Consider the following 57,671-nt stretch of genomic DNA (forward strand, 5'->3'; position numbering starts at 1 on the left):
GGCGGTTGCGCTCGAAGCTGGCGGCAAAGCGCACCAGCATGCCGCCATGCTCGGCCATCAAACGCTTGAATTCGCGCTTGAACCCGATATCCTGCGAGCCTGCCATCACAGGCCGAACACGAAGTGTTCGCTGCGCAGGCGCCGGCTGCCGAAGGCGATCAGCAAGGCGGCGGCGCCGATGCAGCCGGCCACCGACAGGGCCAGCAACTGCGGCGCCGGCGCCCCTCCGCTCACCAGCGCGCCCAGGTGCGCGTGCTGGCTGAGCATCGGCAGCAGGTGGGCGGCGGGCGGGGACGCGGCCCCGATCTCTTCCACCAGCAGCAGCATCGGCGCCAGTTGCAGCAGGTTCAGGTAGATCTGGCCTTCCTTGTGGGTGCGGGCGTGCAGCGCCACCACGCATTGCAGGGCGCCCACCAGCAGCGCCAGCGGCAGCAGGATGAGCAGCATCTGCGCCAGCATCGCCCCGTCCGGCGCGAAGGCGATGCCCACTTCGTACAGCGGCAGGCGCTCGAGGGCCAGCACCGAGAGCAGCAGCGCGGCGGCCCCGCTCGCATAGCCGAACAGCGAAGCGGTCAGCCATTTGCCGATGAACAGCGTGCCCGGCGCCACCGGTTGCGCCAACAAAGCCTCGAGCGAGCGCCGTTCGCGTTCGCCGCCGGTCGCGTCCAGCGCCACGTGCGAGCCGCCGACGAACAGGCCGAGCAGCCAGAACAGCGGCAGGGCGCCCAGCACCAGCGCCGTACGGCCGCCCTGCCCGCCCATGTCGCGCAGATCGAGACGCAGGGCGCCGGCATGATCCGGCGCCACGCCGGCGCCCAGCAGGCGCTGTCCCGACAGCTGGGCGCCATAGGCGTTCACCAGGGCTTGCACGCGCTGGGCCTGGCGCCTTGCGTCATCGTTGGACATGTCGGCCCACAGGGCCAGCGTGGCCGCGCGTCCCCGCGCCAGCTCGCGCGGGGCCTGCGCCGGCACCTCGAGCACGACGGCGCCGGGCGAGCGCGCGAGCAGGGTTTCCGGCTTCTCCTCGCTCGCCTGGAGCGTGACCCCGGCGGCTTCCAGGTGACGCACGAGTCCCGGCGCGTGGGCGGCGCCGACCAGGTGCAGGGCCCTGCCGCCGGCATCGATCTCGGACGCGATCAGCGCCTTGAGCACGCCCGCCAGCACGAAGGGGCCGAGCAGCGCGAACAGCAGGCCAGCCATCATCGAGCGGCGGTCGCGCACGGCGTCCATCATTTCTTTCGAGACCACGATCCACAAGTCTTGTACGAATTGGTTAACTCTCATGCCGCAATCCCCTCATCGCTGCCGATCACTTCGACGAATGCCTGTTCCAGGCTGCTCCCGCCGGTCTGCGCCAGCAGCGCCGGCGTCGTCCCCGCAAAGCGCACCCGGCCCGCGGCCAGCACCACCACCTGGTCGCACAACTGGGCCGCTTCCTGCATCACGTGGGTCGACAGCAGCACCGCCGCGCCACGCGAACGCGCCCGCATCAAGGCCTCGCGCACGGCGCGCGTGCTCATCACGTCCAGGCCGCGCGTCGGCTCGTCCAGCACCAGCACGGCAGGATCATGCAGCAAGGCGCGCGCCAGCGCCACCTTGATGCGCTGGCCGGCCGAAAATCCCTTGCAGGCGCGCCCCGCTTCGGCTTCCAGTCCCACTTCCTGGACCACACGCTCGATGGCGCGTTCGAGCATGGCGCCGCGCATGCCGTGCAGGCGGCCGAAGTAGCGCAGGTGGTCGCGCGGCGTGAGCCGCTCATAGAGCCCGAATTCGTCGGTGACGATGCCGAGCCGGCGCCGCGCGGCGAGCGGCGCGCGCGTCACGTCGATGCCGTCGATGGCGACCCTGCCGCTGTCCGGCGCCAGCAGGCCATACAGGATGCGCAGGCAGGTCGACTTGCCGGCGCCGTTGGGGCCGAGCAGCGCGGTGATGGTGCCGGGGCGGGCCGTGAAGCTGACCTCGTCCAGGGCCTGCAAGGTCTTGAAACGCTTGCTGATATGGTTCACGACGATCACGGTGCGCTCCTCACAGGGTGGGCTGGCCGTCGGCCAGCACGAACGGGGGACGGCGAATCGCCGCCAGGCATGCGCCATCCACGGCGGAAGGAATGGCATGCTCGAGGAAGGCGGCGATCAGGCGCGGCGCGCAGCCGGCGCCGCTGAAGGTATGGCCGGCGCCGGCGGCCACCAGCACCCGGCTGTGGCGCAGGGTGCGGGCCGCCAGGTGGGCGTTTTCCGGCGGCGTGACCGGATCGAGGCCGCCCGCCAGCAGCAGGGTCGGGACGTCCGAGACGACGGCGCGGGTCGCGTCAACGGCCGGCGTGGCGGCCGGCCACACCGAGCACCAGTCGCGCCAGCTCCTGGCATAGGCGTCGCCGAATCGGCTGCCGGCGCCATCGGCCCGCATCGCGGCGGCGTCGATGAACGGCGCTTCTTCGGCGCACAGCACCGACAGGGTCTGGCCGAAGGTCATGCCCTCCATGCTCCAGGCGGACAGCGCATCGTACAGGCCGAGCAGCGGCTGCGGCCTGCCGCCTGCGGCGGCGTGGATCGCGAACGGCAGCACGCTGGCATGCTGGCCGGTATACATGGCGCCGCGCACCAGCTGCGCCACCGCCTCGCCCTGGTGCGGCCCGACCGCCGGCAGCGCAAGCACCGTATCGAGCTCGCGCGCCAGGTTCGGGAAAGCCCTGGCGCAGGCCCCGTCGGCGGCGCAGTCGGCCAGCAGGCGCTCGAGCGCGGCCTGGCTGTGGCGCGACGACAGCAGGATGCGGGCATTGGGCGGCGCCACCGAATCGAGCACCATGCCGCGCACGCTGCCGGGGTAACGCCGCGCATACATCAGCGCGGTGCGGGTGCCGTACGAGCCGCCCCACAAGCTGAACTGGCGGTAGCCAAGCGCGCGCCGCAAGTCCTCGAAATCGGCCAGCGCGGCTTCGGTATGGAAGTGGCGCGGATCGGCCTCGAGTCCGGCCAGGCAGGCGCGCAGGCTGGCTTGTGCAGCGGCCGTGTCGCCCTGCGCGATCGCCTGTTCCGGCATCGGGCAGCGCAGCGGGTTCGACCTGCCGGTGCCGCGCTGGTCGACCAGGAGGATGTCACGGCGCTTGCGCGCTTCACGGAAGGCCGTGGCCAGGAGCGGCCCGTAATCCATCGCGGCCTGGCCGGGACCGCCGGCCAGCACCAGCAGCGGGTCCGGCGCCGCCGGCTTCGCGGTGGCCTTGATGCGGGCGAAGTGAATCGTGATGCGGCGGCCGGCCGGCTTGGCGCGGTCTTCCGGCACCTCCAGCGTGCCGCACTCGACCCGCTCGGGGAAGTGCGGCAGGTGGCAGGGTTCGAGGGCGGCGGCCAGGCTGGAATACAGCAGCATCGCCAGGAACAGGGTCCAGGCAAGGGCGAGATGCTTGCGGGTCATTTTTGTTCTCGTTGTGGTGGAGATACCGGCTTAGTCGCGCGCGGCGCGAAAAACTTACACGCGCATCGACGATCATGCATTCCGGGTAGCCACGCCGAGTGGTTAGAATGGCGGCCTTTGCCTCTCTACGAAAGCCCGCCATGAAACTCAACCGGAAAATCGCCATCGTCACCGGCGCCAGCCAGGGCATCGGCCTGGCCTGCGCCCAGCGCCTGGTGCGCGAAGGCGCGCGCGTGATGCTCGTCGACCTCAAGCCTGACGTCGAGCAGGCCGCCGCCAGCCTGGGCGACGCCGCCCGCTTCTTCCGTGCCGACGTCGGCGTCAAGAAAGAGGTCGATGCGATGATCCAGGCCACGCTCGACGCCTTCGGCCGCATCGACATCCTGGTCAACAACGCGGGCGTGACCCATGCGGCCGATTTCCTCGACCTGGAAGAAGACGATTTCGACCGCGTGCTGCGCGTCAATCTCAAATCGATGTTCCTGTGCAGCCAGGCGGCGGCGCGCGATATGGTGAAACGGGGCGAAGGCGGCTGCATCATCAATATGTCGAGCGTCAATGCCGAGCTGACCATCCCGAACCAGGTGCCCTATGTGGTGTCGAAAGGCGGCGTCAACCAGCTGACCCGGGTGGCGTCGATCGCCCTGGCCCAGCATGGCATCCGCGTCAATGCGATCGGCCCGGGCACCATCCTGACCGAACTGGCCAGGCAGGCCGTGCTGGGCAGCCCGGAGGCGCGCCACACCATCCTGTCGCGCACGCCGCTGGGCCGCTGCGGCGAGCCGGAAGAAGTCGCCTCGATCGCCGCCTTCCTGGCCAGCGACGATGCCTCGTACATGACCGGCCAGACGCTGTACGCCGACGGCGGCCGCATGGCGCTGAACTACACGGTGCCGGTACGCGACTGAAATCCTGCGCGAGTGGGGCAGATATCACTTTAACGCATGTCTGGTATCCGAACTCGCAATTGGACACCCGAAAGGCCGACCCCGATAATTACACCTGTCTCCACTATTCTCCTCCAAGAAAATAGTTTTAAGCCCGCACAAGAGCGGGCTTTTTTTTTGCCGAGAATTTAAAGGAAGGCCGTTGCTACGTAGTTCTACGTATAACGCACGCTGATGACCTGACGGCGCTTGCCGGTCATTTGATACCGCCAGAACTTTGCGCTTGGTCACAATCGCGTCACAAACACTGCCTATACTAAGAATCACCTGTCATACACGCAACCGATATGCCTGATGACAGCAGGTGTGCGGCGCCCCGGGTGCTACACACCAACCGATTTCGCATCTCTTGGCCCGATCTTGGGTTGTGCCCGCCACCGGCGGGCATTTTTTTGCCTATGCGCTCAGGAACCAGTGTCGTTGCAAACCGGTCTTATTCTCTGCCCCCGCGCAACTCCCGGTAAAAAAATTGTCATAGCGCTTGAAGCCGTCGCTGATTTGGCTATCATAAAGTTCTCACTTCCGATTCGGCCACCGGTCGGAAGCCCACGTACAACGAAACGTCCAAGGGAACCCGTCCTATGAACTTACGTGTACCAGCCAGCGCCGCACCCGACACTTGCCGCCGCCATCATGAAGACGGCGACCTCGTCCTGAGCGAACTCAATCCGCGTACCGTCGTCGACGCGCTCGACAGCGACAGCACGCCGCTCAACCTGCTCACCTTCGGCAGCGTCCGCGAAGTCTGCCCCAAGTGCCAGCAAACCCACCTCAAGCTGGTCCTGCGACAGGGAAGCGTGCGCATGGCCCACCTGTTCTGCGCCGACTGCGAAAGCTGTTTCGACGCCCATTACGCCGACGGCGCGCCAGCCCTGACAATCTGAGCGTTGCTGGCGTGCGGGCAATTGACTGCATGGCGTGGTAAGGTTGGCGCTTCATGTACCTTCGCCGTTCGTACCGATGCCCGCCCTGTCGTCCCTGCTGCAGCCTCCAACGAAAGTCCGCCGCGCCCTGCATGCCTTCGCCCTGCTCGGGCTGCTCACCATCCTGGTGGCGGGTTCGATTCCCGGCGCCCGCGCCGAGGTCGGCGCCTACGCGTCCGGTGCGGTGCTGCACGGGATGACCTACGCCTTCCTGGCTGCCTTGTGGTTCCTGGGCGCCACCGGCACGCCGCTGCAGCGCGCCCTGAAGGCGATGCTGGCCGTCGCGCTGATGGGCGCCATCGACGAATGGGTGCAGAGCTTCTTCCCGTATCGCTCGGGCGACGTGCGCGACTGGCTGGTCGACGTCACGGCCGCCACCCTCGCCTCCAGCGTGCTGGCGGTGCTGGACACCCTCGCGCCGCGGCCAGCGCCGGCGGCGCGTCGGCGCTGACCATCATCCTCCGTTCAGGTTCCGCAAAGAACCCTCCAGCTTGATCCAACCGGCCTCCAAAGGAAGTCAGCTGGAACGCTGGCGCACTTCGCGCCTCTTATCCTCGTGGCGCGCGGCATCGTCACATCCCCCACTAAACATCCAAACGAGGAGTTGATCATGAAGCAAACACACCAGAGCGTGGCCATGGCGGGCCTGCTGGCGGTCGCGCTCGCCATTTCGGGGTGCAACGCCATGCGTGGCAGCTCGTCGAGTGGCGACAGCGGCACCAGCGGCAGCACCGGGACCAGCGACTACGGTGCGGGCACCAGCGGCACCAGCGGCACCAGCGGCAGCTCCGGCAGCTCCGGCACATCGGGCGCCTCGGGCAGCAGCGGCACGACCACCGAGAGCATCCAGGACGGCGCGGGCGTCTCGGGCAGTTCGGATACCTCCGGCAGCTCGGGCAGCTCGGGCGTCTCCGGCAGCAGCGGTTCCGGCACCTCCAGCATGCAGGACGACCGTGGCGGCAGCGCGTCGACCGCGGGCGCTGCCGCGGCCAGCGCGGCGCCCAACAGCACCGTGCTGGCGATCGAGATCCTGCCTGCGTCGAGCGGCATCACCGAGGGCGATTCGTCGATGGGGAGCAGCGGCGCGGCCGGCGCCACCGGCGCCAGCCAGTCCTACCGCGTCACGGTGCGCATGGACGACGGCAGCACGCAGGTGGTCACCCACGGCACCACGCCCGATTTCCGCAGCGGCGACCGCGTCAACGTGACGGGTGGCAGCATCCAGCGTTAGCCCGCTGCCGGGTGGACGGGGCGTCCACCCGTGCGAGAAGCGAAGGGATTGCCGGGCTCAGGGCGTGCCCGGGTCCTTGCCTTCCTCCACCTCGCGGTGAAACATCGGGATGTTGCGCGTCGCATTGCTGATGACTTCCAGCGGCAGCTTGGGCGTCCGGTCGGCGTTCAGCAAGCCATTGGCTTCCTGGAAGGTGTCGGCGAACTGGGTGTAGCAGAAGCCGCTGAACATGAAGGTCTCGTTGACCACCTGCAGCAGGCGCCGGTACTGCTTGAGGTAGCTCTCGGCCGTGTGGGCGCGGCTATAGCCCCAGGTGGTCTCGTCCGGGTTCGGGGTCTGTTTCGGATCGTAGGCGATGCCGCCGAATTCCGTCAGCACGATCGGCTGGCCGCGGTGCGGGAAACCATCCAGGGTCAGGATGCGCCCACCGGGACGCCGCTGGTCGAACAGGGTGCGCACCGGATCGGTGACGGCGTAGCGCGCCAGGATTTTTTCCGGGTCGCTGTCGTAGTCGTGGATGCCGAGGATGTCGGTGGCCGACGCTTCCCAGCCGTCGTTGCCGATCACCGGACGGGTCGAATCGAGCGTGCGCGTCAGGTGGTACAGCGCTTCCACCGCATTGCGATGGGCCTGGGTCAGGGTCAGGTTGGGCACGCCCCACGACTCATTGAAGGCCACCCACACGATGATGCAGGGATGGCTGTAGTCGCGTTCGATCGCCTCGGTCCATTCCTTGACCATGCGCGTGATCGCGCGCGGGCTGAAGCGGTAGGCCGAGGGCATCTCTTCCCATACCAGCAGGCCCAGCTTGTCGGCCCAGTATAAAAAGCGCGGGTCCTCGATCTTCTGGTGCTTGCGCACGCCATTGAAGCCCATCAGTTTGGCCAGCTCGACGTCGCGTTTCAGGTGCTGGTCCGACGGCGCCGTCATGAACGACTCCGGCCAGTAACCCTGGTCCAGCACCAGGCGCAGCTGGTAAGGACGGCCATTGAGCATGAAGCGGTCGCGGTTGATCGATACCGAGCGCAGCGCCGTGTACGAGCGGATGCGGTCCAGCACCACGTCGCCGCAGCGCAGGGTCACTTCGGCGTCGAGCAGGGTCGGCCGCTCGGGACTCCACAGGATCTCGTTGCGCGAATCGTCGATGCCGGGGTCGGACAGCGCGATCTTGCGGTTGGCCTCGCCGGCCAGCAATTTGTAGTAATCGTCCGCCAGCAGCTGGTCGCCGTGCCAGATCTTGACCTCGACAAACAGCTCCTGCTGGATGTCGCCGGCCGCGAACACCTCGCAGCCGATCTCGTAGGTCTCGAACACCGGCGTCCAGCGCAGCTTCTGGATATAGGTCGGCGCCACCTGCTCGACCCAGACGGTCTGCCAGATGCCGGTGGTGCGCGGATACCAGATCGAGTGGGCGTCGAGCAGCCAGTCCTGCTTGCCGCGCGGCTTGGCCAGGTCGGCCGGATCGTCCTCGACCCACACCGTCACCGTCTGCTTGCCGTCGGCCTGCATGGCGCAGGTGATGTCGGCTGCGAACGGTGTATGGCCGCCCTCGTGCTCGGCCACCAGCTGGCCGTTGACCCACACCTTCGCGCTGTAGTCGACCGCGCCGAAGTGCAGTATCGTGCGCCCGTCATTGGGCATCAATTCGAAGTCGCGCTCATACCAGACCACGCGGTGGAAACCCGTGTCCTGGATGCCACTCATCTCGGTCTCGGGGGCGAACGGCACGGTGATCTCGTGCGTCCACTCCTTGACGTCGGACGGCATGAAGTACTTGCCCTCGTCGTCGAAGCAGAACCGCCACTTGCCGTTCAGGTTCTGCCACTGGTCGCGCACCAGCTGTGGACGGGGATATTCAAACTGGTTCATCGTGGTCCTTTCTGTCTGTCGGCACCGGCACCAGGATCCGGCCTTGGCGTCCATCTTGGTTATAGGCCGCCAGCGCGCTGGCGGCGGCTTGCTGCGCCTGGCCCTTGCGGCACAACGCCACGCAGGCGCCGCCGAAGCCGGCGCCGGTCAGGCGCGCGCCCAGCACGCCGGGGGCGGCGCGCAAGGCCTCGCACAGGGCGTCGAGTTCCGGGATCGAGACCTCGTAGTCGTCGCGCAGGCTGAAGTGCGAGTCATTCATCAATTCGCCGAAGCGCTCGGCGCTCACGCCTTGCGCCGCTTCGAGCACGCGCAGGTTTTCCCGCACCACGTGGCGCGCCCGCTCGCGCAGCGGCGACGGCAGGCTCTCCACCGCGGCCGGGTCGGCCACGTCGCGCAGCGCCTGCACGCCGAGCTTCTTCGCGCCCTCCTCGCACTCGGCGCGGCGCTCGTTGTACTTGCTTGCCGCGAGCTTGCGCGCCACGCCCGAGTCGACCACGATCAGCTCGGTGTCCGCCGGCAGCGGCACCAGGCGATGTTCCAGCGTGCGGGCGTCGATGAACAGCATATTGCTCTCGTCGGCCAGGCTGGACGCCATCTGGTCCATGATCCCGCAGTTCACGCGCGCATACTCGATCTCGGCGCGCTGGGCGATGCGGGCCAGCTTGACGTCGTCCAGTGCATCGGTCCCGATATCCAGCAGCGCGCGCATGGCGCGCAGGGTCGCCACCTCGAGCGCGGCCGAGGACGACAGGCCCGAGCCGACCGGCAGGTCGGTCTCGACATACACGCGCAGCGGCGGCACCTCGATCCCTTCCGCCTGCACCAGCCGGATGCAGCCTTCGATATAGCTGCCGAAGCCCTGCGGCGCGCTGCCGTCCCTGGCGAAGGTCACGGTCGCGTCGAGGTTCGGCGAATAGAAGTGGAAATGGTCGTCGCCGCTACGGCTCATCGCCACCATGGTGCGCTGGGGCGTGGCCACCGGCAGCATGAAACCGTCGTTGTAGTCGGTATGCTCGCCCAGCAGGTTGACCCGGCCCGGGGCCGAGGCGTTCACTTCGGGCGCGCCGCCAAAGAAAGTGTCGGGGTTCAGGGTCATGCTTGCGCCTCCAGCCAGAGCGGCCGCTTGCGGCCATGAACGTCCAGCGCCGGCCAGCCGGGATCGAACGTCAGGTTCTCGAGTCCCTGCGGGCCAAGCAGAAAGGTGTCTTCGATCTTCATGCCGCCGAAGCTGGGATTGAAGGCGAAGGCCATGCCTTCTTCGAGCTGGGTCGCGGTGCTGGCGGTGGCGACGATCTCGCGCGCCAGGTAGCCGGTGATGCCGCCCTGGTGGTGCTCGCGGATCGCGCCTTCGACGTCGGCGTGGTGGTAGGCCTGGGCCAGCGCGTGGTACACGCTCGACAGCGATTTACCGGGCGCCACGGCGGCGAGACCCGTGGCCTCGACGTCCATCAGCGCACGCTGGGCCTCGGGCGCCGCACCCGCGCCGCCGAAGCGCACGAAGCGGGTCAGGTTGGCATACAAGCCATGGCGGCGCGCGCAGAACACCAGCATGGCGCGATCGCCGAGCGGTTCGTGCGACGGCGTCGCGTGGCGGTACAGCGGCAAGCGGCGCGCGCCCGCCGCCAGCACCAGGGCCGGATGGATGCCGCGCCGCCACAGCGCCTCGGCGCCGGCGCCGGCCAGCTGCTGCTCGGTCCAGTCGGGCCTGGCCCGATGCAGCACCTCGGTCATCGCTTCGGCCGCCTCGCGGCCGAGCAGGCGGTAGCGCGCCTGCTCGGCGTCGCCCAGCACCAGTTTGCGTTGACGCAGCGCCAGCGGCAAGGGGCGTTCCTCGCCCGCCGGACGGTCGGACAGCACCGCGCGGCCCTGGGCCGCACCCGCGACGAAGCGCTCGCGCAGCTCCGGCTCCGCCCACGGTTCGATGTGGAAGGTGAAGCCGCCCGGGACCTCTTCGGCGCGCAGGCGTTCGCCCTCGATCTCGTCGGTCAGCACGCAGGCATCGTCCTGCGTGACGAGCACCTCGGCGATGCCGACGCCGGTCGTCAGCAGCACCGCGCTCGAGCCGCCGGCCGTGACCCAGGCAAACCAGTCGGTGCCGCGCAGGCGCACCGCGCCGGCCCCTTCCTGGACCAGGGTCGCGCGCAGCAGCGCCAGTTTGTCGGCCACCTCCGTGGCCCGCATATCCAGTCCCGTCATGCGGCGTCCTCCAGGCTGACTTCGACCTGCTGCAATTCATAGGCCGTGGTTTCGGGCAGCACGTCCATCGCGAACATGCCGGCCGCCAGCTCGGTGCCGGCCAGGTATTTGAGGCGGTCGCGCGTGCGGTAAGGCGGATAGAACTGGGCGTGCAGCTGGGTTTCCGGGTGCTCGGCGCCGTCGGTCGGGGCCTGGTACCACGCCATCAGGTAAGGGAAAGGCCGGTTCCACAGGGTCTCGTACTTGAGCAGCACGGTCTTGAGCGCGCGCGCCAGGCTTTCGCGTTGCGGCGGCGTGAGCGCGGCGAAATCCTTGCACGGCGCCGTCGGCATCACCCACACCTCGTAGGGGTAGCGGGCGCAGGCCGGCACGAAGGCGATCGCGTAGTCGTCCTGGTACAGCACGCGCCGGCCGTCGGCGGCCTCGTCGCGCGCCATGTCGCACAGCAGGCTGGCGCCATGCTGCAGATAGTATTCGCGCTCCTGCGCCAGCATGCGCGCCGGCACCGCCGGCACGAAGGGATAGGCATAGATCTGGCCGTGCGGATGGTGCAGGGTCACTCCGACCTCGGCGCCGCGGTTCTCGAACGGCAGCACATAGTGGATGTTCTGGTGGCTGCCGATGCGCGTGGTGCGATCGCCCCAGACCTGCAGCAGCAGCTCGATGCGCGACAGCGGCAGGTGGGCCAGCGCCGCGTTCGGATCCTGCGTGAACACCACCACCTCGCAATGGCCGTTGGCCGGCGCGGTCGGCACCGTCACCGTGGGCGGATCGTGCGACTCCAGCGCCAGCGAGGGAAAGCGGTTGTCGAACACGGCGATCTCGTAGTCGCCGGCCGGCATCTCGGTCGGATGTTCCTGGTCGATGGTCGGCGCCAGCGGGTTGTATTGCGGCGGTGGCTGGTAGGTGCGGTTCTGGCGGAAGGCGGCATAGGTCACCCATTCGCCGCGCAGCGAGTGCCAGCGCAGGTGCGGATTCGCATGCTGCGGATCCGGGAACGGGCTGGTCGCAGCGATGCCGTCCGGGATCGGCACATTGCTGTACAGGGTGAGATTGCGTCCGTCCGGTTTCTTGAGTTCTTTACTATGCATGGCAACAGTTCAGGTTCGATCGAGCGTTCACATCGGGCGCGAGCGCGCACGCCGAAGTTCGACACATCGGCGCGCTCACAGCTCCATTAACCGATCCTAACATGCTGTTTTCGCCACACTTTTGAGCGGGCGCGGACTCATTTTCTGGGCATCAATACCTAACTGTCACAGGGACGAGACAACCCTCGGTCCTAGCCGTTAATTCATAAGGGACTGTCCATGAGCCAATTGAACATCACCACGCCGTTGTAGGCAAAAACCTACAATGCCTATAGCAGTACTTACACAAAATGGGGAGAAGAACGCTGACACGCTCAGCAGGAGAGTATCAGCGCAGTGGTGCTGCCGGGGCGAATTATTCCTGGCGCAATGGTAATGTGAAGTGGAACGTCGAGCCGGCGCCTGAGTTGCTTTCGACTCATATGCGACCACCCTCCTGTTCGACGATGCCCTTGACGATCGACAGCCCGAGTCCGGCCCCCTTTTCTGAACCGATTTGGCCCTGGGTGAAGCGATCGAAAATGCGAGGTAACAGCGCCGGCGCGATGCCGATTCCCGTGTCCGCAACCGAGATGACGGCCTCGCCATCGCTGCGCCGCGCGCTCACGGTGATGTGACCTCCCGCCGGCGTGAACTTGAGGGAATTGCTGAGCAGGTTACCCAGCACCTGCTCGACCCGCGACCGTTTGCAGGCAATCAAGAGCTTGCCAGGTTCCACCGCCGCGACTACACCGACCTGCCCCTTTCGCGCCAGCGGCAGCACCAGATCGATTGCCTCGCGAATCAGCGCATTCATGTTTTCCACCCGCAGGCCAGGCGCCAGGGTGGCGTGCTCTTCCTTGGCGAAGTCCAGCACCGAGGTGACCAGCCGCTCGATCGAATCGGTTGCACGCAAGCCACGCGCGACCAGTTGCGCCAGCATGGCCGGCGTCAGTGCCTGGTCCATCTGCATGAGTTGCAAGGTCATCTTCAGCACGCTCAGCGGGTTGCGGATGTCATGCGACACCATGTGGACCATGCTTTCTTTTTCGATGCTGGCGCGCTCAGCCAGCTCCCTCGCGGCCTGCTCTTGCCGGAAGGCGCGCCGCAAGCCGTAGGCGAGCACACTCACGCGGAAGTCCGTTATCCCCTCGACCTCGGCGCGCTTCCAGGGCACGGCGACGCCATCGACGACCTGCTTCCATGACGAAAAAGAAAAACGCGGATGCAGGCGAGCAACCCCACCGTCGACCTGCACCCGCTTGTCGGGCTCGCCGGCCCACACCACGGTCGTGATGACTTCGGGCCGAAACCACAGGATGTAATTCTGATCGGCCTTCAGGATCGACATTGCCAGCAGGCCGCTGCCAATCTCCTTGTATTGCCGGCCTGGTGGAAAGACACTACCTAGCTGGGTGGTCGCGAATACCTGCTCATTGGCATGTTCAGCCGAGAGCCACTCGACGAGCAGTTCCAGCTGCGCGACGTCGGGCGTCTGCCCGATCTTGGTCCAGCTGCCGTTGTAATGGATCGCGGCGCTGCCGGCGCCGGCCAGGTCCAGCAAATCCTGGCTGCGCTTGACCAGTCCGAGGACAAGGTCATCCTCTTCTTCGGTACGCGCCATCAGCCTCGCATGGATCCGTTTCAGTTCGCCCCGGTAGCGCTGATCTTCCATCGACTCTTTCAGCACCAGTTGCGACGATACGATCTGCGCGATCATCTTGGCGCCAAGGCGGCGGTCGGAAGCCAGGTTGTTGGGCGTCGGGTGATGGCAGGCGATCAGGCCCCACAGTTTGCCTCCATCGATCAGCGGCAGCGTGAGCGTGGCGCCGACACCCATATTGCGCAGGTATTCGACATGCAGCGGCGACACGCTGCGCAGCGCCGCCAAGCCGAGATCGAGGGCACTACCCGTAGCCGGATTGCGGCTGGGGTAGATGGGCACCGGCGCATAGCCCACATCCGGAATCATGCGCAACCAGTTTTCGAGGAAAATCCGCCTTGCCTGCGCCGGGATATCGGAAGCCGGAAAGTGATGGTTCAGGTAAGAGTGCGCCTGTTCGGACTTTGCTTCGGCAACGACGTCGCCGTGCCAGTCCTCGGTGAAGCGATAGATCATGACACGGTCGAACCCGGTAATCATCCTTACCTGCTCGGCAGTGCGTCGGCACAGGTCGAGCAGGCTGCTCGCAGCAAACACCACGTGGACGGCACTGCGGATCGAACGTTGCAGCGAAGCCGGGAGCGTCTCCTGCGGCGCAAGCGCCTCGATTTCGAGAATCAGGACGCCATGCCGCAGATGGCCGGTAAGCTCCCATTCTCGCTCGCGTTGCGTATCGAGGTCGAGAATGGCAACGACCAGCGGCGCCGCTTCGACCAGGTCGTCGGCGCCGATATACGCCTGCAGCGACGTCAGCGCAGTCGCGGACAGATGCTCGGCGAGCGAGCGGTTGACCAACGCGCGCGCGTCGACGCCGAAGACTTCGGTGCAATTAACGCTTGCGTTGGTGACCTTCAGTGTTGGAACGTCGACGCTGACCAGTACGCCGAATGGCTGGATGGCGCCAGGAATGTGGATCGGTTCGTTCTCGCATTGGACCAGGGTGGCTTCCGACATCGGCTGGCTCATCGGTATTGACTGTTCGAGTGTGGCAGGACGCCGCAGTCACTCAATACCGAATCCATACAGATCAACAGCGCGAGTAGCAAATCGGCACGAACCGATATTCTATCCCGGGGTCTCCACGAATTTCTACGTCCAGGAAATTTAGACGATTGGCATTGTTTCTTGGGCTCTCGCGCATGCCATCGTCATTGACATCCCATGCAATTACCTCGCCAGGTCGACCAGCACCGCCGTGTACATCTGCAGATTAAGGAGCAATTGCTTGGTAGTGATAAATTCGTGTTCAGAGTGGCCCGTGTACTTCTGGCCCGGCATCGATGGACCGAAGCTGACCGCGTTCGGGAGCAGGCGCGAATTGGTGCCGCCGCCGATCGCCACCGGTTTGGCGTCCTTCATGCCGGTGAAATACGCAAAGGTCGACAGCAGCGTCGGCACCTGCGGCGCATTCTCGAGGATCCACGGCTCGCGCACGCCGACCTTGACGTTCGCCAGCGGCAGCCGGCGCGCCTGCCAGTCGGCCAGGGCGGCGTTGATCTCGGACGTCAGCTGCTCGTTCGACTTGCCGCGCGGCCGGCGCACATTGATCGCGACCTCGATGCCCTCGTCCAGCTGGCGGATCACGGTCGGCTTGAAGGTCATCGGCCCCATGAAGCTGTCGCGGTAGGCGATCTTGCCGAACTTCTCGCCATGGTATCCGGTGCCGACCAGGTCGTTCAGGTAGTTCACCACGCCGCCGGCCACCGTGTTCGGCCAGCTGCGCACCGCCAGCGCGTCGGCCAGCATGCTGACCGCGTTCACGCCTTCCTGCGGTTTCGATGAGTGGGCCGACACGCCTTTCGCGACCACCTTGAGGTTCGCGCCCTGGCGCTCGAAGGTGTAGCGCATGTCGACCTGCGCCGCGGCACGTGCGCGGATCTGCCCCTCGACCTCCGGCGTGGCGTTGGCGACCAGCGCCTCGGCGTCTTCGGGAATCTGGGTATTGAAGGAGCCGCCCCTGAATTCGGCGATATGGAGTTCGCCGGCCGCGGGAACCGCGGCGCCGGCCTTCGGGATCGTCACGGCCACGGTGCCGCCGCCCTTCTCCGCCGTCACCACCGGATACTCGGCGTCGAGCGTGATGCTCATCTGCGGCGGCACGTGGGTCTTGAGGAATTCGGTCAAGGGTCCCCAGTCCGATTCCTCGCCCATGTACACGTACAGCTCGATACGCTTGTTCAAAGGGATCTGGCGGTCGCGGATCGTCTTCATCGCATACAGCGCGGTGGCGATCGGTCCCTTGTCGTCCTCGGCGCCGCGCGCGATCAGCTTGCCCGGCTCGCTGGTGCGGTCCAGCACGAACGGCGACTTCTTCCATTTGCTCGGGTCCACCGGTTGCACGTCGCCATGGGTCACGATGCCGACCCGCTCGGCGCCCTTGCCGAGACCGACGATCACGGTCCAGCCATGATCCTGGACATCGAGGCCGAGGCGCTCGGCCTCTTCCTTCAACGCGGCCTTGAACGCGATGTGGACCGGGTTCTTGTCGGACGGGTAGCGCGCATCGACCACCGTATTGAAGCTGACCAGCCTGGCCAGGGTGTCGACCACGTCGTTGCGGTAGGTCTCGACCGCATACTTGGCGGCGCTGACGGCGGTCTCGCTCGGGGTCGTCGCCGGGGTCGGCGCCGATGCGGCGGCGGGCGCGGCGGACGCCACGGTCGTGGTCCACGCCAGCACCAGGCTGGCAATCAAGGCTTTCTTGTACATACGGCGCCGTTCTCCATGAATCCAGGATTGCAAATGCGCAAGGAGTCTAGCACAGGCATGTGCGCACCCGATCCACGTTTTCCGCGTATCGTTACGCGCTTCGCACCGAGAGAAAACGCACCATGACCGACAAGACCATCCGCCGCCTGCACCCTGCCCTGCGCGACGACATCGGCGACCTGCTGACGCGGCGCCCCGTGCCCTCGCACCAGCTCGAGCAGATCGATCCTTTCCTGTTCCTGAACCATCACGGCCCGCAAGTCTACGGACCGCACAACCGCGGCCTGCCGTTCGGACCGCATCCGCACCGCGGCTTCGAGACGGTCACCTTCATCGTCGACGGCATGCTGGCGCACCGCGACAGCGCCGGCCACGAAAGCGTGATCCACGCCGGCGGCATCCAGTGGATGACGGCCGGCAGCGGCATCGTGCACGCCGAGGTATCGCCGCGCGAATTCATGGAACAAGGCGGCCCGCTCGAGATCCTTCAGCTGTGGGTGAACCTGCCGTCGCGCCTGAAGATGAGCGCGCCCGCATACACGGGACTGCAACGCGAGCAGATCCCCGCACTGGCGCTCGATGGCGGCAAGGTGACCATGAACCTGATTGCCGGCGAGTGGGAGACCAGGACGGGGCCGGTGCGGTCGCTGACCGGCGTGTTCATGAGCACGGTCGCGATGCAGGCCGGAGGACAATTGGCGGTGTCCGGCCTGCATGGACGCAACGTGCTGCTGTATGTGGTGCGTGGACGCATCGGCGTGGGCAACCACGGCGATCTCGTCGACGCCTACCAACTGGTGGAACTGGATGAGGACGGCGACACCCTGCACATCCGGGCCGAAGCCGATACGCTGCTGCTGTTCGGCCACGCCGAACCGATCCGCGAACCGGTGGTGGCGCACGGCCCCTTCGTCATGACCACCCGCGAAGAGATCGTGCAGGCGATCGCCGACTACCAGGCCGGGCGCTTCGGTTCAACGCAGGCTTGAGGCCACCCGGCGTTCGGGCCCGCTCTTGAGCACCACGGCGTAGGGGTGCGGACCGCCTTCGAAGTTCAGGCTCAAGTCGCTGCCCACCGCTTCGAAGCGGTCGTCGCCGATGTGGACGATCTCGACCGGCCCGGCGCCGACGTCCGCATACAGCTTGCGGCTCCGTTCGCTCACGCGCAGGATGCGCCCATCGTCGAGCCGGTAGACGCCCTGCATGCGCTTGTTCATCAATGGATCGAGGTAGGCCTTCTTCGCTTGGACGGCCTCGGCGCCGCCGGTGTCGGCGGCTGCGGCCGGCGCCGCGAGAGCGGGCAGCGCCGCCAGGGCGGCCGCTGCACACGACACGATATGCTGGATACGCATGGTGCTCCTCCTGTCAGGTCGGGTGAGCAGGCGGATCAGCGCTGGGTCGCGGCCAATGCGCGGTTGCCGGCTTCGCGCACGTAGACGGTATGCGCCGCGCGCTCGCCCTCGAAGCGCATGTTTAGGTCCTTGCCCACTGCGACGAAGCGCTTCTTGCCGACGTGGATGAGTTCGACCGGGCCATCGCCCAGGTCGGCGTACAGCGTGCGCTTGCCGTCCTCGACCTTGCCTTTGACCTCCAGCACGCGGCCGTCCTCGAGCGCATACTCGCCCTGCACGCGGTCGTAGGCGAACGGCGGCATGCGCACCTGTTGATGGGAGCTGCGCACTTCCACGATTTCCTTGCCCGCGCCCTGCGGGGCGGCAAGGCTGGACAGCGACATGGTGGCGGTGGCGGCGGTGATGGCGAACAGGGCGATGTGCTTGATGCGCATGATGTCTTTTCCTTTCAGGTCGGATGCGAGAGAAGAACCCGTGCGGCAAGCGTTCGATCGCTCGTGAAGAGGCCGCGTGGTCCACGTGTTTCGTCGTCGCCAGGGCTGCTTTTTGTCTGGCGATGAAACCAGTCTAGCCAGACTTCGCGCGCGCTCAAGCGGCAGTGGGATGAAGCGCTGAAACGCGCGATGAAATGCTGAAAACGTGAAGTGAACGGGAGGTGCATATGCGTGTCGCCCGCACACGTCTGCACCCCGTCTGCATGCCTGTTTCCAGGATTTTCTCGAGGCCGGTTACCGGGGCTCGACGGAGTGAGATTTCGCCACGCGTTCCGATCCGGTCCGGAGCACGACCCCATACGGGAACGGGCCTCCTTCGAAATCGAGGCGCATGTCCTGGTCCTTGTCGACGGCCTCGAAGCGCTCGTCGCCGACGTGGCGAATCCGGACCGGACCATCGCCGAGATCCACATACAGCTCGCGGCCTTTTTCGCTCACACGCAGCGTGCGGCCATCGTCGAGCGCGTAGCTGCCCTTCACGCGCTTGGCCGTCACCCGATTGACGTGGCCGGGCTCCGCAACGGCGGCATCGCCGGTGGCAGGCGGGGTAGCGGAAAGCACGGGCGGCGTCATGAAGCACGCGGCGGCGAACACGGCGATATTCCTGGTGAGCATGGTAAAAACCTTTCGGGGAAAAATCGATGGAAGTACCCGTACGGCAGGCGATCGATCCAGTCTAGCGAGGCGCCAGGGACGTTCAAGCGGCCAGGGAATGAAGCCCGGAATCGGCGGACGAAACGCCATGAACACGGGTCGAATCCAGATACGGGCGCCTGCCGCGATCGGATGCCCGCTTCTGGAAAGCCGCCGTCAAACGTGTGTCTGCATTGCGTACGGATGCCGTACATTAGGGCCATCGACAACGAACCAGACCCTACCCATGCAAGCGATTCCCCTCGTCGCGACCACGCGCGGCTATCCCGACTCAGGCAATGTGACCGAGAACGTCCACTGGGGTTCCATTGCCGTGGTCGACACCCGCGGCCGGCTGTTGTGGTCGGCGGGCGATCCGGACTATCCGACCTTCACCCGCTCCGCCCTGAAGCCGTTCCAGGCCCTGCCCTTCATTCTGTCCGACGGCCCTGCGCGCTTCGGCCTCACGCAGTCCGAGGTGGCGCTGCTGTGCGCCAGCCATTCGGGCGAGGACATCCACCTCGAGGGCGTGCGCGCGATCCTGGACAAGATCGGCCTCGACCCCGGCCACCTCGAATGCGGCTGCGCGCAGCCGCTGCACTACGAGTTCACCGGAACGAGGCCGCCACCCGATGCGCGATGGACGCCGCTGCACCACAACTGTTCCGGCAAGCACAGCGGCTTCCTGGCCTGGTGCCGCCTGCACGATGTGCCGACCTCCGGCTACGTCGAGCGTGGCCACCCGCTGCAGCAGGCGATCCGCGCCGCGCTGGCCGACACCGTGGGGCTGCCGGCGGACGCCATGCCGACCGGGATCGACGGCTGCTCGGCGCCGAACTATGCGCTGCCGCTGTCGTCGCTGGCGCACCTGTATGCGCGCCTCGCGCATGGCGGCAACGACCCGCAGTTGGGCGGGGCGATGGGCATCCTGGGTGAAGCCATGACGGCGCGGCCCGACATGGTCTCCGGCCAGGAGCGCACCGACCTGCACTGGATGACGGCGGGCGGCGGCGACTGGGTGGCCAAGATCGGCGCCGACGCGGTGCAGGCGATCGGCGTACGCTCGGCCGGGATCGGCATCGCGATCAAGATTGCGGACGGCAACAGCCGCGCGCTGCATCCGGCCGTGTACGCGGTGCTCGACCAGCTCGGCCTGCTCGACGCAGGGCGCAAGGCTGCGCTCGAGCGCTACCGCCAGCCCCCCATCAAGAATGCGCGCGGCACGGTGGCGGGCGATATCCGTCCCGTGTTCACACTGGAAAAGCGGCGCGTGAACGGGTGAACTCGCCGATTTAACATACGATGCGTCCATACAACAGCTAGCACATCGGGAGATTTCATTTTAGGTTTAAACAGGTGATACTTTCCTAGCGGAATTTTCCGTTTCTACGGGTTATTGACATCGTGTTAAAAAATCTACGCATCGGCTCGCGCCTGACGCTCGCGTTCGCCACGATCCTCGTTCTCTCCCTGGCCGGCACCGCCTTTGCGCTGTACACCACGCGCAGCAGTGCCGAAGCCACCCACCAGATGATGCAAAAACCCCTGGCCAAGGAGCGCCTGGTCTCGGACTGGTACGTCATGACGTATTCGGCGATCGCCCGCACCTCGCTGATCGCGCGCAGCACCGACAGCACCTTGTCGACCGTGTTCGCCAAGCCGATCAAGGACAGCGTCACCGACACCACCGCGATCCTCAAGAAAGTCGAAGTGCTGCTCGATTCGCCCGAAGAAAAACAGACGCTGCAAGAGATCCTGGGCCTGCGCAAGAAATACCAGGAGGCCAAGGAAGTGGTGATGAACGCCCGCACCGCGGGCGACGCCGCCGGCGCCGAGCAGGCCTATGAAACAGTCTTTTCCCCGGCCGCCACCGCCTATGGCGCGCGGGTGCTCAGCCTGCTGCAAATCCAGCGCAAGTCGATCGACCAGATCGCGCTCGACATCGAAGCCGCGAACGAGCGCAGCACGCGCCTGGTCATCCTGCTGACCGTGCTGGCCACGGCGCTCGGCTCGGTAGCCGCCGTCATGATCACGCGCAGCATCACCCGTCCGCTCGACAGCGCCGTGGACGTGGCCAGGACGGTCGCGGCGGGCAACCTTGGCAATACCTTCGCCACCTACCCGAAAGACGAAGTGGGCGACCTGATGCGGGCCCTGGAAACCATGAACGGCGCCCTGGCCCGGGTCGTGGCCGAGGTCCAGCAAGGCACCAACGCCATCTCCACCGCATCGGGCGAGATCGCGGCCGGCAACCACGATCTCTCGAACCGCACCGAGCAGCAGGCCAGCTCGCTCGAAGAGACGGCGGCCTCGATGGAAGAACTGACGGCGACCGTGCGCCAGAATGCCGACAATGCGGTGCAGGCCAATGGCCTGGCCCAGGCGGCATCCGAAGTCGCGGCGCGCGGCGGCGCCATCGTCGGCCAGGTGGTCGACACGATGGGTTCGATCGACGCCTCGGCGCGCAAGATCGTCGACATCATCGGCGTGATCGACGGCATCGCCTTCCAGACCAATATCCTGGCCCTGAATGCGGCGGTGGAAGCGGCGCGCGCCGGCGAACAGGGCCGCGGCTTCGCCGTGGTGGCGAGCGAGGTGCGCAACTTGGCGCAGCGCTCGGCCAGCGCGGCCAAGGAAATCAAGGGCCTGATCGGCGACTCGATGACCCAGGTGAATGCCGGCACCGCCCTGGTGCAGCAGGCCGGCACCACCATGAACGACGTCGTCACCAGCGTGGCGCGCGTGACCGACATGATGTCCGAGATCACCTCGGCCACCCAGGAACAGCGCACCGGCATCCACCAGGTGAACGAGGCGATCACGCAGATGGACCAGGTGACGCAGCAGAACGCGGCGCTGGTGGAACAGGCCGCCGCTGCTGCAGCCAGCATGCAGGAACAGGCGGCGCGCCTGGCGGAGGTGGCGGCCGGCTTCAGGCTGGGCAATGGGGACGCGGCTGGCCAGCCGCGCCTGGCGCGGCGCAAGAGCCCGGCGCTGGCGATGTAAGGACCGCCGGCGGCCTGCCGAAAAATCAGGCCGCCAGCCGGCGCAGCATGGCGGCGATCGCGTCGAGCACCGCGCCGTCTTCCCAATAGTTCTCGTGCGACAGCGGATTCCAGCTGCGCGCCAGCAGGCCGGCAATGCCGCCGCCGGCATTGATCGCGCGGTCCTCGACCAGCGCCCGGTAACCGCCCGACAGCGGCTGCAGCGGCCAGCCCAGCACGTCGTCCGGATCGTAGAAATTGATCCACTTGAACAGCGATGTCGGCGGCGCGATCGGGATGATGTCCATCTCCTTGTGCGCGGCAACGAAGATCGGAATATTGCAGCCGGTGGTGACCAGGCCGGCGCAAGTGCCGCCGCCCAGGAACACGCGCTCGCTCGCGGTCAATGGCCGGCCCAGCGCGCCGGATGCCCAGGCGTCGATATTGCGCCAGATGCCGGCGCCGACCGGACGCCCGGCGGCCGCCTTCTGGGCGTCGTACAGATAGCTCGACAGCACCTGCCCGCCCAGCGACTGGGCAACGAACACCACCGGCATGTCGGGACGGACCGCATGGCACGAGAGCAGCGCGCCCGCGATCTCGCCCTGTGCCAGCTCGTAGACCGAGCCGGGGATCTCCTTGCGGGTTTCCAGTCCGGCGGCGTCGCCCAGGCCGTACAGCACGAACTTGCGCAAGGCGTCGTAGCGCACCTTGCCGCCGGCGGCGGTGCGCTCCCAGACCTGGCGCTGGTTCTCGTGCAGGATGCCCTGATAATAGACCGAGCGCATCGTCACCTGGGGCGCCAGCCCGCCCATACGGCTGCGCAGCTGCGCCATCAGGCCGTCCGCATACCCGGGCAGCGTTTCCCCCATGCCATGCACGGTGATCAATGCAACTTGCGACATGAAAACCTCCGCTCGATCTGGCGCAAAGTGCGTCGTTATCGCTAGCGTATCAGTTCATGCGCACTGACGCATCTCAATGCAGCGAGCGGGACATGACTATATAAGGCACCGTTCGTGTTAGCTCATCGGGCGACAACTTCGGCGGTCAGGAAATCGTCGATAAGCTCGACGGTTGCGTCCGGATTTTCTTCCATCATCCAATGGCCGGCGCCAGGCACGACGGCTTGCCGCACGTCTACTGCGGCATTGCGCATCACCGTGGCCATCATCGGACCGAACGATTTTTCGCCGCCCACCGCCAGCACCGGCATCGTCAGCTTGACCTTCGATGCGGCGCGGTTGTCGGCCACGTCATGGGTGGCGATCGTATTGAATTGCGCAAACGAGGCCCGCATGGCGCCGGGTTGCGCATACAGCCTGGTGTAGTAGGTCCGGGTGGCCTCGTCCACCCTGGCCGGGTCGGCGGCGAACTGGTTCCACAGGCGGTCCAGGAAGATGCGCTCGCGGCCCGCCACCAGGCGTTCGGCTTCCTTGCCGCCGAAATTGAAATGCCACAGGCGGGGATCGAGCACCAGTTCGTCCCACGGCGCCACGCCGGGCACGGGGGCGTCCATCACGACCAGCCGCGTCACCTTGTCCGGATAGCGCACCGCATAGCATAGGCCACCATGGTGCCGATATCGTGGCCGACCACGTCGGCCCGGTCCAGGCCGAATCGCTCGACGACGGCGGGGATGTCGGCGGCCTGCGACTTCTTGTCGTAGCCGCCCGGCGCCTTCGACGACAGGCCCAGGCCGCGCAGGTCGGGTACGATGACGGTGTGATTGCGCGCCAGGCGCGCGGCCAGCGGACCCCACATATCGCCGGTGTCGCCGAAGCCGTGGATGAGCACGACCGCCGGGCCTTTGCCGCCGCTGCGGACGTGGATGGTGGCGCCGTCGGCGGTCTGGACGCTGGCCGTCTTGAAGCCCGCGGGCATCGACGGTTCGGCGGCCCGCGCCGCCAGCGCCAGGAAGCAAACGGCGAAGGTGCAGCAGACTGAGCGGTACGCTTTCATGATCGTCTCCTCGCACGCGATACCGCCAGCGTAGCGCATCTGGCGCGGTTTCACGCCTTCCGAAAGACTGGCACAATGCCCAGCTCGTCGCACTCGCACAACCTGCCTCATGGAAATTCTTTTCGACCGTTACGCCGATGCCATTGCCCGCCTGGACCTGGATGCCATCGCCGCACCCGCCGGCATTCCAGAACGCTTCCTGTTGGCACATGAAGGGCGTTACCGCAGCTATTACATTCCGTTCGAATCGGTGAACCGCGCGGCGCGCGTGGTGGTGGTCGGGATCTCTCCCGGTTTCGTGCAGTGGAAAAATGCGATGCGCGAGGCGCAGCGCCGGATGGCCGCGGGCGCTTCAACCGACGAGGTGCTGGTGGCAGCGCGCCAGGCCGGCGCCTTCAGCGGCGCGATCCGGCCCAATTTCGTGGCCCTGCTCGATGCGATCGGCGTGCAGCGCTGGCTCGGCATCGCCAGCTGCGCCACCCTGTTCGGCCCCGATGCCGGCCTGGTCCACATCGGCGCCATCCTGCGCCATCCGGTCTTCGTCAACGGCAAGAACTACAGCGGCACGCCCGCCATGCCGCGCCATGCCTTTCTACGCGAAGAAACGCTGCGCTACTTCGCGCATGAAGCGGCCATGCTGCCCGACGCTGTATACATCCCGATGGGGGCCAGCGTCGGCGAAGGCCTGGACTGGCTGGCGGCGCAAGGCGTGCTGCGCGCCGACCGAATCCTGCACGGCCTGCCCCACCCTTCCGGCGCGAACGCCGAGCGGGTCGCCTACTTCCTGGGCCGCAAGGACCTTTCTGCGCTATCGAGCAAGACCAACGGCGCCCAGCTCGACGCTGCGCGCCAGGCCTTGCAGGCGCAGATGGAGAGTTTGATCGAAGCTCAGCGGATCTCGAGCTCGAAGGTGTCGACGCCGTCGACGCCCCCGCGCACGCGGTCGCCCGGCTTGAGCGCCGCCACACCCGACGGCGTGCCCGAATAGATCAGATCGCCCGGCGCCAGCGTCACGAAGCGCGACAGGTAGGCGATCACGTCGGCGATCGGCCAGATCAGCTCATTGAGGTTGCCCTCCTGGCGCAGGGCGCCGTTCACTTCCAGCCAGATACGGCCTTCAGAAGGATGACCCACTTCGCTCACCGGATGCAGGGCGCTGCATGGCGCCGAGGCGTCGAAGCCCTTGGCCATGTCCCATGGGCGGCCGGTGTCCTTGGCCACCGCCTGCAGGTCGCGCCGGGTCAGGTCCAGGCCCACGCCATAGCCCCACACCAGGTCGAGCGCATTAGCCGGGTCGACATTGGCGCCGCCCGCGCCCAGCGCCACCACCAGTTCGATCTCGTGGTGCAGGTCGTCGGTCGACGGTGGATATGGCACCGCGCCGCCGGCGGGCACCACGGCGTCGGCCGGCTTGGTGAAGAAGAACGGCGGCTCGCGGTTCGGATCGCTTCCCATCTCGCGCGCGTGCGAGGCGTAGTTACGGCCGACGCAGAACACGCGGCGCACCGGGAAACGGCTGCTCGAACCGCTGACGGCCACCGAAGGGGTGGCGGGTGCGGTGATGACGAATTCGGACATGCTCATCCTTTCATAGAGGGAAGCATGATCATACTACCGCCACGAACGCCCGTGGTCCGACGGCCTATTCAGGCCGGCGCCATCGTCTCCTCGGATTCGGACGCCGACGCCGGCTTGGGTGCCGATGCCGCTTCCGCCACCGCCGCGAGCGCCGCGCTGGACTCGAGGATGCGCGCCAGCGCCGTCATGTCGACCGGCTTGACCAGGTGGTGGGCGAAGCCCGCCTGCAGCGCCCGTTCGCGGTCCTTGGCCTGGCCGTAGCCGGTCACGGCGACCGGCACCGTGGCCGCCGTCTCGGGCAGCGACCGCAGCTCCTGGGCCAGCTGGTAGCCATCGACATCGGGCAGGCCGATATCGATCAGCATCACGTCGGGCCGCTCGGCGCGCGCGCGGCGCAGGGCCGATTGCGCATCGTATTCGACTGAAGTGGCGTGGCCCTGCACCTGCAGCAAGGTGGACAGGCTGTCGGCGGCGTCGCTGTTGTCGTCCACGATCAGCACCCGCAGCTTGCGCTGCAGGACGGCGCGCGCGTCCTCGGGGTCGCCCGGCCCTGCTTCACTGCCGTCGCAGGCGCCCGCCACGCAGGGCAAGGTCAGCGTGAAGGTGCTGCCGAAGCCGACGCCTTCGCTGTGCGCCGCCACCTCGCCTTCGTGCAGGTCGATCAGGCGCTTGACCAGGGTCAGGCCCAGCCCGAGCCCGCCCTGCGAACGCGCCAGCGTGCGCGCGCCCTGGGTGAACAGGTCGAACACGCTCGGCACCAGGTCGGGCGGCATGCCGGACCCGTTGTCGCGCACGCGCAAGGCCATGCGGCCATCGACCGCCTCGAGCGCAAGCGTGAGCTGGCCGCCTTTCGGCGTGTACTTGGCGGCGTTGTTGACGATATTGGCCACGCTCTGCACCAGGCGCGTCTGGTCGCCGCGCACCCAGACCGGCGCATCGGGCAGCTCGACCCGCACCTGGTGCGATTTTTCCAGCACCAGCGGGCGGGTCTGGTCGAGCGCCCCGGTCACCACCTCGCGGAAGTCGATCGTCGCCAGCTTGAGCTTGACCAGGCCGCGCGTCACGCGCGAGACGTCCAGCAGGTCGTCGATCAGGCGGCTCATGTGCTTGACCTGGCGGCTGATGATGGAACTGGTCTGGCAGATGCGCGGTTCGGCCGCGAACTGCATGCTCAGCAGGCTGGCCGAGCTGCTGATCGGCGCCAGGGGGTTGCGCAGCTCGTGCGCCAGCATAGCCAGGAATTCGTCCTTGGCGTGGCTCAGGCGCTCGGCCTGCACCCGCGCCGCGCGCTCGCTCTGCAGCAGCGCGTCGCGCTCGAGCGCCGCATCGCGCAGCGTTTCCTCGAGACGCGAGCGGCGCACCACCTCGCGCGTGTGGCGCGCCACGTCCTCGGCCATCGCCGTCTCTTGTTCGGTCCAGTGGCGCGCGAACGGCTCGTGCAGGTAGAACACGGCCGACAGGCGCGCTTCCTCGATGATCGGCACGATCACCACCGCGCGCGCGCCGATGCCGGCATAGGCCGCGGCGCATGGCGCCGAGCGGGGATCGGCCGCGACGTCGTCGATGCGCACGGTGCGGCCCTGGCGCAGCATGTCGGCGATCGCGGATCCGAATTCATCCAGGGCGTGCGACATGCCGGCCAGGCTGACCATGCGGCCCTCGGTCCAGTCGCGGTCGATGCTGACGGTGCGGCCGGCGGAATCGATTTCACCGTAGCCGACGCGCGCCACGCCCAGGGTCTGCCCGGTCATGGCGCTGGTGGCCTTCATGATGTGGATGGCGTCGTCCAGGCCGTCGAGGGTCTCGCCCAGCTTCTGGTGGAAGGCGTGGCGGTGTTGGGACAGCACGTCCGATGTGGTTTCGGTGAGCACGCAATAGACGCCGGCCACCTGCCCCGCATGGCGCACCGGCGACAGCGACACGGAAAAGAAACGCCGCTCGCGCTTGCCGTTGCGCTCGAATTCCATCAGGGCGTGCTGGAGCTGGGTCGCTTCGCCGGCCAGCACGAGTGCGAAATATGGACGCATGCGCTCCCACAGCTCGGGGCGCACGCTCGCGTATGGCGCGCCGCGCGCTGCCGGGTGCTTGTCGCCGAGCAGGTCGGAATAGGCGTCGTTGTAGAACAGGCGCAGGTCGTCGCCAATTGCCAGGAACATCGGGAAGCGCGAGGCCTGGATCAGGTCGCCAATGGCGCGCAAGCCCTCAGGCCAAGTGTGCGGCTCTCCCAGCGCCAAACCGCCGACGGCCGCCGGCGGGAAACTGCTCAGATTGCTCATCAGGATTACCCAGTGTGGTTCTCTCGCGAAGCTGGCTGGGCTTAATACACTGGAACGTTTCCCCTCGCGTTCTTATTGCCCCGCCGCCAACATTTTCTCGTTGTGGGCGATTATAGCGAGCAAACAGATCGGGCTGCGCCCGTTACACATCAGTGACTTTTGGTGGTTGCAATTGCACTACAACAATTAGCTAATAGATCTCGGCGGCGGCGGCCCGCACGGCCGTCAAGAGCAGGTCTGCGCCCGGCGACAGCAAGTGGTCTTGCTGGCGGATGATGCCGAAGTCATCCATCTTGCATGGGAGCTCGATCGGCAGGATGCGCATCACGTTCAGCGAGGCGTAGTACTGCGCCACCTCTTGCGGCATCACGTGCAGGGCGTCGGTCTGCTGCAGCAGCGCCGTCACCAGCAGGATCGCCGTCGTGTCGACCACATTGACCGGCGGCGCCAGGCCGGCGCGCCGGAACATCATGTCGAAGCGGTGGCGCAGGATGCTGCCCGGCGACGGCAGGATCCACGGCCGGGCGGCGATGTCCTCGAGGGTGAGGCCGCGCCGCTCCAGCAGCGGATGGCCGGGGCGGACGACGGCGCAGGCCGGCTCCTCGCTCAGCTCTTCGTAGATCAGGCCCGTCGAATCCTCCTTGTCCAGGATGCGGCCGATCATGAAGTCGAGGGTGCCGTGCTTGAGCTTGTCGAGCAGGACGTTGCTGGATTCGAGCTGCACGCCGATGCGCAGCAGCGGTGCCTGCTCCTTGATGCGCGCGATCGCGCGCGGCAGCAGCGCCATCGCCGGCGCCATGATCACGCCCACCTCGACCTGCCCCGCCAGCCCGGCCTTGAGCGCGACGATGTCGTCGTGCGCCAGCGCCAGGCTGGTGAGCGCCATGCGTGCGTGGCGGATCATGGTCTCGCCGTAGATGGTCGGCTCCATCCCGCGCGGCAGGCGCTCGAACAGGCGCACGTCGAGCATCTCTTCCAGGTCCTTGACCTGCTTGGACGCCGCCGGCTGCGTCATGTGCAGTTCCTCGGCCGCACGGTGGATGTTGCGGTAGTCGTCCAGCGCGATCAGCAGCAGCAGCTGGCGCGTCTTGAGGCGCGCCTTCAGGAACCAGTTCGGGTTTGTCGTATCCATCAGGAAATCATATCAGCCTGCTCACTTGCAGCCCGGCGCCGGATTCGCGGTAGGACCTTCCGCCGTCTGCGGCACGGGCAGGATGGCGCCGTCCGGGCCGTAGCGCAGTTCTTCGACCGCGACCGAGCGCCGGTATTCGCCGCCCGTGGGCAGCTTGCCGTTGTGGTAGAAGATGTAGGACTTGTTATTGAACTCGACGATGGCCTGGTGGATCGTGTTGACGTTGGTGTTCTTGTCCATGATCACCCCGCCCATGGTCCAGGGGCCGACGGCCGTGGGGCCGGTCATGTACACCGTCTCTTCCGGGAAGTGGCGCGAATAGGTCAGGTAATAGCTGCCCTTGTGCTTGTGCAGGTAGGCCGCCTCGACGAAGTGCTCGAGGCCGACGGTGTGGATCGGGCCATCCAGCTCGATCATATTGGGCTTGAGCTTCGCGTACTTCATGACCGTGTTGCCCCAGTACAGATAGGCCTGGCCGTCGTCGTCGATGAACACGGCCGGATCGATGTCGTCCCACAGGATTTTGGTTTGCCTGGTCATGTCGTTCGAGACCAGCGCCTTGCCGAGGGCATCCACGAAGGGACCGGTCGGGCTATCGGAGACGGCGACGCCGATCGCCTTGCCGGGGATGGTGGCGTGATCGACGGTCGAGTAGAAATAGTACTTGCCGTCGCGCTTGACGATGTCCGAGGCCCAGGCATCGCGCCCGGCCCACTTGAAGGTCGAGTAGCGCAGCGGCGAGCCGTGATCCGTCCAGCGCTTCATGTCACAGCTCGAATAGACGCGCCACTCGTTCATCACGTAGTCCTTGCCGCCGACCGGGGCCTCGTCCTTGCCGACATAGACGTAGACGCGGCCGTTGTCGACCAGCGCCGCGGGATCGGCGGTGAAGATGTCCTTCACGATCGGGTTGCCCGCATGCGCACAGGCTGCCGCGCACAGGCCAGCGGCGAGTATGGCGTTCTTGAACATCGTGTCTCCCTGGTTTTATTTGGATTTGAACGCCATCACGCGCTGCACCACGCAGAACACGAACAGCAGGCCGCCGATCACGATCTTGGTCCACCACGAGCTGAGCGTGCCGTCGAAGGCGATCAGGGTCTGGATCGTGCCCAGCACCAGCACGCCGGACAGCGAGCCGAGGATGTAGCCGTAGCCGCCGGTGAGCAGGGTGCCGCCGATGACGACGGCGGCAATGGCATCGAGCTCCGTGCCCTGCGCATGCAGGCCGTAGCCGGACAGCATGTAGAACGCGAACAGCAGGCCCGCCAGCGAGGCGCAGAAGCCGCTGAAGGCATACACCAGGATCTTGGTGCGGCCGACCGACAGCCCCATCATCGCGGCCGACTGCTCGTTGCCCCCGACCGCATACACGGCGCGCCCGAAGCCGCTGTAGTGGGCGAGCCAGACCGCGAAGGTCAGCATGGCGAGTGCGATCAGGGCGCCGGGCGAGACAAAGCCGCCGAAGAACGGGATCTGCGTCTGCGACATCGCCACGAACAGCGGATCCTCGATCGTGATCGACTCGATGCTGATCAGGTAGCACAGGCCGCGCGCCAGGAACATGCCGGCCAGGGTGACGATGAAGGGCTGCAGGCGGAAATAATGGATGACGGCGCCCATGCCGCCGCCGAACAGGAAACCCAGCGCCAGCACGGTGGCGATCACCGCCAGCGGCGGCCAGTGCGCCACCTGCAGCAGCCAGGCCGCGATCATGGTCGACAGCGCCAGCACGGCGCCAACCGACAGGTCGATCCCGCCCGAGAGGATCACGAAGCCCATGCCGATCGCGATCACCAGGAGGAAGGCGTTGTCGATCAGGAGGTTGAGCATCACTTGCAGCGACAGGAAACCTTCGTACAGGGCGCCGCCGACCAGCAGCATCGCGGCCAGCAGGACCACCGTGACCAGCGAAGTAAAGGAAGGGGCGCTCGACAGCTTGCGTGCCTGCTCGACGACCGCGTTCATGCCGCCCTCCGCTTCCACAGGCGCTTGAACTGGTCCGACTGAGAAATACAGACCAGGAACACGACGACCGACTTGACGACCATATTGACCTCGGGCGGCACGCCCAGCGAATAGATGGTGTAGGTGAGCGTCTGGATGATCAGCGCACCGATGATGGAGCCGGCCAGGCTGAACTTGCCGCCGGCGAGCGAGGTGCCGCCCAGGGTCACGGCCAGGATGGCGTCGAGTTCCAGCATCAGGCCGGCGTTGTTGGCGTCCGCACTCTTGACGTTGGAGCTGATCATCAGTCCCGCCATGCCGGCGCAGGCGGCAGCGAACACGTAGACGAACACGATCAGGGCCGCGGTGCGGATGCCGGCCAGGCGCGCGGCAACAGGATTGATGCCGACCGCCTGGATGAACAGCCCGAGCGCGGTGTGGCGCAGCAGCAGCGCGGTGATGCCGAACACCGCCGCCACCACGAACAGCGCGAACGGCAGGCCGAACAGGTAGCCACTGCCGAGGAGGAAGAACGGTTGATAATAGACGGTGACGATCTGGCCATCGGTCAGGAGCTGGGCCAGACCGCGCCCCGCCACCATCAGGATCAGGGTCGCGACGATGGGTTGCAGGCCCAGGCCGACGACCAGCGCACCGTTCCACAGGCCGCACAACAGCGCCGCGCCGAGGGCGGCCGCCATCGCCAGCAGCATCGGCGTCTCGGCCACGTAGACCGGCACGCCGTCCTGGATCACCATCGTGCCCCCGATGAGCATCGACGCCACGGTGCCGGACAGCGCCACCACGGCGCCGACCGAGATGTCGATGCCGCGCGTGGCGATCACGAGGGTCATGCCGATCGCCGCCAGCATCAGCGGCGCGGCGCGGTTGACGATGTCGACCAGGGAGCCGTACAGGTGGCCGTCCTTGATCTCCAGGCGGAAGAAGCCGGGAATCAGCAGCAAGTCGATCAGCAGCAGCGCGGCCAGCGCGGCCAGGGGGCGGAACAGGTGATGCCCTGTTGCGCGCGCGAGCAAGGAGGCGGGCATGGGCGTGTTCGGCTTCGTGGCCGGCGTGGCCGCCGCCACGGGCGCTTGTTCCTTGACGATCATTGGCAGCCCTCCCCTGCGATCACATGCAGCACCGAGCTGTCGTCCAGCTCACCGCGGCGGTACTCGCCGCAGGCCTTGCGGTCGCGCATGACGACGATGCGGTCGGAGACGCGCAGCACCTCGGGCAGTTCGGACGAGATGAACAGGATGGCCATGCCCTTGCGGCACAGTGTGGTGACGTAATCCATGATTTCCTGCTTTGCCCGCACGTCGATGCCGCGGGTGGGTTCGTCGAGGATCATCAGCTTCGGTTCGGTGGCCAGCCAGCGCGCCAGCAGCACTTTTTGCTGGTTGCCGCCCGAGAGCGTGCCGATCGGCGTCTCGATGGACGCCGTCTTGATCCCCAGTTGCTTCACGTAGTAGTCGGCCAGCTCCTGCTGGCGCCGCAGCGGGATCGCGCGCAGCAATCCCTGGCGCGCCTGCAGGGCCAGGATCAGGTTTTCGCGCACCGACAGGTCCAGGATCGCGCCCTCGTGCTTGCGGTCTTCGGAGCAGAAGCCGATGCCCTCGCGAATCGCGTCGCGCGGGGTGGCGAAGGTGCTTGAACGACCGCCGATCTCGATCGCGCCATCGTCCGCCTTGTCGGCGCCGAACAGCAGGCGCGCGGTCTCGGTGCGGCCGGAACCCAGCAGGCCGGCAAGGCCCAGCAACTCGCCCTGCCTGATGGTCAGGTCGAGCGGCGCCAGCACGCCCCGGCGCGCGAGTTCTCTTGTTTGCAGGAGGGTCGGACCGGCCTGGTGGCCTTCTTCGATGCAGGTCTGCGGCTGTTCCTGGGTGTCGGCGGCCACCCCGATCATCTTGTTCACCAGGACCAGGCGCGACAGCTCGCTGCACAGGTATTCGCCTTCGCGCTCGCCGTTGCGCATCACCGTGATGCGGTCCGAGATCGCATAGGTCTGCTCGAGGAAGTGGGTGACGAACAGGACCGCCATGCCCTGCTCGCGCAGGCTTTTCAATACCGAGAACAGCAGCTGCACCTCTGCCTCGTCGAGGCTGGACGTGGGTTCGTCGAGGATCAGCACCTTGGCCGAGATGTTCAGCGCGCGAGCGATGGCCACCATCTGCTGGATCGCCAGCGGATAGCTGGCCAGCGGCCGGCTGACGTCGACGTTCACCTGCAGGCGCGCGAGGAGCTCGGTGGCGTCGCGGCGCATGCGGCGCCAGTCGATCATCCCGAAGCGGCGCGGATAGCGACCGATGAAGATGTTCTCGGCGACCGACAGGTTCGGGCACAGGTTCACTTCCTGGTACACCGTGCTGATGCCGAGTTCCTGGGCGTGCTGGGTCGAGCGCGGTTCGATCCGCTCGCCATCGAGCACGATGCTGCCGCGCTCCGGCTGGTAGACGCCAGTCAGCACCTTGATCAGGGTGGACTTGCCGGCCCCGTTCTGGCCCATCAAGGTATGGACTTCGCCCGGATACAGGCGCAGGCCCGCATCCGACAACGCTTTCACGCCCGGGAACTGTTTGTGGATGCCGGTGACGTCGAGCACCGGCACTGCCGTGGTCGAGGCGAGCATGGCCGCCTCAATATTTGCGGTTCGGGAATTCCTTGGCTGCGACTTCGGCCGGGAAGACACCTTCTTGCACCACGATGCGCTTCGGCACCGGCTTGCCGGCCTTGACCGCCTTGGCCGCTTCCATCAGCTGCGGGCCGAGCAACGGGTTGCATTCGACGGTCACGTTCAGCTTGCCCTGCAACATGGCCTCGAACGCGCCGCGTACGCCGTCGATCGACACGACCAGGATGTCCTTGCCCGGCTTCAGGCCGGCTTCCTCGATCGCCTGGATGGCGCCGATCGCCATGTCGTCGTTGTGCGCATACAGCACGGTGATGTTCTTGCCCTCGGACTTGAGGAAAGCTTCCATCACCTCCTTGCCCTTGGCGCGGGTGAAGTCGCCGGTCTGGGAGCGGATGATCTTCAGGCGCGGTTCAAGCTTCATGACTTCCGCGAAGCCGGCCTTGCGGTCGATGGCCGGCGCCGAACCCACGGTGCCCTGCAGCTCGACGATGTTGTAGGCGCGAGTCGGGTTCTTCTTCGCGTGTTCCACCAGCCAGCGCGCGGCGCGGCGGCCCTCTTCCACGAAGTCGGAACCGAGGAAGGTGACGTACAGCGACTCGTCGCTGACCTTGACGCCGCGGTCGGTCAGGATGACGGGGATATTGGCGCGCTTGGCTTCGCGCAGCACGGTGTCCCAGCCGGATTCCACGACCGGGGAGAAGGCGATGACGTCGACGCGCTGGGCGATGAAGGAACGGATCGCCTTGACCTGGTTTTCCTGGCGCTGCTGCGCGTCGGCGAACTTGAGGTTGATGCCGGCCTTCCTGGCGGCGTCCTTGATCGAGGCGGTGTTGGCAGTGCGCCATTCGCTTTCGGCGCCGACTTGCGAGAAGCCGATCGTGAAGGGCTTGGCGGCGAAGGCGGCGGCCGGCGCGATTGCGGCGGCCACCGTCGAGGCAACTGCGACACCCAGGACGTTCCTACGGGTCAGTCTCATCACTTTGTCTCCGGTATTGTTGTTATGCAATCCTAGGACAAAGCGAGATATTGATCCAATCAATTTTTTGAGAGTTGCGATATGTTTTTCAATATCTATCGCGACCTGCCCCCTGGACCGGCAGGCAGGTCCTTCGGTCACGGCTCAGGAATATGCCGAGCTCATATTCAACACCCCATTCGCCCCGCGCGGGAAGAATCCGCCCATGGTGACCGACTCCCTGGTCAGATAAACGATATTGAGCACATCGCCCGGCGTGCGGCTGAAGGCAATGCCGTCCTTGTCCAGCGGGACGATGTTCGACACGGTCGCATCCGACGCGTGAACGATGCCCTGGTCCACATCGCTCGTCCCATCAAGGCTATCGCGCGCGTCCGAGATCGCGCCGGCCGCGGTGCGCAGCGACGGCGTGCTCAATCCCTTCGAGTACAGCACCGTGCGCACCAGCCCCGCGTGATAGGCCTCGGCCGCCAGGATGCCGGCCGCCGCCTCGAGGAAGGTCTTGTTCTGGATGAGCGGCGAAGCGCCCTTGTAGGCGGTCACGCCGACGTCTTCGAAGATGAAGGCGCCGAGCAGGAAGTTTTCGTCGCTGGCATACGGGTCGAAAGCGACGCCCGGGCCGACCAGACCGGCCGCGCGCGCCGCGCTCGAGAACGTGCCGTTCGGATCGGTGCCGCCGATGTCCAGCGCCGGCTGGGCCACCGCTGCCGTGCCAAGCGCGCCGCGCAGGAAGGCGACGTGGGCGATCTCGTCCTGCGCGATTTCCTTCGCATACTGGGCCACCAGCGGATCCTTGAACTGCACCTGGCGGCCGCCGGTCACCGCACCCTGCGTGCCGGCCCCGGTCAGCAGATTGGCCGGAAGGCCGATGCCCAGCGCCGCATACGAATAGAACTGTGCTTCCAGGTACTCGAGATTGAGCGCGAAATTGAGGATGTCGACGTCGGTCGGCGTCGCAGCCTGGGCGATGGCATCCTTGACCGAGCCGCCGCAGGCGCTCAGGAAGGTGCCGCCCACCATGCCGACGCTGATGCCGCCGACATTCTTGAAGAAGGAACGCCGTTTTTCCAGCTTTTGCTTGCGTGATTCGAGTAATGCCAAGGTCACATTCGTGTCTGTCATGGTAGTTCTCCTGTCGGAATAGCAATCAAGAAACTTCGCCAGCGCATGCTTAAGAATTTCAATCAGGAAATCTGCTTGAAACCAGCGACACGGCGCATGCAGCTTGTACTCGCGCCGGCTGCGTTCGGTTTCAACTATTTGACGACACGCGAGGCCGCTCGCGTGCGCGTGCTCGGCGATAGCGCGTGATATTGTCGAAACAAGCAGATTTCTTTCCCACGCGCTAACGTCAAGGTGCCCGGTGCCAGACTCCCACCCGATCGATCCCGAACAGCTCAGGGGCTGGCTGCAAGCGGCAGCGCGGCACGACGCGCCCGCGTTTCGCCTGCTCTACGACGCCACATCGCCAAAACTGTTCGGCTTCGCGCTGCGTATACTGGGTAAGCGGGAGTTGGCGGAGGAAGCCCTGCAGGATGGCTTCGTAGCGATCTGGCATGGCGCCGCCAGTTATCAGGCACACCTGGCCGCGCCCATGACGTGGATGACGACCATCGTGCGCAACAAGGCGCTCGACCTGCTGCGCAGGCAAGCGCACGATGCCGGCATCGACGGACCGGTGTTCGACGAAGGCGTCATGGCCGCGCTGCACGATCCGCGCGCGACACCGATCGATGCGCTGCTCATCAGCCGCGACGCCAAGGCGCTGGCCTACTGCATGTCGACGCTCGAGGGTGAGCACCGGCAAGTCGTGGGGCTGGCATTCTTCCATGACCTGTCGCACAGCGAGGTAGCGCAACAGATGGCCATCCCCATCGGCACTGTCAAGACCTGGATCCGGCGCAGCCTGGAACGTCTGAAGGCCTGCCTGGCGAAAGGCGAACGGCCATGAAGCTGCGCGACCATCCCGCCCTGTGCGACAAACTGGCCGCCGAATACGTCCTGGGCACACTCAAGGGCGGCGCGCGGCGCCGCTTCGAGACCCATCTGCGCGACGACGGGACCCTGCGCCGCCTCGTGCACGAATGGGAAGAGCGCCTGGCGCCGATGGCCGAATTCTCGTCCCCGCAGGCCGCGCCCGGGCGGGTTTGGCTGGCCATCGAACGGCGGCTCGGATTGCGGCGCCGTCACGCCGCATGGCAGTTCTGGCGCAGCGAATCGCTGGTCTTCTGGCGTACGCTCGGGCTGGCCTCGATGGCCTGCGCGCTGCTTCTGGTGGGCATGATCGGTTCGTCGCTGCTGGACCGTCCACGGGTCGACTACCTCGCCACACTGCAGGACGACAAGGCCCGCACCGCGCTGGTACTGACCGGCGACAGTCGTCGCCAGCTACTGACCGTGCGTCTGGTCGAGCCGGCCCCGGTCGCCGCCGACCGCAGCCTGCAGCTGTGGGCCGTGCCGAAGCAAGGCAATCCGCGTTCGCTGGGCGTGCTGTCCGACCGCGGCGTGATCGAACTCGAATTGAGCCGGACGGCGATCGGCGACGACGTGGCGCTGCTCGCCGTGTCGCTGGAACCGCGCGGCGGCTCGCCGAAACCGGACGGGCCGACCGGGCCGATCCTCTACAAAGGCAACTGGGTGCGGATGCTGTAGCGGCCGGCCCTTATCTTAGCAACCGTAATCCATACAGCCGGCCGGTCACCGAACCCGGCCTGGCGACGAAGCGCACGCTCAGCTTGCCCTTGGTGGCCTGGCGTATCGACGCAGGAATCGGATAATCCACGGTGTAGATCTGTTCCACCACATCCGCCGCCAGGCTGACGCTCGCCAACAACTGGTCGTTGAGCAGCACATCGAACCGCCGCCCCGCATCCTCCCTGGAAAACGCCAGCCGCAACACGCTGGCCTCCCCCTTCGGATCCTTCAGCTCATAGCTGAACCACCCCGCCGCATGCCGCCAGTGCCGGCCGTTGTCGATCCCGGCCTCACTGCCCTCCCCTTTGAAGAAGTGATCCGACTCCGGCTGCTGCTCGCCCGGCGCGACCTGGTCGATGGTCCTGGCATTGAGCGCGATCCGATCCGCCTCGCGCTCTGCGTTCGCGGCCTGCTGGGCCTTCAGCCCATCCGGTGTCGCATGCTGCCAGTACATCGTGTAGCGCGACTCATGCAGGCGGAAAAAAGGTATGAACTCGGTGCGCGGCCCATCCGCGCCATGCACCAGGCCCGGCGCCGTGAACGTCAGCGGCTTGCCGGCCACCGGCTTGAAGCGGGCGATGAAGTCCGTCGAATCGCTGACGAACATCGGCGCCGCCTCCAACGGGCACGTTGGCCCCGAAGCGATATGCCCCATGCGCGAGTCGTCAGCCAGGTAATTCAGCTTGTCATCATCAAACATGCGCGTGCGCGCCGCCAGCACCACCGGGCCATGCAGCACGGCGTAGTAATTCGACCTGCCCGGCATCTGTTCGAGATGCGTCGTCATCGGCAGCCGCACGTCGACCCGGTCGCCCTTGCGCCAGGTGCGCTCGATGGTCGCATAGCTGCCCGGCTGCGCGTCGCTCTTCACCGCAGTGCCATTGACCTTCACCTCCATGCGGCCAGGCGCTACCCATGCCGGGTAGCGGATCTTGATCGCGAACCGGCCTTCTCCGTCGACCGTCAGGCGCGTGGTGTCTATATCCGGGAAAGTCGTGGCCTGGGTGATCCTGACGCCCTTTTCCTTCCAGTCCAGGGTGGAGGCGACGAACAGGTTCACGAACAGCGTGTCCTTGTCGTGCGCGTAGATGAATTCGCCGTACTTGGCGTGGCTCTCGATGCCCGAGCCGACGCAGCACCACATGCCCTTGTCCACCTGAGAATACACGCGGTAGTGGTTCGGCCGCATCGGCGTGAAGTAGACGAAGCCGCCCTCCGGCCGCTGAGACGACAGGATGTGGTTGTACAGCGCCCGCTCGTAGTAGTCGCCGTAGCTGCCCTTCTGCTCCGACTGGAACAGCATCCCGGTCAGCTTCAGCATGTTATAGGTGTTGCAGGTTTCCGGGCCTTCGACCTCGTGCACCATGGGATCGAAATCGCCCGTGCTGTGGAAGTGCTCCTTGACGCTGTTGCCGCCGATGGCCACCGTCCGTTTGTCGACCACGGTCTGCCAGAAGAAGCGCGCCGCTTCGCCCATGTCCTGCCGTCCCGTCATGTCGGCGATGCGCTTGAAGCCGATCACCTTCGGGATCTGGGTGTTCGCGTGCAGTCCGGTCAGCTGGTCCTGTTTTCTCGCCAGCGGCTGCAACACAGCCTGGTGCGAGAAGGCCAGCGCCAGGTCGAGGTATTTGCGCTCGCCCGTCATCTCGGCCACGTCGACGAAGATCTCGTTCATGCCGCCATGTTCGCTGCGCAGCATGGTCTGCATCTGTTCCGGCGACAGCTTCGAGCTCAAGGCCAGCGCCCAGTCGGACAGCTGCACCAGCATGATCTTCGCATCCTCGTTGCCAGCGTAGCGGTAGGCGTCGCGCAAGCCGGCATACACCTTGTGCAGGTTATACCAGGGCACCCACTTGCCGTTGACCGAGAAGTTATCGGCTTCCAGCTTGCCGGCCGCGATGTCGCGCCAGGCCTGGCGTCCGCCGGGAATGCCGCCGAGATAGCCGTCGCCGTTGGCCTGCTGCGCGCGTTTGAGCTCGGCCACGAAGTAGTTCAGGCGGCGCAAGGCTTCCTGGTCACCGGTCGAGGCATGCAACAGCGCCAGCGCCGACAGGTAATGGCCGCCCATATGACCGTCCAGGCCTGTCGATTCCCAGTTGCCATAGCTGGGCCGGCGCGGCTGCAGGCCGGCTTCGCGCAGGAACGGCGCAAGCAGGCGGTCGGGCTCCATCGCCATCAGGTAGTTCAGGTTGGTGGCCTGGGCGTCGAGGAATGGACCGGGGCCCAGGCGCACTGCGGCGAGCGGGAACAGCTCCGCCGCCTGCGCGCAGGCGCCGGCGGCGATCAGGGTCAAGGCAGCGATGCAAGTCTTCATTTTTGCAGTACGCTCTGGTAGCGGTTCAGGTCTTTCTGATCGAGCACGGGCCAGCCGCCCGCATCCCAAGTCATGTCGAGCACCTTCAGCTTTTGCCGGTACTTGTCGGCGGTCTCGTAGGCGTGCAGCACCATATAGTCCTTGCCGTCGAAGGTATAGGCGCTGTTGTGGCCGAGCGCCTGCCAGTCGCCGTCGCCCTGGATCACGAGCGAGCCGCCGCCCCTGGCCATGTCGACGCCATTGCGGTCGAGATAGGGACCGGTGACGCTCTTCGACCTCCCCACCACCACCTTGTAGGAGCTGTCCTTGCCCTTGCAGCACAGGTCCCAGGACGCGAACAGGTAGTACCAGCCGTTCTTGGGGAAGATGAACGGCGCCTCGATCTGCGCCGGCGCGGCTTCTTCGTCCGGCGTGAAGGCGGGACGTTCGCGACGGGCGATCGTGTGCCATTCCTGCGGCTCGGCCAGGCGGGTGCGGCTGGCGTCCAGCTTCACCAGCTTGAGGCCGCCCCAGAACGAGCCGAACGACATCCACGGCGTGCCCTGGTCGTCGTCGATCACGTGCGAGTCGATCGCATTCCACAGGTCGCGGCCCGGCACAGACTGCACCACCAGTCCCTGGTCTTCCCATTTGTAGCCGGGCGCACGCGGGTCCAGGGTGCTGTTGACGGTCACGCCAATGGCCGAGGTGTTCTTGCCGAAGCCGGACACCGAGTAGTACAGGTAGTACTTGCCGTCATGGTGGTAAATATCGGGCGCCCAGATATGGCCATTGAAGCTCGGCGCGGCCTTCGTCGCCCACGCCGGGCCTTCCGGGAATACGCGTCCTTCCGGCTTCCAGGTCTTCATGTCGTGCGAGCTGTAGACAGTGATACCGGGGCCGGTGCTGAACAGGTAGTAGCGATCCTTCTCCTTCGTCATCACCGGGTCGTGCACGCCGACCTGGGCGGCGTATGCCGCACCGGTCAGCGCGGCCGCCGCCGCCATCGCGACAAAGGCGATCGCGCGCGCGGCCTTCACTTCACGCCTCGACGGCGAACACCATGACGGCCTTTGCCGGCACCTTGATCGTCAGCTTGCCGTCGGCCGCCTTAGCGCTGAACGGCGCCGGCTTGACCGCCTGCGGCTGCTCGAAGGTGTTGTGGGCATCCATCTTCTCGGCCGTCAGGACCTGGCCCGAGACGCTGCCCACGTTCATGCCCGCCACATTCAGCGCCACGTCGCTGGCGCGGGTCGGGTGCGTGTTGACCAGGGCGACGTAGACCTTGCCGTCCTTGCCGCGCGCCGCGGTGGCGCTGATTCCCGGCACCGCCTTGCCGTTGCTCGAATAGGCCACGTCGTTGTCGACCGCCACCGGCAGCTTGGTCGCGTCCTGGAACGGGATGTACATCTTGTAGGCGTGGTAGGTCGGCGTGAGCAGCATCTTGTCCTTTTCGGTGATGATCATCGCCTGCAGCACGTTCACCATCTGCGCGATATTCGTCATGCGCACCCGCTCGGCGTACTCATGGAAGATGTTGAAGTTGAGTGCCGCCACGACCGCATCGCGGATCGTGTTTCGCTGGAACAGGAAGCCCGGATTGGTGCCCGGCTCCACGTCATACCAGGTGCCCCACTCATCGACGTAGAAGCCGATCTTCTTCTGCGGATCGTTCTTGTCCAGGACGGCGATGTTCTGCTTGATCTGCTGGTCGATGCGCAGGGTCTGCTGGATGGTCGAGAACCATTCCGATTCCGGGAAGCCCGTCGCGGCGCCCTTCTTGTCCCACACGCCGGTCGGCAAGGTGTAGTAGTGATAGCTGATGCCGTCGGTGCCGCGCGCGGCTTCGCGGCTCAACACATCGGTCCACTTGGTGTCGTTGTCGTTGCCGCCGCTGGCGACGATCTTCGGCCGCGCGCCCGGCGGCGTCTTGAGGAAGGTGGCGTAGTGGTTGTACAGGTGGGCATAATATTCCGGCTTCATGTTGCCGCCGCAGCCCCAGGCCTCGTTGCCGATGCCGAAATAGGCGACCTTGTACGGCTCCTTGCGGCCGTTCTTGCGCCGCAGTTCGGCCAGTGACGACTTGGTGTCCGAGGTCATGTACTCGAGCCATTCGGCCATCTCTTGCGGGGTGCCGGAACCGAGATTGCCGTTGACGTAGGCTTCGGTGCCCAGCAGCTCGACCAGGTCGAAGAACTCATGGGTGCCAACCGCGTTGTCCTCGGCCACCCCACCCCAGTGGGTGTTGACCTTGACCGGACGCTTGTTGCGCGCGCCGATGCCGTCGCGCCAGTGGTACTCGTCGGCGAAGCAGCCGCCCGGCCAGCGCACCAGCGGCACCTTCAGCTCCTTCAGCGCGCCCACCACGTCGTTGCGCCAGCCGCGGGTGTTCGGGATCCTGGACTCCGGCCCCACCCACAAGCCCTCGTAAATGCCGGTGCCGAGGTGTTCGGCGAACTGGCCGTACACGTTCTTGTTGATGACCGGGCCCGGCTTGGTCGTGTCGACCGACACGCTCACCTGGGCGAAGGTCAGGGCCGGCAAGGCGGCAAGGCTGCATGCGAGGATGATGGGCTTGAATGCTTTCACTGTCGTCTCCTGGTTTTAGTAAGTCTTATTTGAATACCGCGACGAAGCCGCCGCGTGGTTTGATGCTGACGCTGGTCTTGCCGGCCTTGATCGGGGCCTGGCTGAACGCGCGTTCGCCATCGCCGTCGGTGGTCAAGGTTCCGCTGCGCCCTTCGATGAAAGAGAGGTCGAGATCGACGCTGCGCGCTTCGTTGTCGGCATTGAACCCGGCCACATACCAGCTGTCGCCGCTCTTTCTCGCGATGACCGCATGGCGGCCCGGATAGCCGTCGATGAAGCGCACGTCGTCCCAGCTGCGCGGCAGCTCGCGCAACAGGTTCTTTACGTAATCGGGAACGCCGGCCATGCCTTCGGGCCGCTCGGCGAAGTGCTGGATTCCGGACAGGAGCAGCACCGCCTCGGCCAGCTCGAAGCCGTTGCGCGTGACGCGCTTGATCTTGGGGATGTCGCCGAACACCAGCGGCGTGTAGTCCATCGGGTCGAACAGGTTGCGGGAAAACGGCAGCATGGCGGCGTGCGGCGGCATCGCATCCTGGTCCTTCTGGTCGAAGGTGGTGAACTCGAAGCCCTTCACCGCCTCCACCGTCATCAGGTTCGGGAAGGTGCGCGACCAGCCGCGCGGCAAGGTGGCGCCGTGGAAGTTCACCAAGAGGCCCGCATCGGCCGCGGCCTGGAGCATGTCGACGTAATAGGCGATCATCGACTTGCCGTCGCCGGCGAAGAAGTCGATCTTGACGCCCTTGATGCCCATGTTGCGCAGGCGTTCGAACTCGCGCGCACGCGCTGCGGGGCTGAGCAGCGCGCCTTTCGGAGTGTATGGCGTCTTGTTCCAGGCGCCGGACGAGTTGTACCAGACCAGGATTCCGATCTTCTTCGCGGCCGCATAGTCCACCAGCTCGCGCATGCGCTCAAAGCCGATCTTGCGGTCCCAATCGGCATCGACCAGCGTGTAGTCCCATCCCATGTCGGCCGCGTAGTCGACGAAGCGCTTCTGGGTGTCGATATAGGTGCCGTCGTCCTTGAGCAGCGCCCAGCTCCAGGATGCGTGGCCGGGCTGGATTTTGGCCTTGTCGAAGGCGATCGCGGGCGCCGCCAGATCGGTACCGAGGGTCGATTCGACCAGCGTACGCAGGCTGCCCAGCGCGACGATGCGCCACGGCGTGATCAGATCGCCCTTTGACTCGGCCAGCAGTGCGCCGTTCGTGAACACCTCCGGCGCCGCCGGGACGTCGAGGCGGTAGACGCCGCCGCGCGAATCGGTGTGCAGGCGCGAGGCGTGGAAGCTGCCGTCCATGTTCGCTTCCGTGAGCGCCACCCAGGTCTCGCCGGTACGGAACAGCGCCGGAAAGACCCAGCCGGCGCCCAGGCTCGACGGGGTGCCGACCGGGATTTCGCGCTGGTAGTGTTCTTCGTAGGAGGGATTCGTGTTCGACCAGCCGGTCTGGGCGACCGACATCGGCTGCAGCCAGGCTTTCGCGGACTGATCGAAGGCGAAGGCCGTGGTTTCGCGGACGAATTTCAGGTTCTTGCCGGCGACGCGGTAACGGAAGGCGACGCCGTCGTTCGAGACGCGGAAGGTCACGTCCATCGCCTGGCCCTGGGCGTTGCGCACGGTATGGGTCTGTTCGTTGGCGCGGTAGGTGATGTGGCGCTTCTTGGCGGTGGCCAGTTCGTAGCGGTCTTCGATCGGCTTGACCTGGGAGCTGGCGGCCAGTGTCAGGCCCTGGGTCAGGTCGGCGCCCTGCACCGCGATGCCGAGGTTCGACGGCAGGATGACGGGTTTTCCGTCGCGGGTGACGGCATAGGTCAGTGTGCCCGTGGGGGACACGGTGACCTCGACCGCGATGTGGCGGTCTGGGCTGGTAAGCGGTGCGGCGTGCGCTTGTGCGCAGAAGGCCCCAAGGACGAGCAGAGCGGTGAAGCGGTATGCAGTCATGGCAAGCTCCAGTACGTCGTACCCGCGTAGGCGGGTACCCAAGTTTTGCGTAAGTGGTCGCGGAACTTGGACTCCCGCCTAAGCGGGAATGACGTTGTTTGAGTGAGCGGGAACGCCAGCGTGAGCGAGTCCCGTATTGCAGCTACAGACGATCAGGTCCAGCCAGCATCGACGACAAAATCCTGCGCCGTGCACATCCTGCTGTCGTCGGCGCCGAGGAAGAGCACCATGCGCGCGACGTCGTCGGGCATCAGCTTGCCCGGCAGGCACTGCGCCTTCTTGATCTCCACCTCGGCCGCCGCGTCGACCCACAGCTCGACCTGACGCTGGGTCATCACCCAGCCCGGCGTGACCGTGTTGACCCGCACGCCGAACGGCCCCAGGTCGCGCGCCAGGCTGCGCGTGAGGCCGATCACGGCCGCCTTGGTGGTGGCATAGACCGGATACCCGGCGCCCTTGGCGTGCCACGACATGGAGCTGAAATTGATGATGGAGCCGCCGCCCTTCTTCTTCATTCCCGGCAGGACCGCCTGGCAGGTGAAGAACATCGGACGCTGGTTGATGGCGGTGCGCTCGTTCCAGTAGTCGAGCGAGACGTCCTGGATGTCGTGGCGCTGGTCGTTCGCCGCATTGTTGACCAGGATGTCGAAGTCGCCCAGCTGCGCGGCCAGCTCCGCCATCGTGCGCTGCAGCGCCGGGATGTCGGTGATGTCGCAATGGCGGTAGACCGGCGCATGCGGCCCCGCATCCGCCAGCCGTGCGCACAGCGCCTCGCTGGCCTGCCGCGCGACGTCGACGAAGGCCACCACTGCGCCCTGCTCCACGAAAGCCTGCACGATCGCTTCGCCGATGCCGGTCCCGCCTCCCGTCACGAATACCCGCTTGCCCCGCAGGCTGGGGTAGTTCCCCGTCTGTTCCATGCTTGTCTCCATCTCTTATTATCTTGCCGAGGCCTCTGCGGGCCTGCTCAAGGCATCATAAGCGCTTGACCTTCACGTACGGGGCGTCATGTACGGCCAGGCGGTTGCGCAAGGCCGGACCGAAGGCCGGCGCCTCGACCTCGAAGGTCTCCCCTGGCTTGACCTGGACGCCATCGGCAAAGCTCAGGGTCGCGGTGCCGAAGAAGTGGACGTGCACGTCGCCGGCGCGCTTGAACAGGCCATATTTGAAATGGTGGTATTCGAGGTTTTCCAGCGTGTGCGACATATTCTGCTCGCCGCTGACGAAGGCCTTCTCCCAGCGCACCTGGCCATCGAGCCCGATGACGCGCGACACGCCCTCCACGTGGGCCGGCAGCTCGCCGATCAGCAGCGCGGGGCCGACACCGCAGTTGCGCAGCTTCGAGTGCGCCAGGTAGAGGTAGTTCTGGCGTTCGGTGACGTGGTCCGAGAACTCGTTGCCGATCGCATAGCCCAGGCGGTAGGGCTGGCCGTCGTCACCGATCAGGTACAGACCGGCGATTTCCGGCTCCTCGCCGCCGTCGAGCGAGAATGCCGGCATGTCGAGGTCCTGGCCGCTGCCGCGCAGGATCGAACCATCGCCCTTGTAGAACCATTCCGGCTGCACGCCGGGGGTGCCTGGCGCCGGCTTGCCGCCTTCGACGCCCAGGCGGAACATCTTCATGCTGTCGCTCAGGGCCTCCATATCGCCGCCGATCTTCTTGTGCATGCTGTCGCGCGTGTCGGCGCTGCCCAGGTGCGTCAGGCCGGTGCCGGTGACGTAGCAGTGGGCAGGGTCGGGATGGTCGACCGGCGGCAGGATGCGGCCGGCCCTGGCCAGGTCGTCGTAGTCGACGTGACCCGCGCCGGCCGCCGCGTCGGCGAGCGCGGCCAGCCCCTGGCCCTGCGCGATCGCGGCGCGCGCCAGTTCCAGCGTGGTGGCGTAGCCGTCGATGATGCGGATGGTGGCGTCGTTCAGGATGCCGACGCGGCGTTCATTCGATTCGGTCAGAAATTGGACGAGCAGCATGGTTCGGGTCTCCTATGTTTTATGTTCCCATCGACTCAGTGAGAATGCTTCGGCACCGCCGACCCGCGACACCCGACGAGAAAGTCGAAATCGCACCCTTCATCGGCCTGCATCACGTGGTCCAGGTACAGCCGCTGGTAACCGCTATGCTGCACGGGCGCGGCCTTCTCGGCCCGATCCGCCAGCCGCGCGCGGATCTGTTCATCGCTCAGCTCCACGTTGAGCAGGCCGGCATGGCAATCGAGCTGGATCATGTCGCCATCCTGCACGATGCCCAGCGGGCCGCCTGCCATCGCTTCCGGCGCCACGTGCAGCACCACGGTGCCGTAGGCGGTGCCGCTCATGCGCGCGTCCGAGATGCGCACCATGTCGGTGATGCCCTTGGCCAGCAGCTTGGGCGGCAAGCCCATATTGCCCACTTCGGCCATGCCCGGATAGCCCTTCGGCCCGCAGTTCTTCATCAACAGCACGCAGTTCTCGTCCACGTCCAGGTCGGGATCGAGGATGCGCTGCTTGTAGTGGTCGAAGTCCTCGAACACCACCGCGCGGCCGCGGTGCCGCATCAGATGCGGCGACGCCGCCGACGGCTTCAGCACCGCGCCGCGCGGCGCCAGGTTGCCGCGCAGGATGCAGATGCCGCCGTCCGCGATCAGCGGATTGTCCAGCTGGCGCACCACCTCGTCGTTGTAGATCGGCGCGTCAAAGCAGTTCTCCCACAGCGACTTGCCGTTGACGGTCAATGCATCCTTGTTCGGAATCAGGCCGCCCTCGCCCAGGCGTCGGATCACCGCCGGCAGGCCGCCGGCGTAATAGAACTCTTCCATCAGGTAGCGGCCCGACGGCAGCAGGTCGACCACGGTCGGGGTGCCCTTGCCGATGCGGGTCCAGTCCTCGAGTTCGAGCGGCACGCCGACGCGGCCGGCGATCGCCTTCAGGTGGATCACGGCATTGGTCGAACCGCCGATGGCCGCGTTCACGCGGATCGCATTCTCGAAGTTCTCGCGCTTGAGAATCTTCGAGATGCGCAGGTCTTCGTGCACCATCTCGACGATGCGGATGCCCGACATATGGGCCAGCACGTAGCGCCGCGCGTCGACGGCGGGGATCGCCGCATTGTGCGGCAGCGAGGTGCCCAGCGCCTCGGCCATGCAGGCCATCGTGGACGCGGTGCCCATGGTGTTGCAGGTGCCGGCCGAACGCGAGTGCCCTGCTTCGGCCGACAGAAATTCGTGCATCGTGATGGCGCCGGCCTTGGCCTGCTCGTGCAGCTGCCAGACGGCGGTGCCGGAACCGATGTCCTTGCCGTTCAGTTTACCGTTGAGCATCGGGCCGCCGGTGACGACGATGGTCGGCAGGTCGACGCTGGCCGCGCCCATCAGCAGGGCCGGCGTAGTCTTGTCGCAGCCGACCAGCAGCACCACGGCGTCCATCGGATTGCCGCGGATGGACTCCTCGACATCCATCGACGCCAGGTTACGGGTCAGCATGGCGGTCGGCCGCAGGTTCGATTCGCCGTTCGAGAACACGGGGAATTCGACCGGGAAGCCGCCGGCTTCCAGGATGCCGCGCTTGACGTGTTCGGCCAGCTTGCGGAAATGGGCATTACACGGGGTGAGTTCGGACCAGGTGTTGCAGATGCCGATGATCGGTTTACCCTGGAATTCGTGGTCGGGAATGCCCTGGTTCTTCATCCAGCTGCGGTACATGAAGCCATTCTTGTCTTGCGTGCCGAACCACGCCGCCGAGCGCAACGGCGTCTTTTTCTTTTCCCCGGACATGCAGTTCTCCTGTCTATTCTTGGCTGGGCGAGGCGTCGAGCCCTGGCCCATGTCTTCTGATTACTGAGAGTAATAGTAAAGACCAGCCAGATAACTTTCCAATCACATTTTTGGCGACATCGATACCGTTTTTAGTATCGATAAGCGTATTGGATCGGCAGGAGATGGGGCGGCGAAGGCCGCCCCAACTGAAGGTCAGCGGTGGAGAAAGCGCGCTTCGGGCAGGCCGCGCACGTCCATCGACCGGTGGAATACCGCGCCCGATAGCGGCGCCGCCTCGCGGTCGCCCGCCGTCATGCCCACGTGGGCACTGGTGATGAACAAGGTCGACAGATCCGGCCCGCCGAATGCCGGGCAGCTCGGCTGCGGCGCGGCCAGCGGGATCACCCGATCCAGCCTGCCGCTTGGTGCAAAGCGCATCACCTGCCCCGCGCCCCAGCGCGTGCTCCACAGGTAACCCTCGGCATCGACCGTGGAACCATCCGGCTCGCCCGGCGCGACATCCGCCGCGACGAAGGTGTGCACCCGCCCGACCTCCGCGCTGCAGGGGTTGTAGTCGGCGTACAGGATGGCCTTCTCCTGCGAGTCGGCGAAATACATGCGGCGGCCGTCGGGGCTGAAGCAGATGCTGTTGGCAATCGCCGCATGGGGCAATGGCAGCGACTCGAGCGACAGGTCGAGGTTCAGGCGATAGAAGCCGCCCACCGCGCGTTTCGGATTCTCGTCCTGGTTGAACATGCCGAACACGAAGCGCCCCTGGCGGTCGCAGCGTCCATCGTTCAGGCGCGTCGACGGATTGTCCGCTTCGACGTCACAGATGCGCGTGACCTTGCCGGTCGAGAAAGTGAAGAAGGCCAGGCCGGAGGCAAGCCCCAGCAGCAGGCGGTCGTCGCTGCCGGTGAGCGCGAAGCTGCACAGGCGCTCGGGCATGCGCCAGGAGACGGTGCGCCCGCTGGACGGCGAATGCGACCACAGGGTGGCGGCCGGGATGTCGGTCCACAGCAGCCGGCCCGTGCGCTCGCACCACAGCACGCATTCGCCGAGCTCGTGCCCGGCGTCGAGCAGCACGTCCATCATGCGCCCGGCTCCACCAGGAAGCGGAAGCGCGACTCGGTCTGGTACACCTGGCCCGGGCGCAGGATCACGTTCGGGAAGTGCGGCTGGTTCGGCGAATCCGGGAAATGCTGCGGTTCCAGGCAAAAGCCGCTGCGGTGCTGGTAGGTCCTGCCCTTGCCAGCGAGCGAGCCGTCGAGGAAGTTCCCGCTGTAGAACTGCACGCCCGGCTCCTCGGTCCACAGTTCCAGCACCCGTCCCGAGCCCGGATCGACCGCGCGCGCCGCCCGGCTCAAGGCCTTGTCCTGAGGCTTGTTGAGCACGAAGTTATGGTCGTAGCCGCCGCCATGGCGCAGCTGCTTGTCCGGCTGGCCGATGCGCTCGCCGATCGGACGCGGCATGCGGAAGTCGAATGGCGTGCCCGTCACCGGCGTCAGTTCGCCGGTCGGGATCGATTCGGCATCGATGGCCACGAAAGTGTCGGCTTCGATGCTCAGGACGTGGCCAAGGATGTCGCCGTCGCCGGCCAGGTTGAAATAGCTGTGCTGGGTCAGGTTGACCGGGGTCGCCTTGTCGGTGACGGCGTGGAAAGACACTACCAGCTCGTTATCGTCGTTGAGCGTGTAGGTGACGGTCGCATCGAGGTTGCCGGGATAGCCCATCTCGCCATCGACGCTGCGATATTCCAGGCGCAGGCTGGCACCGATGACCGTCGCTTCCCACTTGACGCGGTCGAAACCATCCGGCCCGCCGTGCAAATGGTTGCTGCCGTTATTGACAGGCAGCTGGACTTCCTGGCCGTCGAGCGTGAAGCGCCCGTGCCGGATGCGGTTGCCGTAGCGGCCGATCAGCGCGCCTATATATGGGCTGTCCGTCCGATAGGGTTCGAGCGTATCGAAACCCAGCACCACGTCGGCGAAGTTGCCGTCGCGGTCCGGCGCATGCAGCGCGGTAATGACGCCGCCATAGTCGATGATCTTCGCCACCATGCCCCTGGCGTTGGTCAGCGTGAACTGGGTGATGGGCCTGCCGTCGGGCAGCTGGCCGAATGGCGCTTGCGTGATACCGGTTTGCACGTTGTTCGAATCCTCAATCGACACATCAATAAGTGGAAGGACGGCCGAACACCGGCATGCCCTGCTCGTCCCAGCGCAGCGGTTTCACGAAGGTGTGGCGGTCCGGATTCCAGAGCGGATCGCCGACGATCTCGGTATAGGTGCGCGCGTGGTAGACCAGCATGACGGTGTCGTCGTCTTCGGCATAGGTGAAGCTGTTGTGGCCCGGGCCATAGACGCCGTGATCGTAGCACGACCGCAGAACGGGCTGCGCCGACTTGGTCCACGAGTTCGGGTCGAGCAGGTCGGCATGCTCGTCGGCCCACAGCAGGCCCATTGCGTAATTGTGGTCGGTGGCGCTGGCCGAGTAGCTGATGAAGATCTTGCCGTTGCGGCGCAACACCGACGGGCCCTCGTTGACACGAAAGCCGATGGTTTCCCAGTCGTGTTCCGGCTTGCTGAGCAGGACCGGCTTGCCCTCGATCTGCCACGGCGTCTTCATCGGCGCGATGTAGAGATTCGAATTACCCTCGATCTCATAGTCCTTCTGCGCCCACAGGTAATACAGCCGGCCCTTGTGGGTGAAAGTGGTGGCGTCCAGGCAGAAGCTGTCGATGCCGGTGTCCACCTGGCCCATGAATTCCCACTCCCCTTCCATCGGATTGGCATTGGTGTTGCGGATCGCGTACATGCGGTGCTGGAACAGCTGGTGCTTGATCTCGCGGCTCGGGGCGGCGGCGAAGTAGACGTACCAGGCGCCCTCGTTGAAGTGCAGCTCGGGCGCCCACACCAGCTCGGAATACGGGCCGGTATCGGGCTTGACCCAGGCGTCGACCGTCGGCGCCTTCGCCAGGCCGTCGATGGTGGTGGCGCGGCGCAGTTCGATGCGGTCGTACAGCGGGACCGAGGCCGTGAAATAGTAATAGCCGTCGCTGTGCTTGTAGATATAGGGATCGGCGCGTTGCTCGATCAGGGGTGTCAGGATCGTCTCTGGCATGTGGTTTCTCGATTCGTGATTCAGGTGGTGGCGTAGCCCTGGGCGCGCATGTCTTCCTTGACGGCGCTGTAATAGTCGTCACTGATCCGGTACTTGAACATCAGGAGCCCCATCAGGAAGTGAAAGAATCCCGGGATCACCGACAGCATCAGCGCGATGCCCTGCAGCGCCAGCGCCGATTGCTCCTGGTTCGGCTGGTACTGGAACACGTCGAGCAGCACCCCGACCAGGCCGCCGGCGATGGCCATGCCGGCCTTCTGGCACACCGAGATGCCGCCGAAGGCGAAGCCCGAGACGCGCTTGCCGGTCTTGACCTGGCCATAGTCGATGGTCTCGGCAATCGCCGACCAGAACACCGGCGCATGCAGGTCGACCACCAGCGACAATAAAAAGTACAGCGCGAAGGCCAGCGCCATGTCGCCGGGCTGCACCAGGAAGTAGAGCATCAGGCTGAGCACCGCGACCATGATCTGAGAATTGCGGAACAGCTTGACCTTGCAATAGAACTTGGTGGTCCAGGTGGACACCACCATGGCCAGGATCGCCGCCGCCACGCCGGTCGACAGAAACGCCGAGACGGTGGCGGTATCGCCGTGCAAATAGTACTTGGCGTAGTAGATCGCCACCGAGCCGCGGATCACGTAGCCGATGGTGCCGGTCACGCACACGGCGCACAGGATCAGCCACTGGTCGTTCTGCATCAGCACCCGCACCTGCTCGGTCAAAGGCTGCTTCTCGACCTTGTGCACCACGCGCTCGGTGGTGGTGAAGAAGCAGAAGGCGAACAGCAGCACGCCCACCGCCGCCATCACCGCCATCGCGGCCTGGTAGCCGGCCGCCGGATCGGCGCCGCCCCATTCATTGGCCAGCAGCGGCACCACGATGGTCACCATGAAGGCGCCGACCTTGGCGAAGAACAGGCGGTAGCCGTTGGCCGACAGGCGCTGCTGCGGGTCGGACGTCAGGCCGCTGATCAGCGAGATATAGGGGATGCCCACGCCGGCCGTCATCAGCGTCATCAGGATGTAGCTGGCGTAGGCCCAGACCAGCTTCGCGTCATAGCCCCAGTCGGGCGTGCTGAATACCAGGAACACCGACAGGCCATAGGGCAGCGCGAGCAGCAGCAGCCATGGGCGGTAGCGCCCCCAGCGCGTCAGCACCGCATCATTGACCTGCCCCATCACGAGGTCGGCGACCGCCCCCACCACTTTCACGGCGACGAACAGCGCCGCCAGGTCGGCCGTGCGCAGGCCGTAGATGTCGGTATAGAAGAAGGTGATGATCAACATCATCGACGAGATCACCACATTGAGCGCCATGTCGCCGGCGCCGAAACCGACTTTTTCGAGGGTCGAGAGCTTTTGCGTGTGCACGTTCATCGCCCTTCAGTTACGCCACCTGAGCGCCAGCCCCACCACCCGGTCATAGCGGCGCACGTCGCGCGGCAGCTGCGGCACGCTGTGATAGTCGTGGTAGGACTGGTCCAGCAGGTTGCTGCCGTCCAGGGTCAGGGTCAGGCTGTCGGTCAGCTTGTACGACACCGAAGCGTCCAGGGTCTTGAGCGGATCGACGACGATGTTGTATGGCAGCGCGCGGTAGTTGTACTCGGCGGTGAACTTGTCGCGCCAGCTGTAGGCCAGGCGCGCCGACCACTTGCCGTACTCGTACAGGGCGACCACGTTGGCCGACAGCTTGGACATGCCGGCGAAGGTATTGATGGTGCCGTCCGCCTCGGCCAGGCCGCCATCCATCCAGGTCACGTTGGCCTGCATGCCAAGACCGCCCAGCCAGCCCGGGAGCTGGGTATAGAACTGCTGGTAGGCCAGTTCAGCTCCCTTCAGCTTGCCCTCGACCGCGTTATAGGGACGGCTGACGTTATAGGTGTCGCCATCGTGCACCTCGGGCCGCGCGCTGCGGCGCAGGTAGTTGTCGTAATCGTGCTGGAACAGCGTGCCGGTGATCGAGCCGGCCGGCGCGAAATACCATTCCAGCGCCACGTCGACGTTGCGCGCCTCTTGCGGCTTGAGGTTCGGGTTGCCGGCGGTGCCGGTGGCCAGGGTCGTGGTGGTCGACGGGAACAGGGCCAGGCCTGGGTTGAAGTCGGCGAACGGCGCGCGCTCGATCGCCTTGCTGGCCGACAGGCGGCCGATCAGGTCCGGCCTGAAGTGCGCGCGCATCGACAGGCTCGGGAGCACGTCGCTGGTGGTGGACGAGACCGTGGTCGGCGACACCACGCCCTCGAGCGCCGAGAAGCCGCTGATGCGCTGCCTGGTCTTTACGTAACGCAGGCCGGCGGTGCCGTCGATCGGCAGCGACCAGGCGTCGAAGCCGAAGTTGGCCTTCAGGTAGATGGCGCTGGTCTTTTCGCGGTCGGCATAGAACGATTGCGGATTGTCCGGCCGCGGATCGCGGTCGCCGCGGATCGCCTGGCGGATGTCGCCGGTGTGATCCAGCAGGTAATCCATGCAGGGCGCATAGAACTGGTTCATTCCGTAGTTGCCGCCGGTCTTGGGGCTGGTGCAGTTCAGGCCCGGGAAGTCGGTCACCCGGACGGCGTTCGGCGACCACAAATTTGGCGCCGGCGAGTGGCCATTCAGTTCGTGGACGAAGGTGGCGTCGCGTTCGGCGTAGCGCACGCCGCCGCTGAGTTCCCTGAAGAAGCCATCGTTCTCCGGCGTCCAGGCCACGTCGCCGCGCCAGTCGTTGGCGGCGCCGCGCGAGCGGTTGTGGTTGTCGAACAGGGCGAACATGGTCCAGTTGGCGGGGTCCGTCATATCGGTGCCCGGGTACTCGAGGTAGCCGCCGCCGTCGCGCACCTCGGCGTGGATGGCCTTGGCGCGGTCCATCACGGTGTCCAGGATCGGGTTCTTCATGCCGTGCTTGCTGATCGTGCGAACCAGCTCGGTACTCACGCGCACGCCGGGCATCGCCTTCCAGATCGCGCCGACCGCCGCCTGGTGGGTCTCGGCGACCTCGCGCCGCGCCTGGGTCGAGCTCAGGGTGAAGGTATTCACGTCCGGATGGCTGATCGAACCCAGGTAGTTCGAGCCGGGCATCGTGGTGACGGTCGATCCCGGATTGTTGATCGGCAGGTCGCCAACAAAGAAGATGCTCTGCGAATCGTGCTCGATCCTGGTCGAGAAGCTCTCGGCATAGACCTCGAGGTCTTGCGTCGGCCGCCACTGGACCGACAGGTTGCCGGCCAGGCGTTCGCGGTCGCCGCCCGTCATCACCCGGCCCATCGACGGCGCGCCGATCACGCCGCTGTCGAGGGTGCGCGGTTCGCCCACGAAGGCGGTTTCGTCGTGATAGCGGCCACGCTGGTAAGACAGGCCGCCCAGCACGCCGATCTCGCCGACGCCGGTCTTCCAGCGGTTCGACAGCAAGCTGGATACGTTCGGATCGACCTTGTCGGCCTTGTCGCGGTGCTCGCCGCGCACATTGAAGGCGGCCTGGGAACCCTTGAAGTCGAACGGACGGTTGGTGCGCACGTCGATCACGCCCGAGGTGCCGCCTTCGACCATGTCGGCGCCCTGCGATTTATAGACGTCCACCCGCTGCAGCATCGCCACCGGCACGTCGGCCAGGAACAGGCTGCGGCCGGCGGCGGTGAACATCTCGCGACCGTTGTACAGGGTAACGATGCCGCCCAGCCCGCGGATCACGACGTTGCCGGCTTCGCCGTTCTGGCGGATCACCTGCACGCCCGGCACCCGGCCCAGGATCTCGGCCACGTTCTTGTCGGGGAACTTGCCGATGTCGTCGGCGACGATGGAGTCGAGCAGCTGTTCGGCATTGCGCTTGATGGCCTGGGCGCTCTGGGCGGCCTGGCGGGTGCCGGTGACCGTCACCACGGCGGCGTTGCGGTCGTCTTCGGCGCGGGCGCCATTGTTTTCGACATTCGACGGCGCGCTCGCGGCGGTGCCGGCGGGGACGGTTTCCTGGGCGCCCACGCTGGCGGCGCTCAGCAAGCCGGCGCCGGCAAGGGCGGCGACGGTGGCGCGCAGTGGGCGCACGGCGAAGCGGCGGTGGGAGGAACGAGAGGCGGGGGAAAGTACGGGCGTGACGAAGCCCGGTGCATACCGTTTCATATGTCTCCTTTGTCGTTATATGCCGGTATCCGGCTGTATTTATATGCTGCTCGACAATGATGGTAGGCGGCGCATCGAGAACGTTCCAATCAATTTTTCTGGCGCTCCGATACCGATTTAAGTATCGAGGCTTCTGTCAAGTCCCATGCGCGAAATCGCGCCAGATTGGCCGATGGCGATGCACTACTGCGGTGCAAAAAAAACGCATATGCATAGTGCAATGACAAATATGTGAATCGCCAGTTTGTGTTCGGCAACAGCCGGGCGCCGTGTCCCGACAGGTATCGCCGGCTGCTTCTTCCCGTACCCCAGCAGACATGGGGTCGCACCGTTATTGCGCACTGCAACAGGCGTCAAGAGCGAATATGTGGCGTTATTGCAACGCAATAAGTTAACTTTAGGCAACAATTTGTAAGCATCGCCCTCCCCTTTGCGCCTCTCCCGGAAACCCCGCCAATACAGGGTTCTCCTATGAAAACGCTGTCACACAAGGACGATCTGCGCTTGTCAATTGGGGGTTTCGACCCCGTTCCGATTGGGCGCGGACCGATGACAAATGTCCGTCTGGCATGTCATCATGGATAGGCTATTTCACAAACAAACACTGGAGAGACATCCATGAAGCACAAAATTCTTGCCATCGCCCTCGTGTCGGCACTGCCGCTGGTCGCCCAAGCACAAACCAGCGTCACCATGTACGGCATGATCGACGCCTCGATCGGCGTCGAAAACACCGATGCGCCAGGCGAAAGCAGCCGTACCGTCGTTTCGTCGGGCACCCAGTCGGCAAGCCGTCTGGGCTTCCGCGGTACTGAAGACCTGGGCAATGGCCTGAAAGCACTGTTCAACATCGAAGCCGCTGTCGCCGCCGACACCGGCGCGACCAACTCGCGTCTGTTCGACCGCCGCGCCGTGGTCGGCCTGCAAGGCGCCTTCGGTACCGTGACCGTCGGCCGTGAATACGGCCCGATCGCTGCCGTCGCCAGCGCTTCGGACACCCTGGGCCAGGGCTTCTACGGCTCGAACCTGGTTGCATTCAGCGCTACCCGCCTGACCCGCCGCCTGGACAACTCGGTCAACTACCAGAGCAACGCCCTGAACGGCTTCACCCTGCGCGCAGCCTACGGCGCCGGCGAGCGTAACGAGACCGCCACGCAAGACACCGGCGACATCACCGGCGTGTCGCTGGAATACGCGAACGCAGGCTTCTACGTCGGCGCCGCCTATCAGAACAAGGAAGACCTGCCATCGGGCGACAGCAAGGAATACGGCGTCGGCCTGGGCTACAAGTTCGGCGACTTCGAAATCCGCGGCGGCTACCTGGCTTCGGATCCGGAACTGGCTGGCGGCATCAACAACAAGTACGAGCAGATGAACGCCGGCGTGTCGTACGGCTTCGGCGCCAACCGCGTCTACCTGAACTACCAGCAGCAAGAGCAGGAAGTCGGCGATGCAGAAGGCAAGGCAATCACCCTGGCCTACACCTACACCCTGTCGAAGCGCACCAACGTGTACGCTTCGTACGCCAAGCTGCGCAACAACAGCACCGGCGTGTTCTCGCTGGCCGGCTCGGGCAGCCCGATCGCCATGCCTGCAAACGCCTTCGGTTCGGACCCACAGGTCTACAACATCGGCGTGCGTCACTCGTTCTAATCGACGTTGTCTCAAGCCGGGTGCTCGCCACCTGGCTTGAAGCGCAAAAAAACGGCAAGCCTAGCGGCTTGCCGTTTTTCTTTGGTCGTTCGGTTTCTTTAGAACGCCGGCGCCGCCGCAGGGCCGCTGACCGCCGGACGCTTGCGCGCCGGCGCGTGGCCGACGGACCTTGGCGCTTCGACTACCGGACCGGCGGCGATCCGGAATACCGCCACCGCCTGCGCCAGCTTGGACGCCTGCTCCTGCATCGCATTCGATGCGGCGGCGGTTTCCTCCACCAGGGCCGCGTTCTGCTGCGTGCCTTCGTCCATCTGCGCCACCGCGCCGTTGATCTGCTCGATGCCGGCGGTCTGCTCCAGGCTGGCCGCACTGATCTCGGCCATGATGTCCGTCACGCGGCGCACGCTGTCGACGATCTCCTCCATCGTCGCGCCGGCCTGGGCCACCAAGCGGCTGCCATTGGCCACCTTGTCGCTCGAGTCGCCGATCAGCACCTTGATTTCCTTGGCCGCCGCCGCCGAGCGCTGGGCCAGGTTGCGCACCTCGGTCGCCACCACTGCGAAGCCACGTCCCTGCTCGCCGGCCCGCGCCGCTTCCACCGCCGCATTCAGCGCCAGGATATTGGTCTGGAAGGCGATGCCGTCGATGACGCCGATGATGTCGCTGATCTTGCTGGAAGAAGCCTGGATCTCGTCCATCGTGTCGACCACCTGGTGGATGACGTCACCGCCGCGCGCGGCCACGCCGGACGCCGATTCGGCCAGCTTGTTGGCCTGGCGCGCATTGTCGGCGTTCTGGCGCACGGTCGAGGTCAGCTCTTCCATCGACGACGCGGTTTCTTCCAGCGCGCCGGCCTGCTGCTCGGTGCGGCTTGATAAGTCCAGGCTGCCGGCGGCGACCTGCTCGGCCGCCACCGCGATGGTGTCGGTACCGGCGCGCACGGCGCCGACGGTGCGCGCCAGGCTTTCGTTCATGGTCTTCAGGGCCTGCAGCAGCTGGCCCGTTTCGTCGCGGGTGGTGACCTCGATGCGGCTGGTGAGGTCGCCCGCGGCAACGGTATTGGCCACTTCCAGCGCGCGCGCCACCGGTCGCGTGATCGAGCGCGTGATCCAGAAGGCGATGCCCGCGGCCAGCGCCAGCGCGAACAGCCCCAGGCCCCAGGTCTGGCGGATGGTGCTGCCGTAGGTCGCGGTCGCGTCCTGCGCCGCCGCCGTGCTGAACTGCTTTTGCAATGTCAGTTCGGCGGCGGTGGCCTCCTGCAGGGCAGCCAGGCGCGGACGCAGCTCATTGACCAGATAAGCCCTGGCCTGCTCGTCCTCGCCTGCCTGGATCAGCTTGACCAGCTGGTCGGCGCCGGCCAGGTAGCTGGCGCTGGCCGCTTCCATGCGGCGCAGGATGCCGATCGATTCGGCGTGCGCCATCAGGGTCGGCTCGATCTCGGCCAGGGTCGTGGTCATCACCTTGCGCGCGTTGTCGATCGCCTGCATCTGCTGCCCGCGGTCGGCCGGATCGGCGTTGAGCATCATATTGCGGACGGAGATGGCGATGATGTTGATCTGGGCGTCGATCCGGTTGC

At 65.9% G+C, this 57,671-nt stretch carries 47 protein-coding genes and 1 pseudogene (2 of these 48 only partly in view); 11 read left to right on the forward strand and 37 right to left on the reverse strand.

All coding sequences use genetic code 11. The features are described 5' to 3' along the window. The 4 genes in view from J3U95_RS09830 to J3U95_RS09845 are tightly spaced (at most 10 nt apart) and all read right to left on the reverse strand, a layout consistent with a single transcriptional unit that may run on beyond the window. Window positions 1-106 carry the beginning of an RNA polymerase sigma factor gene (locus J3U95_RS09830; protein ID WP_208278413.1) on the reverse strand. It extends 407 nt beyond the left edge of the window, so 106 of the gene's 513 nt are visible here — the first part of the coding sequence; its start codon is at window positions 104-106; its stop codon lies beyond the left edge, outside the window. Further along, complete coding sequence (locus J3U95_RS09835) at window positions 106-1,284, reverse strand: ABC transporter permease (protein ID WP_208278414.1); 1,179 nt, start codon at window positions 1,282-1,284, stop codon at window positions 106-108. The genes J3U95_RS09830 and J3U95_RS09835 overlap by 1 nt, the downstream gene beginning before the upstream one ends. After that, on the reverse strand, window positions 1,281-2,015 hold the full coding sequence (locus J3U95_RS09840) for an ABC transporter ATP-binding protein (RefSeq protein ID WP_208278415.1): 735 nt from the start codon (window positions 2,013-2,015) through the stop codon (window positions 1,281-1,283). Before J3U95_RS09840 ends, J3U95_RS09835 begins: the two co-directional genes overlap by 4 nt. Before the next feature lie 10 nt (window positions 2,016-2,025). Continuing rightward, window positions 2,026-3,411 carry an alpha/beta hydrolase gene (locus J3U95_RS09845; RefSeq protein ID WP_208278416.1) on the reverse strand — a complete coding sequence of 462 codons (1,386 nt, stop codon included), beginning with the start codon at window positions 3,409-3,411 and terminating at the stop codon, window positions 2,026-2,028. A 140-nt stretch (window positions 3,412-3,551) separates the two neighbouring features. Here J3U95_RS09845 and J3U95_RS09850 point away from each other — a divergent pair, with 140 nt between their 5' ends. The 4 genes from J3U95_RS09850 (at window position 3,552) to J3U95_RS09865 (ending at window position 6,512) form a co-directional block, all read left to right on the forward strand. Then, a complete protein-coding gene (locus J3U95_RS09850; RefSeq protein WP_208278417.1) occupies window positions 3,552-4,319 on the forward strand; it encodes an SDR family NAD(P)-dependent oxidoreductase in 768 nt (255 codons plus the stop codon). A gap of 620 nt (window positions 4,320-4,939) precedes the next feature. After that, window positions 4,940-5,242 carry a hypothetical protein gene (locus tag J3U95_RS09855; RefSeq protein ID WP_208278418.1) on the forward strand — a complete coding sequence of 101 codons (303 nt, stop codon included), beginning with the start codon at window positions 4,940-4,942 and terminating at the stop codon, window positions 5,240-5,242. Window positions 5,243-5,318: 76 nt separating this feature from the next. Then, window positions 5,319-5,732: a VanZ family protein gene (locus J3U95_RS09860; RefSeq protein ID WP_208278419.1), complete on the forward strand. Its 414-nt coding sequence runs from the start codon at window positions 5,319-5,321 to the stop codon at window positions 5,730-5,732. Between the two features lie 159 nt (window positions 5,733-5,891). Then, window positions 5,892-6,512 (forward strand): hypothetical protein, encoded by a 621-nt coding sequence (locus J3U95_RS09865; RefSeq protein WP_208278420.1) that lies wholly within the window; start codon window positions 5,892-5,894, stop codon window positions 6,510-6,512. Window positions 6,513-6,569: 57 nt separating this feature from the next. Here J3U95_RS09865 and J3U95_RS09870 read toward each other — a convergent pair whose 3' ends face one another. The 6 genes from J3U95_RS09870 to J3U95_RS09895 form a co-directional block, all read right to left on the reverse strand. After that, window positions 6,570-8,381, reverse strand: coding sequence for a glycoside hydrolase family 2 protein (locus J3U95_RS09870; protein WP_208278421.1), 1,812 nt, complete (start codon window positions 8,379-8,381; stop codon window positions 6,570-6,572). Then, entirely contained in the window at window positions 8,368-9,477 is a 1,110-nt protein-coding gene (gene galK / locus J3U95_RS09875) for a galactokinase (protein WP_208278422.1), read from the reverse strand. Before galK ends, J3U95_RS09870 begins: the two co-directional genes overlap by 14 nt. Continuing rightward, on the reverse strand, window positions 9,474-10,577 hold the full coding sequence (locus J3U95_RS09880) for a M24 family metallopeptidase (protein ID WP_208278423.1): 1,104 nt from the start codon (window positions 10,575-10,577) through the stop codon (window positions 9,474-9,476). Before J3U95_RS09880 ends, galK begins: the two co-directional genes overlap by 4 nt. Continuing rightward, window positions 10,574-11,668 carry a galactose-1-phosphate uridylyltransferase gene (galT, locus tag J3U95_RS09885; RefSeq protein ID WP_208278424.1) on the reverse strand — a complete coding sequence of 365 codons (1,095 nt, stop codon included), beginning with the start codon at window positions 11,666-11,668 and terminating at the stop codon, window positions 10,574-10,576. Before galT ends, J3U95_RS09880 begins: the two co-directional genes overlap by 4 nt. Window positions 11,669-12,086: 418 nt before the next feature. Beyond that, window positions 12,087-14,264 carry an ATP-binding protein gene (locus tag J3U95_RS09890; RefSeq protein ID WP_208278425.1) on the reverse strand — a complete coding sequence of 726 codons (2,178 nt, stop codon included), beginning with the start codon at window positions 14,262-14,264 and terminating at the stop codon, window positions 12,087-12,089. A gap of 213 nt (window positions 14,265-14,477) precedes the next feature. Next, on the reverse strand, window positions 14,478-16,019 hold the full coding sequence (locus J3U95_RS09895) for a dipeptidase (RefSeq protein ID WP_208278426.1): 1,542 nt from the start codon (window positions 16,017-16,019) through the stop codon (window positions 14,478-14,480). 122 nt (window positions 16,020-16,141) lie between these two features. Here J3U95_RS09895 and J3U95_RS09900 point away from each other — a divergent pair, with 122 nt between their 5' ends. Then, window positions 16,142-17,008, forward strand: a complete 867-nt coding sequence (locus J3U95_RS09900; protein ID WP_208278427.1) for a pirin family protein — start codon at window positions 16,142-16,144, stop codon at window positions 17,006-17,008. Here J3U95_RS09900 and J3U95_RS09905 read toward each other — a convergent pair. From J3U95_RS09905 to J3U95_RS09915, 3 genes are all read right to left on the reverse strand, one after another. Next, window positions 16,994-17,371 (reverse strand): hypothetical protein, encoded by a 378-nt coding sequence (locus J3U95_RS09905; RefSeq protein WP_208278428.1) that lies wholly within the window; start codon window positions 17,369-17,371, stop codon window positions 16,994-16,996. The genes J3U95_RS09900 and J3U95_RS09905 overlap by 15 nt on opposite strands. Window positions 17,372-17,406: 35 nt before the next feature. After that, window positions 17,407-17,805: a hypothetical protein gene (locus J3U95_RS09910; RefSeq protein WP_208278429.1), complete on the reverse strand. Its 399-nt coding sequence runs from the start codon at window positions 17,803-17,805 to the stop codon at window positions 17,407-17,409. Window positions 17,806-18,099: 294 nt separating this feature from the next. Further along, window positions 18,100-18,480: a hypothetical protein gene (locus tag J3U95_RS09915; protein ID WP_208278430.1), complete on the reverse strand. Its 381-nt coding sequence runs from the start codon at window positions 18,478-18,480 to the stop codon at window positions 18,100-18,102. Between the two features lie 265 nt (window positions 18,481-18,745). Between J3U95_RS09915 and J3U95_RS09920 the strand changes: the two genes are divergently transcribed. Together J3U95_RS09920 and J3U95_RS09925 are read left to right on the forward strand one after the other, a co-directional pair. Beyond that, window positions 18,746-19,780, forward strand: a complete 1,035-nt coding sequence (locus J3U95_RS09920) for an asparaginase (protein ID WP_208278431.1) — start codon at window positions 18,746-18,748, stop codon at window positions 19,778-19,780. Window positions 19,781-19,902: 122 nt separating this feature from the next. Beyond that, window positions 19,903-21,504, forward strand: coding sequence for a methyl-accepting chemotaxis protein (locus J3U95_RS09925; protein ID WP_370662054.1), 1,602 nt, complete (start codon window positions 19,903-19,905; stop codon window positions 21,502-21,504). 25 nt (window positions 21,505-21,529) lie between these two features. Here J3U95_RS09925 and J3U95_RS09930 read toward each other — a convergent pair whose 3' ends face one another. Continuing rightward, entirely contained in the window at window positions 21,530-22,387 is an 858-nt protein-coding gene (locus J3U95_RS09930) for a hypothetical protein (RefSeq protein ID WP_208278432.1), read from the reverse strand. Between the two features lie 122 nt (window positions 22,388-22,509). Continuing rightward, window positions 22,510-23,444: pseudogene (locus tag J3U95_RS09935) on the reverse strand (alpha/beta fold hydrolase). Window positions 23,445-23,553: 109 nt separating this feature from the next. Between J3U95_RS09935 and J3U95_RS09940 the strand changes: the two are divergent. Next, complete coding sequence (locus J3U95_RS09940; RefSeq protein WP_208278433.1) at window positions 23,554-24,432, forward strand: hypothetical protein; 879 nt, start codon at window positions 23,554-23,556, stop codon at window positions 24,430-24,432. Here J3U95_RS09940 and J3U95_RS09945 read toward each other — a convergent pair. The 9 genes from J3U95_RS09945 to J3U95_RS09985 form a co-directional block, all read right to left on the reverse strand. After that, window positions 24,333-25,022 carry a fumarylacetoacetate hydrolase family protein gene (locus J3U95_RS09945; protein ID WP_208278434.1) on the reverse strand — a complete coding sequence of 230 codons (690 nt, stop codon included), beginning with the start codon at window positions 25,020-25,022 and terminating at the stop codon, window positions 24,333-24,335. The genes J3U95_RS09940 and J3U95_RS09945 overlap by 100 nt on opposite strands. A gap of 68 nt (window positions 25,023-25,090) precedes the next feature. Beyond that, complete coding sequence (locus tag J3U95_RS09950; protein WP_208278435.1) at window positions 25,091-27,298, reverse strand: hybrid sensor histidine kinase/response regulator; 2,208 nt, start codon at window positions 27,296-27,298, stop codon at window positions 25,091-25,093. Window positions 27,299-27,488: 190 nt separating this feature from the next. Beyond that, on the reverse strand, window positions 27,489-28,430 hold the full coding sequence (locus J3U95_RS09955; RefSeq protein ID WP_208278436.1) for a LysR family transcriptional regulator: 942 nt from the start codon (window positions 28,428-28,430) through the stop codon (window positions 27,489-27,491). A 21-nt stretch (window positions 28,431-28,451) separates the two neighbouring features. Beyond that, window positions 28,452-29,402 (reverse strand): glycoside hydrolase family 43 protein, encoded by a 951-nt coding sequence (locus J3U95_RS09960; protein ID WP_208278437.1) that lies wholly within the window; start codon window positions 29,400-29,402, stop codon window positions 28,452-28,454. Window positions 29,403-29,417: 15 nt separating this feature from the next. Beyond that, the gene (yjfF, locus tag J3U95_RS09965; RefSeq protein ID WP_208278438.1) at window positions 29,418-30,398 is read right to left on the reverse strand and encodes a galactofuranose ABC transporter, permease protein YjfF; all 981 of its coding nucleotides are present in this window, start codon (window positions 30,396-30,398) and stop codon (window positions 29,418-29,420) included. Continuing rightward, a complete protein-coding gene (locus tag J3U95_RS09970; RefSeq protein WP_229519754.1) occupies window positions 30,395-31,426 on the reverse strand; it encodes an ABC transporter permease in 1,032 nt (343 codons plus the stop codon). Before J3U95_RS09970 ends, yjfF begins: the two co-directional genes overlap by 4 nt. 59 nt (window positions 31,427-31,485) lie before the next feature. After that, window positions 31,486-33,009 carry a sugar ABC transporter ATP-binding protein gene (locus J3U95_RS09975; RefSeq protein ID WP_208278440.1) on the reverse strand — a complete coding sequence of 508 codons (1,524 nt, stop codon included), beginning with the start codon at window positions 33,007-33,009 and terminating at the stop codon, window positions 31,486-31,488. Window positions 33,010-33,016: 7 nt separating this feature from the next. Next, complete coding sequence (locus J3U95_RS09980) at window positions 33,017-33,988, reverse strand: ABC transporter substrate-binding protein (protein ID WP_208278441.1); 972 nt, start codon at window positions 33,986-33,988, stop codon at window positions 33,017-33,019. A 144-nt stretch (window positions 33,989-34,132) separates the two neighbouring features. Continuing rightward, a complete protein-coding gene (locus J3U95_RS09985; RefSeq protein WP_208278442.1) occupies window positions 34,133-35,110 on the reverse strand; it encodes a ferritin-like domain-containing protein in 978 nt (325 codons plus the stop codon). A gap of 241 nt (window positions 35,111-35,351) precedes the next feature. On the opposite strand from J3U95_RS09985, the gene J3U95_RS09990 reads away from it, so the two are divergent. Beyond that, a complete protein-coding gene (locus J3U95_RS09990; RefSeq protein ID WP_208278443.1) occupies window positions 35,352-35,939 on the forward strand; it encodes a sigma-70 family RNA polymerase sigma factor in 588 nt (195 codons plus the stop codon). After that, the gene (locus J3U95_RS09995; RefSeq protein WP_208278444.1) at window positions 35,936-36,640 is read left to right on the forward strand and encodes an anti-sigma factor; all 705 of its coding nucleotides are present in this window, start codon (window positions 35,936-35,938) and stop codon (window positions 36,638-36,640) included. The genes J3U95_RS09990 and J3U95_RS09995 overlap by 4 nt, the downstream gene beginning before the upstream one ends. Window positions 36,641-36,650: 10 nt before the next feature. On the opposite strand, the gene J3U95_RS10000 is transcribed toward J3U95_RS09995, so the two are convergent. The 12 genes from J3U95_RS10000 to J3U95_RS10055 form a co-directional block, all read right to left on the reverse strand. After that, window positions 36,651-38,996: a glycoside hydrolase family 127 protein gene (locus J3U95_RS10000; protein ID WP_208278445.1), complete on the reverse strand. Its 2,346-nt coding sequence runs from the start codon at window positions 38,994-38,996 to the stop codon at window positions 36,651-36,653. Next, window positions 38,993-40,015, reverse strand: coding sequence for an arabinan endo-1,5-alpha-L-arabinosidase (locus J3U95_RS10005; protein WP_370662055.1), 1,023 nt, complete (start codon window positions 40,013-40,015; stop codon window positions 38,993-38,995). The genes J3U95_RS10000 and J3U95_RS10005 overlap by 4 nt, the downstream gene beginning before the upstream one ends. Window position 40,016: 1 nt before the next feature. Then, the gene (locus tag J3U95_RS10010; RefSeq protein WP_370662056.1) at window positions 40,017-41,564 is read right to left on the reverse strand and encodes an alpha-N-arabinofuranosidase; all 1,548 of its coding nucleotides are present in this window, start codon (window positions 41,562-41,564) and stop codon (window positions 40,017-40,019) included. 25 nt (window positions 41,565-41,589) lie between these two features. Further along, entirely contained in the window at window positions 41,590-43,500 is a 1,911-nt protein-coding gene (locus tag J3U95_RS10015; RefSeq protein ID WP_208278446.1) for a glycoside hydrolase family 97 protein, read from the reverse strand. A gap of 152 nt (window positions 43,501-43,652) precedes the next feature. Continuing rightward, entirely contained in the window at window positions 43,653-44,420 is a 768-nt protein-coding gene (locus J3U95_RS10020; RefSeq protein WP_208278447.1) for an SDR family NAD(P)-dependent oxidoreductase, read from the reverse strand. Window positions 44,421-44,475: 55 nt separating this feature from the next. Beyond that, window positions 44,476-45,468: an AraD1 family protein gene (araD1, locus tag J3U95_RS10025; protein ID WP_208278448.1), complete on the reverse strand. Its 993-nt coding sequence runs from the start codon at window positions 45,466-45,468 to the stop codon at window positions 44,476-44,478. Window positions 45,469-45,503: 35 nt separating this feature from the next. Continuing rightward, on the reverse strand, window positions 45,504-47,246 hold the full coding sequence (locus tag J3U95_RS10030) for an IlvD/Edd family dehydratase (RefSeq protein WP_208278449.1): 1,743 nt from the start codon (window positions 47,244-47,246) through the stop codon (window positions 45,504-45,506). 195 nt (window positions 47,247-47,441) lie between these two features. Then, window positions 47,442-48,323 carry an SMP-30/gluconolactonase/LRE family protein gene (locus tag J3U95_RS10035; RefSeq protein WP_208278450.1) on the reverse strand — a complete coding sequence of 294 codons (882 nt, stop codon included), beginning with the start codon at window positions 48,321-48,323 and terminating at the stop codon, window positions 47,442-47,444. Continuing rightward, window positions 48,320-49,375, reverse strand: coding sequence for an aldose epimerase family protein (locus J3U95_RS10040; RefSeq protein ID WP_208278451.1), 1,056 nt, complete (start codon window positions 49,373-49,375; stop codon window positions 48,320-48,322). Before J3U95_RS10040 ends, J3U95_RS10035 begins: the two co-directional genes overlap by 4 nt. Window positions 49,376-49,400: 25 nt before the next feature. After that, on the reverse strand, window positions 49,401-50,351 hold the full coding sequence (locus tag J3U95_RS10045) for a glycoside hydrolase family 43 protein (protein ID WP_208278452.1): 951 nt from the start codon (window positions 50,349-50,351) through the stop codon (window positions 49,401-49,403). A 20-nt stretch (window positions 50,352-50,371) separates the two neighbouring features. Further along, window positions 50,372-51,724, reverse strand: coding sequence for an MFS transporter (locus J3U95_RS10050; protein WP_208278453.1), 1,353 nt, complete (start codon window positions 51,722-51,724; stop codon window positions 50,372-50,374). Window positions 51,725-51,736: 12 nt separating this feature from the next. After that, window positions 51,737-54,442: a TonB-dependent receptor gene (locus J3U95_RS10055; protein ID WP_208278454.1), complete on the reverse strand. Its 2,706-nt coding sequence runs from the start codon at window positions 54,440-54,442 to the stop codon at window positions 51,737-51,739. Between the two features lie 618 nt (window positions 54,443-55,060). Between J3U95_RS10055 and J3U95_RS10060 the strand changes: the two genes are divergently transcribed. After that, window positions 55,061-56,095 carry a porin gene (locus J3U95_RS10060; protein WP_208278455.1) on the forward strand — a complete coding sequence of 345 codons (1,035 nt, stop codon included), beginning with the start codon at window positions 55,061-55,063 and terminating at the stop codon, window positions 56,093-56,095. Between the two features lie 98 nt (window positions 56,096-56,193). Here J3U95_RS10060 and J3U95_RS10065 read toward each other — a convergent pair whose 3' ends face one another. Then, on the reverse strand, window positions 56,194-57,671 hold the 3' portion of the coding sequence (locus J3U95_RS10065) for a methyl-accepting chemotaxis protein (protein WP_208278456.1). The gene runs 163 nt beyond the window's last position; the window shows 1,478 of its 1,641 coding nt (coding positions 164-1,641); the start codon falls outside the window, past its right edge; its stop codon occupies window positions 56,194-56,196.

It is taken from the genome of Massilia oculi (genome assembly GCF_017582745.1).
Classification (GTDB): Bacteria; Pseudomonadota; Gammaproteobacteria; order Burkholderiales; family Burkholderiaceae_D; genus Telluria; species Telluria oculi_A.

Bases quoted from the DNA above. Each gene is read 5' to 3' on its own strand.
- J3U95_RS09835 (WP_208278414.1), bottom strand. From the start codon at position 1,284: ATGAGAGTTAACCAATTCGTACAAGACTTGTGGATCGTGGTCTCGAAA.
- J3U95_RS09845 (WP_208278416.1), bottom strand. From the start codon at position 3,411: ATGACCCGCAAGCATCTCGCCCTTGCCTGGACCCTGTTCCTGGCGATG.
- J3U95_RS09850 (WP_208278417.1), top strand. From the start codon at position 3,552: ATGAAACTCAACCGGAAAATCGCCATCGTCACCGGCGCCAGCCAGGGC.
- J3U95_RS09855 (WP_208278418.1), top strand. From the start codon at position 4,940: ATGAACTTACGTGTACCAGCCAGCGCCGCACCCGACACTTGCCGCCGC.
- J3U95_RS09860 (WP_208278419.1), top strand. From the start codon at position 5,319: ATGCCCGCCCTGTCGTCCCTGCTGCAGCCTCCAACGAAAGTCCGCCGC.
- J3U95_RS09865 (WP_208278420.1), top strand. From the start codon at position 5,892: ATGAAGCAAACACACCAGAGCGTGGCCATGGCGGGCCTGCTGGCGGTC.
- J3U95_RS09870 (WP_208278421.1), bottom strand. From the start codon at position 8,381: ATGAACCAGTTTGAATATCCCCGTCCACAGCTGGTGCGCGACCAGTGG.
- galK (WP_208278422.1), bottom strand. From the start codon at position 9,477: ATGACCCTGAACCCCGACACTTTCTTTGGCGGCGCGCCCGAAGTGAAC.
- J3U95_RS09880 (WP_208278423.1), bottom strand. From the start codon at position 10,577: ATGACGGGACTGGATATGCGGGCCACGGAGGTGGCCGACAAACTGGCG.
- galT (WP_208278424.1), bottom strand. From the start codon at position 11,668: ATGCATAGTAAAGAACTCAAGAAACCGGACGGACGCAATCTCACCCTG.
- J3U95_RS09890 (WP_208278425.1), bottom strand. From the start codon at position 14,264: ATGTCGGAAGCCACCCTGGTCCAATGCGAGAACGAACCGATCCACATT.
- J3U95_RS09895 (WP_208278426.1), bottom strand. From the start codon at position 16,019: ATGTACAAGAAAGCCTTGATTGCCAGCCTGGTGCTGGCGTGGACCACG.
- J3U95_RS09900 (WP_208278427.1), top strand. From the start codon at position 16,142: ATGACCGACAAGACCATCCGCCGCCTGCACCCTGCCCTGCGCGACGAC.
- J3U95_RS09905 (WP_208278428.1), bottom strand. From the start codon at position 17,371: ATGCGTATCCAGCATATCGTGTCGTGTGCAGCGGCCGCCCTGGCGGCG.
- J3U95_RS09910 (WP_208278429.1), bottom strand. From the start codon at position 17,805: ATGCGCATCAAGCACATCGCCCTGTTCGCCATCACCGCCGCCACCGCC.
- J3U95_RS09915 (WP_208278430.1), bottom strand. From the start codon at position 18,480: ATGCTCACCAGGAATATCGCCGTGTTCGCCGCCGCGTGCTTCATGACG.
- J3U95_RS09920 (WP_208278431.1), top strand. From the start codon at position 18,746: ATGCAAGCGATTCCCCTCGTCGCGACCACGCGCGGCTATCCCGACTCA.
- J3U95_RS09930 (WP_208278432.1), bottom strand. From the start codon at position 22,387: ATGTCGCAAGTTGCATTGATCACCGTGCATGGCATGGGGGAAACGCTG.
- J3U95_RS09940 (WP_208278433.1), top strand. From the start codon at position 23,554: ATGGAAATTCTTTTCGACCGTTACGCCGATGCCATTGCCCGCCTGGAC.
- J3U95_RS09945 (WP_208278434.1), bottom strand. From the start codon at position 25,022: ATGTCCGAATTCGTCATCACCGCACCCGCCACCCCTTCGGTGGCCGTC.
- J3U95_RS09950 (WP_208278435.1), bottom strand. From the start codon at position 27,298: ATGAGCAATCTGAGCAGTTTCCCGCCGGCGGCCGTCGGCGGTTTGGCG.
- J3U95_RS09955 (WP_208278436.1), bottom strand. From the start codon at position 28,430: ATGGATACGACAAACCCGAACTGGTTCCTGAAGGCGCGCCTCAAGACG.
- J3U95_RS09960 (WP_208278437.1), bottom strand. From the start codon at position 29,402: ATGTTCAAGAACGCCATACTCGCCGCTGGCCTGTGCGCGGCAGCCTGT.
- yjfF (WP_208278438.1), bottom strand. From the start codon at position 30,398: ATGAACGCGGTCGTCGAGCAGGCACGCAAGCTGTCGAGCGCCCCTTCC.
- J3U95_RS09970 (WP_229519754.1), bottom strand. From the start codon at position 31,426: ATGCCCGCCTCCTTGCTCGCGCGCGCAACAGGGCATCACCTGTTCCGC.
- J3U95_RS09975 (WP_208278440.1), bottom strand. From the start codon at position 33,009: ATGCTCGCCTCGACCACGGCAGTGCCGGTGCTCGACGTCACCGGCATC.
- J3U95_RS09980 (WP_208278441.1), bottom strand. From the start codon at position 33,988: ATGAGACTGACCCGTAGGAACGTCCTGGGTGTCGCAGTTGCCTCGACG.
- J3U95_RS09985 (WP_208278442.1), bottom strand. From the start codon at position 35,110: ATGACAGACACGAATGTGACCTTGGCATTACTCGAATCACGCAAGCAA.
- J3U95_RS09995 (WP_208278444.1), top strand. From the start codon at position 35,936: ATGAAGCTGCGCGACCATCCCGCCCTGTGCGACAAACTGGCCGCCGAA.
- J3U95_RS10000 (WP_208278445.1), bottom strand. From the start codon at position 38,996: ATGAAGACTTGCATCGCTGCCTTGACCCTGATCGCCGCCGGCGCCTGC.
- J3U95_RS10015 (WP_208278446.1), bottom strand. From the start codon at position 43,500: ATGACTGCATACCGCTTCACCGCTCTGCTCGTCCTTGGGGCCTTCTGC.
- J3U95_RS10020 (WP_208278447.1), bottom strand. From the start codon at position 44,420: ATGGAACAGACGGGGAACTACCCCAGCCTGCGGGGCAAGCGGGTATTC.
- araD1 (WP_208278448.1), bottom strand. From the start codon at position 45,468: ATGCTGCTCGTCCAATTTCTGACCGAATCGAATGAACGCCGCGTCGGC.
- J3U95_RS10030 (WP_208278449.1), bottom strand. From the start codon at position 47,246: ATGTCCGGGGAAAAGAAAAAGACGCCGTTGCGCTCGGCGGCGTGGTTC.
- J3U95_RS10035 (WP_208278450.1), bottom strand. From the start codon at position 48,323: ATGATGGACGTGCTGCTCGACGCCGGGCACGAGCTCGGCGAATGCGTG.
- J3U95_RS10045 (WP_208278452.1), bottom strand. From the start codon at position 50,351: ATGCCAGAGACGATCCTGACACCCCTGATCGAGCAACGCGCCGATCCC.
- J3U95_RS10055 (WP_208278454.1), bottom strand. From the start codon at position 54,442: ATGAAACGGTATGCACCGGGCTTCGTCACGCCCGTACTTTCCCCCGCC.
- J3U95_RS10060 (WP_208278455.1), top strand. From the start codon at position 55,061: ATGAAGCACAAAATTCTTGCCATCGCCCTCGTGTCGGCACTGCCGCTG.